The 57,091-nt window shown below is 69.2% G+C and carries 54 protein-coding genes and 2 tRNA genes (1 of these 56 running past the window's edge); 32 read left to right on the top strand and 24 right to left on the bottom strand.

Translation table 11 applies throughout. From position 1 onward, the window contains the following. Positions 1-51: 51 nt before the first annotated feature. The 3 genes from AC0NH5_RS29345 to AC0NH5_RS29335 form a co-directional block, all read right to left on the bottom strand. Entirely contained in the window at positions 52-1,587 is a 1,536-nt protein-coding gene (locus AC0NH5_RS29345; RefSeq protein ID WP_474409899.1) for a glycosyltransferase family 87 protein, read from the bottom strand. Between the two features lie 152 nt (positions 1,588-1,739). Next, entirely contained in the window at positions 1,740-4,181 is a 2,442-nt protein-coding gene (locus AC0NH5_RS29340; RefSeq protein WP_474409897.1) for a transglycosylase domain-containing protein, read from the bottom strand. Positions 4,182-4,611: 430 nt separating this feature from the next. Continuing rightward, positions 4,612-5,034, bottom strand: a complete 423-nt coding sequence (locus AC0NH5_RS29335) for a DUF5318 domain-containing protein (protein WP_474409896.1) — start codon at positions 5,032-5,034, stop codon at positions 4,612-4,614. A 168-nt stretch (positions 5,035-5,202) separates the two neighbouring features. Between AC0NH5_RS29335 and AC0NH5_RS29330 the strand changes: the two genes are divergently transcribed. Both AC0NH5_RS29330 and AC0NH5_RS29325 read left to right on the top strand, forming a co-directional pair. After that, the gene (locus AC0NH5_RS29330) at positions 5,203-5,832 is read left to right on the top strand and encodes a PadR family transcriptional regulator (RefSeq protein WP_474409895.1); all 630 of its coding nucleotides are present in this window, start codon (positions 5,203-5,205) and stop codon (positions 5,830-5,832) included. Between the two features lie 23 nt (positions 5,833-5,855). Further along, the gene (locus tag AC0NH5_RS29325; RefSeq protein WP_474409894.1) at positions 5,856-6,935 is read left to right on the top strand and encodes an inositol-3-phosphate synthase; all 1,080 of its coding nucleotides are present in this window, start codon (positions 5,856-5,858) and stop codon (positions 6,933-6,935) included. 94 nt (positions 6,936-7,029) lie between these two features. Here AC0NH5_RS29325 and AC0NH5_RS29320 read toward each other — a convergent pair whose 3' ends face one another. Beyond that, positions 7,030-7,485, bottom strand: a complete 456-nt coding sequence (locus AC0NH5_RS29320; protein WP_474409893.1) for a methylated-DNA--[protein]-cysteine S-methyltransferase — start codon at positions 7,483-7,485, stop codon at positions 7,030-7,032. An 84-nt stretch (positions 7,486-7,569) separates the two neighbouring features. Here AC0NH5_RS29320 and AC0NH5_RS29315 point away from each other — a divergent pair, with 84 nt between their 5' ends. Continuing rightward, positions 7,570-8,091 (top strand): SigE family RNA polymerase sigma factor, encoded by a 522-nt coding sequence (locus tag AC0NH5_RS29315; protein WP_474409892.1) that lies wholly within the window; start codon positions 7,570-7,572, stop codon positions 8,089-8,091. Further along, positions 8,088-9,257 carry a WD40 repeat domain-containing protein gene (locus tag AC0NH5_RS29310; RefSeq protein WP_474409891.1) on the top strand — a complete coding sequence of 390 codons (1,170 nt, stop codon included), beginning with the start codon at positions 8,088-8,090 and terminating at the stop codon, positions 9,255-9,257. Before AC0NH5_RS29315 ends, AC0NH5_RS29310 begins: the two co-directional genes overlap by 4 nt. On the opposite strand, the gene AC0NH5_RS29305 is transcribed toward AC0NH5_RS29310, so the two are convergent. Continuing rightward, positions 9,258-10,688 (bottom strand): CCA tRNA nucleotidyltransferase, encoded by a 1,431-nt coding sequence (locus AC0NH5_RS29305; protein ID WP_474409890.1) that lies wholly within the window; start codon positions 10,686-10,688, stop codon positions 9,258-9,260. It abuts the gene before it with no gap. A 91-nt stretch (positions 10,689-10,779) separates the two neighbouring features. Here AC0NH5_RS29305 and AC0NH5_RS29300 point away from each other — a divergent pair, with 91 nt between their 5' ends. The 8 genes from AC0NH5_RS29300 (at position 10,780) to AC0NH5_RS29265 (ending at position 19,509) form a co-directional block, all read left to right on the top strand. After that, positions 10,780-11,658: a hypothetical protein gene (locus AC0NH5_RS29300; protein WP_474409888.1), complete on the top strand. Its 879-nt coding sequence runs from the start codon at positions 10,780-10,782 to the stop codon at positions 11,656-11,658. 49 nt (positions 11,659-11,707) lie between these two features. Further along, positions 11,708-13,459, top strand: a complete 1,752-nt coding sequence (murJ, locus tag AC0NH5_RS29295; RefSeq protein WP_474409886.1) for a murein biosynthesis integral membrane protein MurJ — start codon at positions 11,708-11,710, stop codon at positions 13,457-13,459. A 199-nt stretch (positions 13,460-13,658) separates the two neighbouring features. Continuing rightward, complete coding sequence (locus tag AC0NH5_RS29290) at positions 13,659-15,212, top strand: protein kinase domain-containing protein (protein ID WP_474409883.1); 1,554 nt, start codon at positions 13,659-13,661, stop codon at positions 15,210-15,212. A gap of 34 nt (positions 15,213-15,246) precedes the next feature. Continuing rightward, positions 15,247-15,957 carry an RNA polymerase sigma factor SigM gene (gene sigM, locus AC0NH5_RS29285; protein ID WP_474409923.1) on the top strand — a complete coding sequence of 237 codons (711 nt, stop codon included), beginning with the start codon at positions 15,247-15,249 and terminating at the stop codon, positions 15,955-15,957. After that, a complete protein-coding gene (locus AC0NH5_RS29280) occupies positions 15,954-16,847 on the top strand; it encodes a hypothetical protein (RefSeq protein ID WP_474409882.1) in 894 nt (297 codons plus the stop codon). Before sigM ends, AC0NH5_RS29280 begins: the two co-directional genes overlap by 4 nt. A 121-nt stretch (positions 16,848-16,968) precedes the next feature. Further along, on the top strand, positions 16,969-17,928 hold the full coding sequence (trxB, locus tag AC0NH5_RS29275; RefSeq protein ID WP_474409881.1) for a thioredoxin-disulfide reductase: 960 nt from the start codon (positions 16,969-16,971) through the stop codon (positions 17,926-17,928). 16 nt (positions 17,929-17,944) lie between these two features. Beyond that, a complete protein-coding gene (gene trxA, locus AC0NH5_RS29270) occupies positions 17,945-18,268 on the top strand; it encodes a thioredoxin (protein ID WP_474409880.1) in 324 nt (107 codons plus the stop codon). An 89-nt stretch (positions 18,269-18,357) separates the two neighbouring features. Then, positions 18,358-19,509 carry an N-acetylmuramoyl-L-alanine amidase gene (locus tag AC0NH5_RS29265; RefSeq protein ID WP_474409879.1) on the top strand — a complete coding sequence of 384 codons (1,152 nt, stop codon included), beginning with the start codon at positions 18,358-18,360 and terminating at the stop codon, positions 19,507-19,509. Here AC0NH5_RS29265 and AC0NH5_RS29260 read toward each other — a convergent pair. Then, positions 19,506-20,180, bottom strand: a complete 675-nt coding sequence (locus AC0NH5_RS29260) for a GNAT family N-acetyltransferase (protein ID WP_474409878.1) — start codon at positions 20,178-20,180, stop codon at positions 19,506-19,508. The genes AC0NH5_RS29265 and AC0NH5_RS29260 overlap by 4 nt on opposite strands. A 208-nt stretch (positions 20,181-20,388) precedes the next feature. Between AC0NH5_RS29260 and AC0NH5_RS29255 the strand changes: the two genes are divergently transcribed. Further along, positions 20,389-21,699, top strand: a complete 1,311-nt coding sequence (locus tag AC0NH5_RS29255; RefSeq protein WP_474409877.1) for an aminotransferase-like domain-containing protein — start codon at positions 20,389-20,391, stop codon at positions 21,697-21,699. Between the two features lie 8 nt (positions 21,700-21,707). Further along, complete coding sequence (locus AC0NH5_RS29250; RefSeq protein WP_474409876.1) at positions 21,708-22,670, top strand: D-alanine--D-alanine ligase family protein; 963 nt, start codon at positions 21,708-21,710, stop codon at positions 22,668-22,670. 90 nt (positions 22,671-22,760) lie between these two features. Here AC0NH5_RS29250 and AC0NH5_RS29245 read toward each other — a convergent pair whose 3' ends face one another. Then, entirely contained in the window at positions 22,761-23,621 is an 861-nt protein-coding gene (locus tag AC0NH5_RS29245) for a hypothetical protein (protein ID WP_474409921.1), read from the bottom strand. A 768-nt stretch (positions 23,622-24,389) separates the two neighbouring features. On the opposite strand from AC0NH5_RS29245, the gene AC0NH5_RS29240 reads away from it, so the two are divergent. Further along, positions 24,390-25,379 carry a hypothetical protein gene (locus AC0NH5_RS29240; RefSeq protein WP_474409875.1) on the top strand — a complete coding sequence of 330 codons (990 nt, stop codon included), beginning with the start codon at positions 24,390-24,392 and terminating at the stop codon, positions 25,377-25,379. 535 nt (positions 25,380-25,914) lie between these two features. Here the strand turns inward: AC0NH5_RS29240 and AC0NH5_RS29235 are convergent. The 8 genes from AC0NH5_RS29235 to rpmH form a co-directional block, all read right to left on the bottom strand. Further along, the gene (locus AC0NH5_RS29235) at positions 25,915-26,991 is read right to left on the bottom strand and encodes a ParB/RepB/Spo0J family partition protein (RefSeq protein ID WP_474409874.1); all 1,077 of its coding nucleotides are present in this window, start codon (positions 26,989-26,991) and stop codon (positions 25,915-25,917) included. Next, complete coding sequence (locus AC0NH5_RS29230) at positions 26,988-28,112, bottom strand: ParA family protein (protein WP_474409919.1); 1,125 nt, start codon at positions 28,110-28,112, stop codon at positions 26,988-26,990. The genes AC0NH5_RS29235 and AC0NH5_RS29230 overlap by 4 nt, the downstream gene beginning before the upstream one ends. A gap of 885 nt (positions 28,113-28,997) precedes the next feature. Beyond that, the gene (rsmG, locus tag AC0NH5_RS29225; protein ID WP_474409873.1) at positions 28,998-29,783 is read right to left on the bottom strand and encodes a 16S rRNA (guanine(527)-N(7))-methyltransferase RsmG; all 786 of its coding nucleotides are present in this window, start codon (positions 29,781-29,783) and stop codon (positions 28,998-29,000) included. 115 nt (positions 29,784-29,898) lie between these two features. Continuing rightward, positions 29,899-30,492 carry a Jag family protein gene (locus AC0NH5_RS29220; protein WP_474409872.1) on the bottom strand — a complete coding sequence of 198 codons (594 nt, stop codon included), beginning with the start codon at positions 30,490-30,492 and terminating at the stop codon, positions 29,899-29,901. Between the two features lie 134 nt (positions 30,493-30,626). Further along, positions 30,627-31,652, bottom strand: a complete 1,026-nt coding sequence (gene yidC, locus AC0NH5_RS29215; protein WP_474409870.1) for a membrane protein insertase YidC — start codon at positions 31,650-31,652, stop codon at positions 30,627-30,629. 1 nt (position 31,653) lies between these two features. Beyond that, positions 31,654-31,911, bottom strand: coding sequence for a membrane protein insertion efficiency factor YidD (gene yidD, locus AC0NH5_RS29210; protein ID WP_474409869.1), 258 nt, complete (start codon positions 31,909-31,911; stop codon positions 31,654-31,656). Continuing rightward, positions 31,908-32,264 (bottom strand): ribonuclease P protein component, encoded by a 357-nt coding sequence (gene rnpA, locus AC0NH5_RS29205; protein ID WP_474409868.1) that lies wholly within the window; start codon positions 32,262-32,264, stop codon positions 31,908-31,910. Before rnpA ends, yidD begins: the two co-directional genes overlap by 4 nt. Positions 32,265-32,300: 36 nt before the next feature. Further along, a complete protein-coding gene (gene rpmH, locus AC0NH5_RS29200) occupies positions 32,301-32,438 on the bottom strand; it encodes a 50S ribosomal protein L34 (protein ID WP_221380940.1) in 138 nt (45 codons plus the stop codon). A gap of 584 nt (positions 32,439-33,022) precedes the next feature. Between rpmH and dnaA the strand changes: the two genes are divergently transcribed. The 6 genes from dnaA (at position 33,023) to AC0NH5_RS29170 (ending at position 40,309) form a co-directional block, all read left to right on the top strand. Beyond that, positions 33,023-34,837, top strand: coding sequence for a chromosomal replication initiator protein DnaA (gene dnaA, locus AC0NH5_RS29195; protein WP_474409867.1), 1,815 nt, complete (start codon positions 33,023-33,025; stop codon positions 34,835-34,837). A 1,107-nt stretch (positions 34,838-35,944) separates the two neighbouring features. Next, entirely contained in the window at positions 35,945-37,078 is a 1,134-nt protein-coding gene (gene dnaN / locus AC0NH5_RS29190; RefSeq protein ID WP_474409865.1) for a DNA polymerase III subunit beta, read from the top strand. A 39-nt stretch (positions 37,079-37,117) separates the two neighbouring features. Next, entirely contained in the window at positions 37,118-37,990 is an 873-nt protein-coding gene (gene gnd, locus AC0NH5_RS29185; RefSeq protein ID WP_474409864.1) for a phosphogluconate dehydrogenase (NAD(+)-dependent, decarboxylating), read from the top strand. 4 nt (positions 37,991-37,994) lie between these two features. Next, positions 37,995-39,125, top strand: a complete 1,131-nt coding sequence (gene recF / locus AC0NH5_RS29180; RefSeq protein WP_474409863.1) for a DNA replication/repair protein RecF — start codon at positions 37,995-37,997, stop codon at positions 39,123-39,125. Continuing rightward, entirely contained in the window at positions 39,115-39,771 is a 657-nt protein-coding gene (locus tag AC0NH5_RS29175) for a DciA family protein (protein WP_474409862.1), read from the top strand. The genes recF and AC0NH5_RS29175 overlap by 11 nt, the downstream gene beginning before the upstream one ends. A 73-nt stretch (positions 39,772-39,844) precedes the next feature. Then, the gene (locus AC0NH5_RS29170) at positions 39,845-40,309 is read left to right on the top strand and encodes a hypothetical protein (RefSeq protein WP_474409861.1); all 465 of its coding nucleotides are present in this window, start codon (positions 39,845-39,847) and stop codon (positions 40,307-40,309) included. Between the two features lie 199 nt (positions 40,310-40,508). Here the strand turns inward: AC0NH5_RS29170 and AC0NH5_RS29165 are convergent, their stop codons facing one another. Next, on the bottom strand, positions 40,509-41,075 hold the full coding sequence (locus AC0NH5_RS29165) for a hypothetical protein (RefSeq protein WP_474409859.1): 567 nt from the start codon (positions 41,073-41,075) through the stop codon (positions 40,509-40,511). Positions 41,076-41,645: 570 nt separating this feature from the next. Here AC0NH5_RS29165 and gyrB point away from each other — a divergent pair. From gyrB to AC0NH5_RS29135, 6 genes are all read left to right on the top strand, one after another. Further along, the gene (gyrB, locus tag AC0NH5_RS29160) at positions 41,646-43,598 is read left to right on the top strand and encodes a DNA topoisomerase (ATP-hydrolyzing) subunit B (RefSeq protein WP_474409857.1); all 1,953 of its coding nucleotides are present in this window, start codon (positions 41,646-41,648) and stop codon (positions 43,596-43,598) included. A 111-nt stretch (positions 43,599-43,709) separates the two neighbouring features. Then, entirely contained in the window at positions 43,710-46,223 is a 2,514-nt protein-coding gene (gene gyrA / locus AC0NH5_RS29155; RefSeq protein WP_474409856.1) for a DNA gyrase subunit A, read from the top strand. 3 nt (positions 46,224-46,226) lie between these two features. After that, positions 46,227-47,126, top strand: coding sequence for a DUF3566 domain-containing protein (locus tag AC0NH5_RS29150; protein WP_474409854.1), 900 nt, complete (start codon positions 46,227-46,229; stop codon positions 47,124-47,126). Positions 47,127-47,204: 78 nt separating this feature from the next. Next, a tRNA-Ile gene (locus tag AC0NH5_RS29145) sits at positions 47,205-47,278 on the top strand. Between the two features lie 144 nt (positions 47,279-47,422). Continuing rightward, positions 47,423-47,551, top strand: coding sequence for a DLW-39 family protein (locus tag AC0NH5_RS29140; protein WP_474409852.1), 129 nt, complete (start codon positions 47,423-47,425; stop codon positions 47,549-47,551). Between the two features lie 10 nt (positions 47,552-47,561). Further along, positions 47,562-47,637 (top strand) — tRNA-Ala (locus AC0NH5_RS29135). A 170-nt stretch (positions 47,638-47,807) separates the two neighbouring features. Here the strand turns inward: AC0NH5_RS29135 and AC0NH5_RS29130 are convergent. Further along, positions 47,808-48,146, bottom strand: a complete 339-nt coding sequence (locus AC0NH5_RS29130; RefSeq protein WP_474409851.1) for a YciI family protein — start codon at positions 48,144-48,146, stop codon at positions 47,808-47,810. A 601-nt stretch (positions 48,147-48,747) separates the two neighbouring features. On the opposite strand from AC0NH5_RS29130, the gene AC0NH5_RS29125 reads away from it, so the two are divergent. Further along, the gene (locus AC0NH5_RS29125) at positions 48,748-49,419 is read left to right on the top strand and encodes a DUF6461 domain-containing protein (protein WP_474409850.1); all 672 of its coding nucleotides are present in this window, start codon (positions 48,748-48,750) and stop codon (positions 49,417-49,419) included. 92 nt (positions 49,420-49,511) lie between these two features. Further along, positions 49,512-49,997, top strand: coding sequence for an NUDIX domain-containing protein (locus AC0NH5_RS29120; protein WP_474409848.1), 486 nt, complete (start codon positions 49,512-49,514; stop codon positions 49,995-49,997). Positions 49,998-50,009: 12 nt separating this feature from the next. Here AC0NH5_RS29120 and AC0NH5_RS29115 read toward each other — a convergent pair whose 3' ends face one another. From AC0NH5_RS29115 to AC0NH5_RS29105, 3 genes are all read right to left on the bottom strand, one after another. Then, positions 50,010-50,492 (bottom strand): hypothetical protein, encoded by a 483-nt coding sequence (locus AC0NH5_RS29115; protein WP_474409846.1) that lies wholly within the window; start codon positions 50,490-50,492, stop codon positions 50,010-50,012. 82 nt (positions 50,493-50,574) lie between these two features. After that, on the bottom strand, positions 50,575-50,985 hold the full coding sequence (locus AC0NH5_RS29110; RefSeq protein ID WP_474409845.1) for a VOC family protein: 411 nt from the start codon (positions 50,983-50,985) through the stop codon (positions 50,575-50,577). Next, positions 50,982-51,434, bottom strand: a complete 453-nt coding sequence (locus AC0NH5_RS29105) for a helix-turn-helix transcriptional regulator (RefSeq protein ID WP_474409844.1) — start codon at positions 51,432-51,434, stop codon at positions 50,982-50,984. Before AC0NH5_RS29105 ends, AC0NH5_RS29110 begins: the two co-directional genes overlap by 4 nt. An 84-nt stretch (positions 51,435-51,518) precedes the next feature. Between AC0NH5_RS29105 and AC0NH5_RS29100 the strand changes: the two genes are divergently transcribed. Beyond that, complete coding sequence (locus AC0NH5_RS29100; RefSeq protein WP_474409917.1) at positions 51,519-52,070, top strand: YbaK/EbsC family protein; 552 nt, start codon at positions 51,519-51,521, stop codon at positions 52,068-52,070. 42 nt (positions 52,071-52,112) lie between these two features. On the opposite strand, the gene AC0NH5_RS29095 is transcribed toward AC0NH5_RS29100, so the two are convergent. The 4 genes from AC0NH5_RS29095 to AC0NH5_RS29080 form a co-directional block, all read right to left on the bottom strand. Then, positions 52,113-52,754: a DsbA family oxidoreductase gene (locus tag AC0NH5_RS29095; RefSeq protein WP_474409916.1), complete on the bottom strand. Its 642-nt coding sequence runs from the start codon at positions 52,752-52,754 to the stop codon at positions 52,113-52,115. A 1-nt stretch (position 52,755) separates the two neighbouring features. Next, positions 52,756-53,199, bottom strand: coding sequence for a SufE family protein (locus AC0NH5_RS29090; protein ID WP_474409843.1), 444 nt, complete (start codon positions 53,197-53,199; stop codon positions 52,756-52,758). 169 nt (positions 53,200-53,368) lie between these two features. Next, the gene (locus tag AC0NH5_RS29085; RefSeq protein ID WP_474409841.1) at positions 53,369-53,758 is read right to left on the bottom strand and encodes a CBS domain-containing protein; all 390 of its coding nucleotides are present in this window, start codon (positions 53,756-53,758) and stop codon (positions 53,369-53,371) included. Between the two features lie 34 nt (positions 53,759-53,792). Next, a complete protein-coding gene (locus AC0NH5_RS29080) occupies positions 53,793-55,526 on the bottom strand; it encodes a proline--tRNA ligase (protein WP_474409840.1) in 1,734 nt (577 codons plus the stop codon). Between the two features lie 101 nt (positions 55,527-55,627). On the opposite strand from AC0NH5_RS29080, the gene AC0NH5_RS29075 reads away from it, so the two are divergent. Further along, a complete protein-coding gene (locus AC0NH5_RS29075) occupies positions 55,628-56,527 on the top strand; it encodes a sulfurtransferase (RefSeq protein WP_474409839.1) in 900 nt (299 codons plus the stop codon). Between the two features lie 75 nt (positions 56,528-56,602). Beyond that, positions 56,603-57,091, top strand: partial view of an RNA polymerase sigma factor gene (locus AC0NH5_RS29070; protein ID WP_474409837.1) — the 5' portion only. Its footprint extends 105 nt past the window's final position; only the first 489 of its 594 coding nucleotides appear in the window; it begins with the start codon at positions 56,603-56,605; the stop codon falls past the right edge of the window.

Below are 57,091 nucleotides of genomic sequence, written 5' to 3'. Positions count from 1 at the left end.
CTGCCAACCGACGGCCACGGCCCGCCAACGGCTCAGAGGTAAGGCCGGCGGTCAAGCTTTGACGGCCGGCTCGGGTTGCACGGCAGCGTCGAAGGACGAGGACTCCGGCGGAGCCGGCGCCTCCAGCGACGGACCGAGCCCGAACCTCCTCCGGAGCCCGCTGATCCACCGGACCTCCGGCCCGTCGAGCGGGCCAGCATCCGGGTCCACCCCGTCGTAGGACAGCCGGACGTCGTCCAGCTCGGGCCGCCAGATCTCGCGCACCACCAGCGCGCAGAGCAGCGCCACAGTCACCCACCGGGCGACCGACGCCAGCACGAACGTCCCTTCCGGAATCACCGACTTCCCGCCGGCGCCGATCAGCTCGGCGTAGAACGCCGCGAGGTAGCCGACCTCGGCGACCGTCCACGCGATGATCGCTCCCCACTTCGGCCGGGCCAGCACGATCAGCGGCACCAGCCAGAGCACGTACTGCTGGGACCAGACCTTGCTGGTGAGCAGGAATGCGGCCACCACCAGGAACGCCAGCTGCGACAGGCGCGGGCGGCGCGGCGCGAGCAGGCCGAGGGCCAGGACGGCCAGGCAGCAGAGCCCGAACAAGGCGTACGACAGGTAGTTGAGGGTGGGGATGTTGTTGCTCAGCCACTGGAACGGACCCTGGTCGCCGGCGGTGCCGGTGTTCCACTTCCCGTCGAGGTAGCGGCCGATGTACCAGAAGGTGCCCCAGTCGATCGGCCGCTCCGAGTTGAGCCGGAAGAATCGCAGCCAGCTCTCGTGGTGCCAGTAGTAGACCGGGAAGTTGGCCACTGCCCAGGTCACCCCGGTGGCGATGAAGGCGCTGACGAACGGCCGGATCCGCCCGGTGCGCAGGGCCAGGATCAGGATCGGCCCGAGGATGAACAGCGGCCACAGTTTGGCCGCGGCGCCCAGGCCGAAGAAGATGCCGGCCCAGACCGGCTTGTGCCGCACCCAGAGGTAGAGGCCGATCGCGGCCAGCCCGATGGCCAGGAAGTCCCAGTTGATCGTGGCGCTGACCAGGATGATCGGGGAGAGCGCGAAGATCGCCGCGTCCCAGGGGCGGCGCCGTCGCAGGGCCAGGAGCACCGCGGCGGTCGCGACCGCGAAGAGGCAGAGCACCAGGGCGTTGATGTTGTAGAACCAGCTGCCCTGGTTGATGTCCGGGTTGCTCTCCCCGTACGCGTGCACCGGCAGGCCGAGGACGCCCATGAAGTAGCCGGTGACCACCGGGTACTCCACGGGGTGGTCCACGTACGGCACCTTGCCCTCGTTGAGTCCCTCGGCGTAGTAGAGGGCCAGCACGTCGGTGTAGCAATACCGCGTGTATTGCACGTTCTTCTGCCAGTTGCCGTCCATGCAGGGCGATTTCTGCACCCAGGAGAGCGCGAGCACCAGGCACGTCAGGAACAGCACGATCCGCGGCGCCGTCCAGAAGCGGCCGGGGCGGGAGTCCGGCGGGACCGCGTGCGAGCCGAGCGGCCCGCCGATCAACTGGGACAGTCCCCGAACGAAACCGTCCGAGGTCGCCGGGGAGACGTCGGGGCGGTCACTGGACGGTTGCGCGCTCATGTCTTGGCATCATGCCGCATCCGGCACGTGCGGAGGTGCCGGGCCGCGCTGCCGCTGAAGATCTTCACTGGACGGACGCGGCGGGCGGGCCGGAAAGAGCGGCGCCCACCTCGTTCACACGAGGTGGGCGCCGGCAGCGACGGGCACGGACGTCAGTCGCCGTCGTCCTCTTCGTTGTTGCCTCCGGTGTTACCCGGCCCGGGGTTGTTGCCCGGTCCGGGGTTGTTGCCCGGTCCGGGGTTGTTGCCCGGCCCGGGGTTGTTGCCGCCGCCGTTCGGGTCGCCGCCGCCGTTGTTCAGGCACAGCTGGGGCAGCTGCTGGCAGACCACGTTCAGGTTGGGGTCCGGTTCCGGCTCGACCGGCTTGGTGCCGTTGCCCAGCGCCGCCGGGTCGCCGCCCTTGATCCGCTCCGGGAACTTCTCCTCTTCCCAGTCGAGCTCGGCGGTCACCGTGTTGATGAATTCCTTCCAGATGTCGGCCGGCGTGCCGGAGCCGAACATCTTCTTGCCGCTGCGCTCCTCGAGCTGAACCTTGTTCTTGGCGCCGCCGACCCAGACGGTCGCGGCGAGCTGCGGGATGCCACCGACGTACCAGGTGTCACCGTTGCCCTTGCCGAACTCCCAGGTTCCACTCTTGGAGACCGCGTCCCGGCCGTTGCGCAGGGTGTTGCCCTGGTCGCCGGGGATCTTGCCCATGACGCCGAGCAGGTCGGTCATCTCGGCGGCCGGGAACACCCGCTTGCCCTCGGTCTTGGCGCTCTTCCAGGCGACGTACCTGCCGGTGGCCGGGTCGAGCCGCTTCACGGTCTTGATGAAGTGGGCCTCCTGCCGCACACCGCCGTTGACGATGGTGGCGACGCCGGCCGCGTGTTCCAGCGGGATGACCCGGAACTGGCCGAACGCGACCTCGTTGGAGAAGTTCTTCTTCCACGCCGACTCGTTCGTCTTGGTGAAGTCGATCATCTTGCCGGACGGGGCCTGCTTCGAGCCGTTGGTCCACATGTGCTCGACGCCGGCCGCCTTGGCCGCGGCGATGACCTTCTCGTGCCCGATCGAGTCGGCGATCCAGTAGAACGGGAAGTTGTACGACTTGATCGTCGCCCGCTCCAGGTCACAGTGCGTGATCTTACCGCCACAGACGGAGGATTCCTCGGCGCCGGCGTTGCTGATCTTGTTACGGCCCTCGGGCTTGATCGTGCCGTCCCAGATCGAGTCGAAGGAGAGCTTCTCCTGCAGACCGGCGGCCAACGTGTAGATCTTGAAGGTCGAGCCCGGCGACTGGCCGCCCCACTCCACGATGCCGCTGCCGTCACCGGCCATGTAGCCGCCGTAGTCGGTGCCGTTGGGGTTGTCACCGCCGTAGTACCCGAGCACCTCACCGGTCTTCGGGTCGATGCCGATCACCGCGGCCTGGTAACTGCTCGGCCGGCCCTTCATCGGCGACGTCTCGCTCTTGCGCGAGCCGGCCGCCACGGCGGCCTTCTGCACCTTCAGATTGATCGTGGTGGTGATCTGCAGACCACCCTTGCGCTTGTCGTCCTCGGAGATTCCCATCTCCTTGAGCTCGGCGTCCACGTGCCGCATGATCATCGCGTCCGCGGTGCCTTCGACACACCTCTTACACGTGGTCCCGTTCTTCTTGACGACTGGGTACTTCCTGGCCGCGTACTCCTCCGGGGAGATCCAGTTCATCTCCCGCATGTTGGCGAGGGTGTACTCCCAGCGCTCCTTGGCCTCCACCGGGTTGTTGGCCGGGTCGTAGCCCTTGTGCGTGTTCGTCGCGTACGGCTGCTTGATGATCGATGCGATCACCGCGGCCTCGTAAGCGTTGATCTCGTTCTTGGCGCCCTTGACGGCCGACTTGCCGAAGTAGCCCTGGGCCGCCGCCTCGACGCCGTACCTGCCCCGACCGAGGTCGATGTAGTTCAGGTACATGCCCATGATCTCGTCTTTGTCGTACTTCGACTCGAGCTTGCGGGCGATCACGGCCTCACGCAGCTTCCGGCTGTAGCTGATCTCCTTGAGATCGGCGACGTGCCGGGCGTACTGCTGGGTGATGGTGGACGCGCCCTGCTTGTCGCCGCCGGTGAAGTTGTTCCACGCGGCGCGGGCGATGCCCTTCATGTCGATGCCGTTGTGCTTGTAGAAGTTCTTGTCCTCGGCAGCGGCGACGGCGCGCTGCATGGTGACGCTCATGTTCTGGTACGGGACGTTGATCCGCGGCTCGCCCTCGCGCGCCAGCACGTTCTTGCCCGAGGAGTCGAGGATCACGTTCATCTGCGCTTCCGCGTCGGGCGTGGGGAGGTCCACCTCGTCGAAGAAGTAGGTGCCACCGACGATGCCGACACCGAGCATGATCACCAGCACGGCGGCCGCAGCGGTGAGGATGTTGGCGCGACGGTACTTCTTGTCCGTCTTGCTCCGGCCCTTGCCGCCGCCGAGCCCGCCACCCGGTCCACCGGGGCCGCCGGGTCCTCCCGGACCACCGGGGCCTCCCGGACCACCGGGCGGCGCGGGGCGCACCGCCGCGCGAGCCACCGGGGCGCGCCCGGGCACCGCGGCGCCCACCGAGGCCGAGGCCCTGGCCGGGCCCACGGAGGCACGTCCGGGTGTCGCGGCACCGACGGCCGCCGACCCCACGGATGCCCGGCCGGCTGAAGGGCCGCCCACCGACGCACGCCCCGGCGAGCCCGGCACCGAGGCCGCGCCGGAGGGACGCCGATAAGCGTCCGGGGCCGGCCGGCCCTGAGGCTCGTCGTCTGGCGTGGAAGCAGCGGACGGCCCGGGCACTCTGACCCGGGCTCGTGCTGACTGCGAATCGCCGTACGCGTTCATCTCTTCACACCTACCGGTCGCGGGGGCGCTGCTGGACGGCCCGGAGGGACCGTCCCGACGGGGCGCCACGAGCGGGCGTTGTCGGCTGCGTTGCCCGCAGCCGCATTACAAAATGTCCCAGATGACCGATTTGGGCCTCCACGGCCCCCGTCGGTCGTAATCGTGTACACGTTAGCGAGATCGAACAGGTTCATCGCCGGCCCTCCCCGTGCTGTGATCGCAACCCCGCGACGACCTCGTCGGGGGCCAGGCCGTCACGACCGAGCACGTACCGCTCGATCAAGTGGTTCCACGAGCAGGAGCGGCAGACCTCGACGACGAAGACCTGGAACTCACGGAGCGTCATCGCGAGAACCGGCAACTCCGCCAGTTTCCGCGCCTGGCCGGCGGACTGCTTGAGCTCTTCGCCATAGACGTAATGCACCAGTGTCAGATTGTCGCGACGACAGATCGGGCACCGCTCGTCGGTCGGCTCGCCATGGTACGTCGCGGCGTTTCTCAAGTACGGAGACGCGTCGCAGACATCGAGCGTGCCGATCCGGCCGTTTCGCACGTCACGCAGGACGGACCGCCTCTGTAGCGAGTAGTCGACCACCTGCCGCTGCGTGCGCATGGCGAGAAGAGTACGCGGTCGCCGCGAGCGGGGCGACCGCCATCACGCAGCGTGGCGAAGCGACTCCGGAAGATGCCTGCGGGAGGTCGGAGTTGCGCGTTCCTGACACCCGATCTACGGTGACGATGTATCGAGTCGATACATCGGGGCAGAGATGAGGGAGGGCCGATGTTGGAGTTGGCGATCCTCGGTCTCCTGCAGGAAGCCCCGATGCACGGTTACGAGCTGCGCAAGGAGCTCGCCACCAAGCTCGGCACGCTGCGGGCCGCGATCAGTTACGGCACGCTTTACCCCACGTTGAAGCGGCTGAAGCTCGCCGGATGGATCAGCGAGGCAGAGACCAGCAGCGACATCATTCCCCCGATGACCAGCAAACGGGGCCGGGTTGTCTACAAGATCACGGCCGAGGGCAAGGAGCGGTTCGCCGAACTCCTCACCCAGACCGGCCCGGAGACCTACGACGACGCCGGCTTCGGGGTGCACTTCACCTTCTTCTCCCGCACCGATCAGGCCACCCGCCTCCGGATCCTGGAGGGCCGCCGGCGGCGGATCGAGGAGCGCCGCGAGGGGCTCCGCGAGATCCTCGCCCGGACCGCGGACCGCCTGGACGCGTACACACTCGAGCTCCAGCGCCACGGGCTGGACGCGTGTGAACGCGAGGTCCGCTGGCTCGAGGAACTGATCACCAACGAGCGGTCCGGCCGTACCCCGGCCGTCCGCAACCGCGCCGCCGGAACACCGGCCGCGGAGATCGCACCACCCCCGGAAACACCGCGTCCGCACCAGGACCGGCCGTGATGAACAACAAGGAGGCAAACGCGATGGGCTCCGTCCGCGTCGCCATCGTCGGTGTGGGTAACTGCGCCTCGTCCCTCGTGCAGGGCGTGGAGTACTACAAGAACGCCGACCCCAACGACCGCGTCCCGGGTCTCATGCACGTGACCTTCGGCGACTACCACGTGTCCGACGTGAAGTTCGTCGCGGCGTTCGATGTGGACGCCAAGAAGGTCGGCATGGACCTGAGCGAAGCGATCGTCGCCAGCGAGAACAACACCATCAAGCTGACCGACGTGCCGCCGAGCGGTGTGACGGTCCAGCGTGGACCGACCTTCGACGGTCTCGGTACCTACTACCGCGAGATCATCGAGGAGTCCTCCGCCGAGGCGGTCGACGTCGTGCAGGCGCTGCGCGACGCCGAGGTCGACGTGGTCGTGTCGTACCTCCCGGTGGGTTCCGAGGAGGCCGACAAGTTCTACGCGCAGGCCGCGATCGACGCCGGCTGCGCGTTCGTGAACGCCCTGCCGGTCTTCATCGCCTCGGACCCGGTCTGGGCGCAGAAGTTCACCGACGCCGGCCTGCCGATCGTCGGTGACGACATCAAGAGCCAGGTCGGCGCGACGATCGTGCACCGCGCCCTGGCAAAGCTGTTCGAGGACCGCGGTGTCGAGCTGCTCCGCACGTACCAGCTCAACTTCGGCGGCAACATGGACTTCATGAACATGTTGGAGCGCAACCGCCTGGTCTCCAAGAAGATCTCGAAGACCCAGTCGGTGACCTCCCAGATCCCGCACGAGATGGTCAAGAGCGACGTGCACATCGGCCCGTCGGACCACGTGCCGTGGCTGGACGACCGCAAGTGGGCGTACATCCGCCTGGAGGGCCGGTCCTTCGGTGACACCCCGCTGACCGCCGAGCTCAAGCTCGAGGTGTGGGACTCCCCGAACTCGGCCGGTGTGATCATCGACGCACTGCGCGCTGCGAAGATCGCCAAGGACCGTGGCGTCGGCGGCCCGATCCTGTCGGCCTCGTCGTACTTCATGAAGTCCCCGCCGGTGCAGTACAGCGACCACGACGCCCACCAGGCCGTCGAGGCGTTCATCCGCGGCGACGTCGAGCGCTGACCATCGCCGACTGACTGCGAAAGGCCGGCCCGCGAATTGGGCCGGCCTTTTTCATAATCAACACCGGTTCCGGGTACGCCCGAAGCACTCCCCGTCAACCCCAGGCCCGGGTCAACGCGACCCGTGCCTCCAGCTCCAGCAGCCGGCGTTTGCGATCGAGGCCGCCGCCGAAGCCGACCATCTTCCCGCCGGCGCCGACCACCCGGTGGCACGGCACGATCACCGGGATCGGGTTGCGATTGCAGGCCGTGCCCACCGCCCGCGCCGCTCCGGGATCACCGAGCGCCGTGGCGATCGCCCCGTAGGTGACCATCTCGCCGTACGGAATGGCGGCGATCCGCTCCCACACCGCCCGCTCGAACCCGGACCCGCCCCGCAGCTCGAACGGCACCGTGAAGTCGGTGATCTCGCCGGCGAAGTAGGCGCGCAACTGCTCTGCCGCGCCGTGCTCGGCGGACGGCCCCGGCTCCACCCCGAACCGCACGCCCACCACGACGTCGCCCTCGACGGCGACTCCCAGCGGACCGATCGGTGACTCCACGACGAACACCCCTCGATTCTGCACCCGGGCTCCGACAGAAATCGCATGCAAGGTTTCCGGCCGCTGCTGCGTCTGACTCCCCGGAGGTGACCGGTGAAGGAGTCGCTCGAGGCGGAGTTCACCGCTTTCGTCGCGGAGCGGGGGCAGTCGCTGCTCCGGATCGCGCACGCCCTGACCGGGGACCGGGGCGCCGCCGAGGATCTGGTGCAGGGCGCGCTGGCGAAGGCGTACGCCCGGTGGCCCCGGATCCACGGCGACGCCGAGGCCTACGTCCGGAAGATCATCTACAACGACCGGGCGTCGAGCTGGCGCCGGCCGGGACGCCACCGCGAGGTGTTCGTCGCCGAGCCGCCCGACCGGCCGTACGGTGACCGCCCCGACCACGATGTCACCGACCGGCTGGCGGTCCGCGAGGCGCTGCTGTCGCTGCCCGCCCGGCAGCGCGCCGTGCTGGTGCTGCGCTATCTCGAGGACCGCACCGTGGAGGAGACCGCCGAGGTGCTGGGCTGCCGTCCGGGCACCGTGGCCAGCCAGGCGTCGCGGGCCCTGGCCAAGCTTCGCGACCTGGTCGGCGGGGCGGACGAATGGACGCGCTCGACGGGAGGCATGCGATGAGTCATCTCGAGGATTCCGTGCGCGCCGCCGTCGAGGAGCTGGCGGCCACCGCCCCGCAGCTGCCGGACCTGGCGGGTGTCGCGCGCACCCGGGGACGGCGGATCCGGCGACGCCGGCGCGCGGTGGTGGGTCTCGTCGCCGCCGCACTGCTCGGGACCGTCGTCACGCCGTACGCCCTCCTGGAAGAACGCAAGGGTGCGCCGCGCCCGGTGCCGGTCGCACCCACACCGTCCGCGTCGCTCTCGCCGGAGCCGAGCCCGACCGGCAAGGTTCCCTATGTCTCGGCCGCCGGAAAGAACTGGTGGACGGCGCCGGTGGTCCTGCCCGGTGGTCTCGCCGTCACGGGGCTGTCCCGCCGGCAGAGCACCGATGCGAACGGCAACGATCGCCCGGCTGCGGAGACCCCGCAGGAGGGCAACGTGGTCCTGGACCGGTCGGCCGGCGCCTACCGGGTCCTGCCGAGTGGATACCAGGCCCTCAAGGCCGCGCCGGCCGGCAGATATGCCGTGGTGGAGAGCGAAACCGAGGCCCGGATCGGCATCGCCGACGCCACCACCGGCCGGATCCGCATGCTGGACCACGGCTCCGGCAGCGGGGTGGAGTGGTCGCCGGACGGTAAGAAGGTGCTGCTCACCCTGCTCGACGGCGGCTTCCGGGTGATCGACGCGGCGACCGGCGCCGCCGTTGACCGGAGGTTGCCGGAAAGCCGGCTCCTTTGCCCTGACTTCTGCTTCTTCACCTGGCTGCCGGGTGGCCGCGAGGTGGCGCTGGCGCAGCGCGATCCCGGTGTGGAGGAGTCCGAGGCCCGGCCGGACACCATCGAGTCCGTCAAGGTCTACTCGGTGGCGACCGGGAAGCTGCTGCGTGAGCTGCCGTTGCCGGGTGTGCCGGGGAGCTCGGCGGCCTGGTCACCGGACGGTCGCTACGTGCTGCTCGACGCCGACGCCTCGGCGGAGGGCACCCGGATCGTGGAGGTGGCGTCCGGCCGGACGGTGGCGACCATCGATGCGGACAGCACCGTGCCGGTCCGTTTCGTCGGATCGGACACCGTGCTGGGCGTGGCCGGGCGGGACGCCTACTTCTTCGACCTCAAGGGTGTGCTGAAGCTGAGGATGGCGCTCCCGGCCGAGTTCACCGGCCGGGACATCAGCTTCGGACAGCCCTAGCTAGGCGATGTGGCCCTGCTCGCGGGCCCACTTGAAGAGCTCGGCCTCGGCCTCGTCGCGGTCCAGCGGCCCCCGGTCGAGGCGGAGCTCCTTCAGGAAGCGCCACGCCTGCCCGACGATCGGGCCCGGCGGCACCCCGAGCAGCTCCATGATCGCGTTGCCGTCCAGGTCGGGGCGGACCTTGGCCAGGTCCTCCTCGGCCGCGATCCGGGCGATCCGCTCCTCCAGCGCGTCGTAGTCGGCGGCCAGCTGGGCGGCCTTGCGACGGTTGCGGGTGGTCACGTCGGAACGGGTCAGCTTGTGCAGCCGGGAGAGCAGCGGCCCGGCGTCGGTGACGTACCGGCGCACCGCCGAATCGGTCCACTCGCCCCGCCCGTACCCGTAGAACCTCAGGTGCAGGGCGACCAGCCCGACCACCTCGGAGGTCACGTCCTTGGGATATTTCAGGGCCTTCATCCGCTGCTTGGTGAGCCGCGCGCCGACCACCTCGTGGTGGTGGAAACTGACCCGGCCGTCCCGGCCGACCGCCTTGGTCGCCGGCTTGCCGACGTCGTGCATGAGCGAGGCCATCCGCAGCACGAAATCGGGTCCCTCGTCGCCCTCCAGGCGCATCGCGTTCTGCACCACGATCAGCGTGTGCTCGTAGACGTCCTTGTGCTGCGCGTGCTCGTCGATCTCCAGCTTGAGCCCGGAGATCTCGGGCAGGAAACGGTCGGCGAGCCCGGTGTCGACCAGCAGCCGCAGACCGGCGATCGGGTCGGTGCCGCACATCAGCTTGGTGAACTCGTCCCGGATCCGCTCCGCGGTGATCCGGTCCAGGTCGGCCGCCATGTCCTGCATCGCCGCGATGACCGGCGGATCCACTGTGAACTGCAGCTTCGCGGCGAACCGGGCGGCACGCAGCATCCGAAGTGGATCATCACCGAAGGACTGCTCGGGCGCCGCCGGCGTCCGGATCAGCCGGTTCGCCAGGTCCCGCAGACCACCGAACGGGTCGGTGAACTCGTGGCCGGGAACCGACACCGCCATCGCGTTGATCGTGAAGTCCCGCCGGGACAGGTCGTCCAGCAGCGACGTCCCGTAGGACACGGTCGGGTTGCGGGTCACCCCGTCGTAGGCCTCGGCCCGGAACGTGGTGATCTCGATCCGCAGTCCGTTCTTCTGGATGCCGATCGTGCCGAACTCGCGGCCGGTCTCCCAGATCGCGTCCGCCCAGCCGTGCACGACGGCGAGCGTCTGTTCGGGCCGGGCGTCGGTGCAGAAGTCGAGGTCGTCGCCGAGGCTGCCGAGCAGCGCGTCGCGCACCGAGCCGCCGACCAGGTGCAGTTCGTGACCTGCGGCGGCGAACCGGCCCCCGAGCTCGTCGGCGACGGGGGACACGCGGAGCAACTCGGCTACCGCTTTCTGCTGGGCGGTGTTCAGAACAGACATGGGATGACCAGGGTATCGGGGACCGGGTCGGTGGCCGGGGCAAGGGTGGGCCAGCCGTGCGGCGCAGGCGGCCGGCGGGCAGGATGGCGGGATGCCCGTTTCCGAGGTGCTGCGCCGCCTCTCCCTGGATCCCCGGTTCTGGACGGGCGAGCCGCTCGAGGATGCCGACCTCCCGGCCCAGCTGCGCGTGTCGCTTCCGGTGGTGGACGGGTACGCGCTGGTCCTCGACATCGACCTGCCTTCCGGCGAGCGGGCGCTCGGCCTGCGCCGGCCGTCCTCCAGCGAGCCGGTGCAGCTCGGCTGGGCACCGGCGGCCGGGCCGTACCCCGCCTCGCTGCGCTGGTGGGAGCTGGAGTCCTTCGCGCGGGTGATCGCCCTGGACGACCCCCTGCTGCCGCACCCCGGTCTGGTGGTCGCGCTCCTGTCCCCGTTCGCCCCGGCCACGCCGGACGACGACCTGGCCGCGATCGCCGCGGTGCGCGAGGTCGCGTACCGCTCACTGCGCCGGGAGGTGCCGGACGCCGAGCCGTCCGGGCCGGAGCAGGCGCCGCTCCCGCTCTTCGCCGACGAGCGCTGGTGGCCCGCCGCGCCGGCGGAGTCCCCGGAGGTGCTGGACGAGGCCGCGGTCGCGGCCCTGAGCGCCCCGGCCCGGGCGGGACTCCAGGTCCGGGCGGGCGAGCGCTTTCCGCACGAGGACCTCGATGATCTGGTACGCCGGGCGAGCGCCCTCCTCAGCCGGCTGCCCGAACAGCCGGGGTACGCACAGACCCGCCCGCTGGCCCGCCGGATCGCCGACTCCGGTGATCTGGCGCCGGTGCCCGATCTGCTCGGCGCGCTGACCGAGGCGGGCTGCGACCACCCGACCGTCCTGGACGCGCTCAGTGAGCCCCTGGTTCCGCTGGAGGCGTGCTGGATGGTGGAGACGCTGGCCGGTGCCCAGCCGGGCACCCTCCTGCGTCACCACGTGTGACCGCTCCGCTTATGGTGGCTCCAACATCGGGACAGCTCGGGAGGCATGGTTGAACGGCGGTCTGTACCGCAGCAGCCACGCGGCGCCGGACGGGCGGCCGCCGGCTGAGGACGGCGTCACCGTGGTGTCGGTGGACACCGAGGTGACCGGTGGCGACCAGGCGTTACCCGCGGAGCAGGTGCCGGCCGGCGAGAGCCGCGGCACCGGCGGGCAGAGCCTGATCATGGCGGCCGGCAGCATGGTGAGCCGGGTGATCGGCTTCGTCCGCAACGCGCTGATCGGCATGACGCTCGGCGCGGGCGTCGGCGACGCCTACACCACCGCTCAGTTCCTTCCCGGCCAGATCTACGAGCTGTTGCTCGGCGGCATCCTCTCCAGCGTCCTCATCCCGCTGCTGGTCCGCCGGCGCAAGGAGGACCCGGACGGCGGCCAGGAGTTCACCCAGAAGCTGATGACCTTCGCGGCCGCTTCGCTGGGCGTCGCGACGCTGCTGGTAGTGGCCGCCGCGCCGGTGATCACGGCGATCCAGGCGAACGAGAAGAACAGCGATGCCTACAGGGAACTCGTCACCCGCTTCGCCTACCTGATCCTGCCGATCATCTTCTTCACCGGGCTCTCCGCGATGTTCGGCGCGGTGCTCAACGTGCGCGGGCATTTCGCCGCGCCGATGTGGGCGCCGATCCTCAACAACCTCGTGATCATCGCGACCTGCGGCGTCTTCCTGCAGGTCTTCGGCACCGACGACAAGCTCAGCCCGGAGACCGTCACGCCCGCCCAGATCGCTCTGATCGGTGGCGGCACGCTGCTCGGCATCATCGTGCAGTCGATCGGGCTGCTGCCCGCCCTGCGCAAGGTGGGCTTCCGGTGGAGGTTCCGCTGGGACCCGCGCTCGCTCGGCCTGCGCGAGATCGGCGGCCTGGCCGGCTGGATGCTCCTCTACGTCGCGGCGAACCAGGTCGCCATCTTCGTGGTGGTGCGGATCCTCAACGAGGTGGCCGGCAAGGGCAGCGCCAGCGTGCTCGCCTTCAACAACGTCTTCCTGCTGACCATGATGGCGCACGGCATCATCGGCGTGTCGGTGATGACCGCGCTGCTGCCGAAGATGAGCGCCGCTGCGGCCGACGGCCGGTTCGCCGAAGTCAGCGCCGACCTGACCCGCGGCATCAAGCTGGTGTCCGCGGCGCTGGCGCCGATCATCGTGGGCTACGCCGTCCTCGGCACCCCGATCGCGGTGGTCCTGTTCCAGGGCGGCAACTACAGCCGGGACGCGGCGCTGGACACCGGCGCGGTGCTGACCGTGGCCGCGTTCGCGGTGCTGCCGCTGTCGATCAGCTACCTCTGCACCTATGCCTTCTATTCTCTGCAGGCGAACAAGACGGTCGCGCTGATCAACCTGCCCGTGGTGGTGGTCCGGATCGCGGCGTACTTTGCGCTCGCCGCGGTGCTCGACGCGGCGTGGCTGGCAGCCGGGATGACCGCCGCCAACGCCCTCTCCTACGTGGTCTCCGCGCTGATCTCCCTCGCCGTGCTGCGCCGCCGGATCGGCCGGCTGAACCTGGGCACGGTCGCCGTGTCGCTGATCAAGGTGATCGTGGCCGCCGGGATCGCGGCCGGGCTCGGGCTGCTGGCGGTCCACCTGCTGCCCGGCACCGGTGTGCCGGACGGGAAGATCGAGGCGCTGGTCCAGGTGATGGTCGGCGGCGCGGTGATCGTGGTCGCCTATCTGGGCGCCGCGCTCGTCCTGCGGGTCCAGGAGATCAGCCAGGTGGTCGGGATGGTGCGGCGCAAACTCGGGCGCTGATCTGTTGTGATCACGCCCTGATCGGGCCTCGCACGCCCACCTCAGGGTGATTGACCCGATTCGTCCGGGTCCACGCCGATGCCGCGCCGGGGGGACGACCTGCCGGAGGATGGCCCCGGGCGGGTATGGTCGGTGTCGGCATGTGCTCGGGAGCACCCCGACAGACAACCACCAGACATGCACCACCGAGGGAGGACTGGTGACCCAGGTCGGCGAAGGCCACGAGACCGCGGCCGACGAGGCCGGACCGGTCTTGACCTTCGGTGCCCCCACCGTCGGTGAGATCCTGGCCGAGCGTTACCAGCTGGAAGAGCACGTCAACAACGACAGTGCCGGCCGGCAGGTCTGGCGCGGCATCGACGTGGTGCTGCGCCGCCCCGTCGCCGTCGTGCTCCGTCACCCCGGCGGCGACTCGGCAACCGAGATGCTCCAGGCCGCGGTCGCCGCGAGCCGGGTCATCCACCCCAACCTCGTCGGCGTCTACGACGCGATCGACGAGCAGGAGCGGGCCTATGTGGTCCGCGAGTGGGTCGACGGCGAGTCGCTGCGTGACCTGGTCGGCGCCGAGGGCCCGCTGGACCCGTCCCGGGCGATCACCATCGCGCACGCCGTGGCTGACGCGCTGACCTCCGTGCACGCCACCGGGATGGTGCACGGCAACGTGCATCCGGGCAGTGTCCTGATCGCCGACGACGGCCGGGTCGTGCTGGCCGACGCGCGCGCCGACTCCGCGGACAGCGCCGAGCTGGACGTGCGTGCGGTCGGCGGCATCCTCTACTTCGCGCTCACCGGCCACTGGCCGCACACCGAGGTGGGCCGCTCGGCCCTGCCCGACGCGAACCGGGACAGCTCCGGCAACCCGGCCGCCCCGCGGCAGATCCGGGCCGGTGTCCCCGCCTATCTCGACGATCTGACCATGGACCTGCTGGACCGGCGGGTGGTCGCCCCGGCGGCCGACGCGCTCACCGCCGAGTTGGGCCGGCTGGACGCCGCGTCCGAGGACGAGGAGTTCGAGGACGTCGGCCCGCTGCGGTTCGTGCAGGGTGGCGGCTCCTCCGGCGCCGACACCATCCGCAGCGCGCCCAAGATCCTGATCGGGGTCGGCGCGCTCGTGGTCATCGCGATCATCGGCCTGGTCTTCGGCATCCGCGCGATCAGCAACTCCACCCAGCCCGGCACCCAGGCCACTGCCCCGGTCGACGCCGGCGTCGGACAGGGCGGTCCCGGCGACAACGCGCAGACCCCGGCGCCCACACCCGACAAAATCGCGCTGACCAGCGACATGGTCCGCATGGTCGACCCGCCGCGCGGTGAGCGCAAGGACAGCGAGCAGGCGAAACTCACTGTCGACGGCGACCCGGAGACGGTCTGGGAGACCTCGCGTTACGAGAGGCGGCCGGACTTCGGCGGCCTCAAGGACGGCATGGGCGTGCTGATCAATCTCGGCGAGGCCCGCTCCCTGTCGGAGGTCCGCGTTTCGGCCTCGACGCCCGGCGCGACGTTTGACGTCCGCTACGGCGCCAACGACCCCGGCGACAGTTCGTCCGGGGACGAGAAGATCATGAAGGACTACAAGCGCCTCAAGGACGAGGCGCCGGAGCCGAGCACCGGCACCAACTGGACCTTCTCCGGCTTCGACCCGGACCAGAAATACCAGTACGTGCTGGTCTTCCTCACCGCCCTCCCCGAGGCCGAGGACGGCAACGGCGGCTACAAGATCAGCGTCAGCGAGATCGAGCTGTACGGCTACTGATCGGGTGCACGTCCTGATGGCCACCGTGGTTTAGATTGCTGGCGTGACTCTCCGGGACGTTTCAGCCGCCGCGCCGAGCGACGCCGAGCTGATCCGTGCCCACGTCGATGGCGATCCGCAGGCCTTCGCCGAGCTGGTCCGCCGCCACCGGGACCGGCTCTGGGCGGTCGCCCTGCGCACCACCGGCGACCGCGAGGAAGCCGCCGACGCGGTGCAGGACGCGCTGCTCAACGCGCACCGCAACGCCGCCCGGTTCCGCGGCGACTCGGCGGTGACCACCTGGCTGCACCGGATCGTGGTGAACGCCTGCCTGGACCGGCTCCGGCGGCGCCAGGCGCACCCGACGGTCCCGCTGCCGGAAGGCAACCGTTCGGACGACGACCGGCCGACCGCCCCGGAGCCGGCCGCGCCCACCCCCGACCAGGACACCGTGCTCGTGGTGCGCGACGCGCTGGCCGCCCTGCCGGCCGAGCAGCGCGCCGCGATCGTGCTGGTCGACGTGCAGGGATATCCGGTCTCCGAGGCGGCCGCGATGCTCGGTGTGGCGGAGGGCACGGTGAAGAGCCGGTGCGCCCGGGGACGAGCACGGATGGCTCTGACGTTGGGATATCTGCGGGGAGCCGGGGACGGCGCGGACAGTGGAGCCGGACCGGGCGGGAACCGATCGGGCGGCGGAAGCGTCCCATCCGGGACGGCGACGGGAGCTCCGCTGCCGACCGGGCACGATCGAAGGGATCAGCGGTGACGGGCGCCGAGTTCGAGGGGGTCGATCTCGACCTGCTGGCCGACTACGTCGGTGGCGCCCTCGACGGCACCCCGGACCAGGAGCGGGTGGCTGCCCTGATCGCCGGCGATCCCGCCTGGCGCGGGGCGTACGAGCGGTTGCGGCCCGCGATGTCCACGGTCGGGGCGATGCTACTGGATCTGCCGGCGGAGCGGATGCCCCAGGATCTCGCCGCCCGGCTGGACGGGATGTTCAGCACGCCGGCCGCCGAGGCCGACGGCATGCCCGGTGAGCCGGCTCAGGCCGTACCCACCAAGGTTCTGGATCTTGATGAACGCCGGCGTGATCGCGCCGCGCGTCCCGGCCGCCGCCGGTGGTCGCGTCTGGCCGCACCGATCGGCGTGGCCGCCGGTGTGCTCGCCTTCGCCGGCTTCGGCCTGACCCAGCTGGCCGGCCAGGCGCAGGACGACAGCGCCGGTTCGACCGCCGCGGAACAGCAGGAGGCGCCCGCCGCTGCCGAGGGTGTGGCGCCGATGGTGGCCGACGCCCCGCCGATCGGCCAGATCCTGCACAGCGGCACCGACTACACAGCCGCCACGCTGGACCGGGTCGTCGCCGCCCGGCAGTCGCCCGCGCCCATCTCCGGCTCCACCGAGACCGACGCCGCCAAGGGTGCGCTGGGCCGGCTGCTCGCGCCGGACCTGCTGCTCTCCTGCCTCGACCAGATCGCCGTCGAGAACGCCGGCGGGCCGATCTCCGCCCAGGTCGTCGACTATGCGACCTTCGAGGGGGCGCCGGCCCTGATCGTGCAGTTCAGCGCGGCAAACGGCATGTGGGCGTGGGCGGTCGGCGCGGACTGCGGCACGCCCGAGGCCGGCGCCGCGGAGCTGGCGAAAATCCCGGTACGCTGACCGCACCCCAGGCGTGAGGTCGGACACGCGCCGGTCCGGGGAATGGTGGATGTCAGCGTGACGTTCTAGCGTGCAGTGTCGCCGACCTTTCGTGCGGCGAAGACAGACTGAGGAGTCGGCAGTGGACGAGGTCCGCAATCTGATCATCATCGGTTCCGGTCCGTCCGGTTACACCGCGGCGTTGTACGCGGCCCGGGCCAACCTCAAGCCTCTGGTGATCGAGGGCGTCCAGTCCGGCGGCGCGCTGATGACCACCACCGAGGTGGAGAACTTCCCCGGGCACCGCGACGGGATCATGGGTCCCGAGCTGATGGACAACATGCGGGCGCAGGCCGAGAAGTTCGGCGCCGAGTTCCTCACCGACGACGTCACCCGGGTCGAGCTGACCGACAAGCCGACCGAGGCCGGCACCGAGGGCCTCAAGACCGTCTGGGTCGGTGAGCAGCAGTTCTTCGCCCGCGCGGTGATCCTCGCGACCGGCTCCGCGTGGCGGCCGATCGGCGTGCCCGGTGAGCAGGAGCTGCTGGGTCACGGCGTCTCGTCGTGTGCCACCTGTGACGGCTTCTTCTTCCGCAACCAGCACATCGTGGTCGTGGGCGGTGGCGACTCGGCGATGGAGGAGGCGACCTTCCTCACCCGCTTCGCCGAGACCGTCACGATCGTGCACCGCCGGGACACCTTCCGGGCCAGCAAGGTCATGCAGAAGCGGGCGCTCGACAACCCGAAGATCAAGGTCGAGTGGAACTCGGTGGTCGAGGAGATCGTCGGCGCCGACGGCAAGGTCAGCGGCGCCCGGATCCGCAACGTGGTGACGAACGAGACGAGCGTGCTCGACGTCACCGGCGTGTTCGTGGCGATCGGCCACGACCCGCGCAGTGAGCTCTTCAAGGGTCAGATCGAGCTGGACGACGAGGGCTACGTGCTGGTCGACTCGCCCAGCACCAGGACCAACGTCCCCGGCGTGTTCGCCGCCGGCGACCTGGTCGACCACACGTACCGGCAGGCCATCACCGCCTCCGGCACCGGCTGTGCCGCGGCGCTGGACGCCGAGCGCTTCATCGCTTCATTCGTTGAGCTGTAAGACCCGGGAGGTCCTCGTGGGAGCAACCAAGGTGGTCACCGACGCCACCTTCGACACTGACGTGCTGAAGTCCGGCAAACCCGTCCTGGTGGACTTCTGGGCCGAGTGGTGCGTGCCCTGCAAGAAGGTCGACCCGCTGCTGGCCGAGATCGCCGCCGAGATGGACGACCAGGTGGAGATCGTCAAGGTCAACATCGAGGAGAACCCGGAGACGGCGATGAAGTACGGCGTGATGACCGTGCCGACGCTGACGATCTTCAAGGACGGCGAGCCGTTCAACTCGGTGACCGGCGCGAAACCCAAGAGCATCCTGGTCAAGTTCATCGAGTCGGCTCTCTGACCCGAGCCGAAAAGACGCCCCGCGCCCACTTGTGGACGCGGGGCGTACTCTTCGGAAGGTCGTCTTTTCTCGCCCCTAGGGAGTCCTGAGTGCGGTCCATCCGACGCGGAGACACCGGCCCAGCCGTTTCCGAGATCCGGTCGATTCTGGTCGGTCTGGAGTTGCTGGCCGACGCCGAGCCGGACATCTTCGACGAGCCGCTGGAGATCGCGGTCCGCGCCTTCCAGCAGGGTCGTGGGCTCGGCGTCGACGGCATGGTCGGTGACGAGACGTGGGGCGCGCTCGACGCGGCCCGCTGGCGGCTCGGCTCCCGCACCCTGTTCCACTCGGTGCCGGACGCGCTGGTCGGCGAAGACGTGCGCGCCCTCCAGGAGCGCCTCCTCGAGATGGGTTTCGACACCGGTCGCGCGGACGCCATCTACGGCTCCCGCACCGCGCGGGCCGTGGCCCAGTTCCAGCGCGAGGTCGGCCTGGTGCCGGACGGCTCCTGCGGCCCGCAGACCATGAAGGCGCTGCGCCGGCTGGGCCGCAAGGTGGTCGGCGGCCGCCCGCAGTGGCTGCGCGAGGCCGAGGCGTTCCGGCAGTCCGGGCCCAACCTGGTCGGCAAGACCATCGTGATCGATCCCGGTCACGGCGGCGGTGACGACACCGGCGTTCTGGTGCCGGACGGTCCACTGCGGTGGAACGAGGCGGACCTGGTCTTCGACCTGGCCGCCCGGATGGAGGGCCGGCTCGCCGCGGCCGGCATGCGGGTGCACCTGACCCGTGGCCCGTCGCCGGTCGCCCCGATGAGCGGCGCCGAGCGTGCCGCGCTGGCCAACAGCCTCGGCGCCGACCTGCTGATCTCGCTGCACCTGGACGGGCACTCGTCGGAGGCGGCCGAGGGCGTGGCGACCTACCACTACGGCACCGGCAACGGGCTCAGCTCCACGGTCGGCGAGCGGCTGGCCAACCTGGTGCAGCGGGAGATCGTGGTGCGCACCGGGATGCACGACTGTCGCACCCACGCCAAGGCCTGGGACCTGCTCCGGCTGACCCGGATGCCGACCGTGCGGGTCGACCTGGGTTACCTGACCAACCCGAAGGACCGGGAACGGCTGATCGACCCGATGTTCCGTGAGCAGATCGTCGAGGCGATCCTGGCCGCGGTCCAGCGGATGTACTTCCCGGTCGAGCGGGACGTGCCGACCGGCTCGATCGACGTCCGGCAGCTGCGGATGGCGCTGGCCGACCGGGCCTAGTTGTCGGTGCTGCGCGTCGCCGCCACCGGGCGGACCGGGCGCAACAGGGTCTCCGGGCTCATCGAGCCGAGAAGCTTCTCCAGCGCGTACTCCACGTCGGACTTCCAGGACAGAGCCGTCCGCAGCTCGAGCCGCAGTCGCGGGTAACGAGGGTGCGGGCGGACCGTCTTGAAGCCCACCGACAGGAAGAAGTCGACCGGGGCGACACAGACGCCGGTCCGCTCCTCGTCCTCGTCCGCCTCGCCGGCCTTGGCGTCACCGAACGCCTCGATCGCCTTGACCCCGCGCTTGGTGAGATCCCGGGCGACGCCCTGCACCAGCATCCGGCCCAGGCCGCCGCCGGCGAACGCGGGCACCACCTTGGCGGTCATCAGCAGCGCGGCGTCAGCGCTGACCGGTGAGGTCGGGAAAGCCATCGACCGCGGGACGTAAGCGGGTGGCGCGTACATCACGAAACCGGCGGGCATGCCGTCCACGTACGCCAGCTTGCCGCAGGAACCCCACTCCAGGAGCGTCTGGGAGACCCAGGCCTCCTTCTCCAGCCCCGGGTCACCGGTGGCGCAGGCCCGCTCGGCGGAGACCGGATCCAGCTCCCAATACACACACTGGCGGCAGGGCCGGGGCAGGTCCTCGAGAGTGTCGAGGGTGAGATTGACCAGGCGTCGCGACATGGCGCACCCCTCGAAAGCATCGGCTGGACCGGAGATGAAGCACGGTCGCCGTCACCTGCTCCGCCGCGCCCCCGCCGAATCCTACGTGGAAATCGCCATGAACGGGAGCAGGTCGGGCAACAGTCAGATGGGACGACAGGGCGGAACCGTGCGTACGGCGTTTAGGATCGATGGGTCTTTGCCGACTATTCAGCGAGGTGAGAGCCGCATGACCGGCACTACCCAGGACGACTACACCGACCGCTACGCGCGGCGCGTGCGTGGGATGACCACTTCCGAGATCCGTGCCCTGTTCGCCGTCGCCAGCCGCCCCGAGGTGGTCTCCCTGGCCGGCGGTTCCCCGTTCATCGCCGCGCTCCCCCTGGACGCCGTCGGCGAGATGCTCAACCGCCTGGCCACCGACCAGGGCGCCACCAGCCTGCAGTACGGGATCGGCCAGGGCACCATCGACCTGCGCGAGCGGATCTGCGAGGTGATGACCCTCTCCGGGATCACCAACGCCTCGCCGGACGACGTGGTGGTCACCGTGGGCGGCCAGCAGGCCCTCGACCTCCTCGCCCGGCTGTTCCTGGACCCGGGCGACGTGGTGCTCGCCGAGGGGCCGACCTACGTCGGCGCACTCGGCGTCTTCCAGGCTGCCCAGGCACAGGTGAACCACGTGGCAATGGACGACGAGGGCCTGATCCCGGCAGCGCTGGAGGAGGCGATCGCGGCGACCGCACGGGCCGGTCGCCGGGCCAAGTTCCTCTACACGATCCCCACCTTCCAGAACCCCGCCGGCGTCACCCTCTCGGAGGAACGGCGCGAGCAGATTCTCGACATCTGCGAGCGCGCCGGCCTCCTGGTGATCGAGGACGACCCGTACGGGATGTTGTCCTTCGAGAACGACGCCCCGCTGCCGCTGCGGGCCCGCCGACGCGACGGCGTCTTCTACGTCAGCACGTTCTCCAAGACCTTCGCGCCCGGCCTGCGGGTCGGCTGGATCCTCGCGCCGCACGCCGTGCGCGAGAAGCTGGTCATGATGAGCGAGGCGAACGTGCTGTGCCCCAGCGCGTTCGCCCAGGGCGCGGTCACCCAATATCTGACGGCCATGCCGTGGCGCGAGCAGATCAAGGTCTACCGGGAGATCTACCGGGAGCGCCGGGACGCGCTGCTGACCTCACTGCACGACCTGATGCCCGCCGGAACCATGTGGACCCGCCCGACCGGCGGCCTGTTCGTCTGGGTCACCCTCCCCGAGGGTCTCGACTCCAAGGCGATGATGCCGCGGGCCATCGCCGCACGCGTCGCCTACGTCCCGGGAACGGGCTTCTACGCCGACGGCACCGGACGGGGCAACATGCGGCTCAACTTCTCGTTCTCCGCCCCGGAGCGGCTTCGTGAGGGCGTGCGGAGACTCTCCGGGGTGATGGAGCAGGAGCTGGCGATGCGCGCGGTCTTCGGCGGCGGCGCCGCCCTCGGCCCCCACCGCCGTCGTGGCGCGGCCGCTGCCGACGCCCCCGGCCCCGACTTGGCATGATCACTCCCATGGGTACGCGTGACGATGTGCGAGTTCTGGTGCTGGCCGGTGGTCTCTCCTACGAGCGGGACGTGTCCCTGCGGTCCGGCCGCCGGGTCCTCGACGCCCTGCGGTCGACCGGCCTGACCGCGGAGCTGCACGACGCCGACGTGTCGTTGCTGCCCGCGTTGCAGGCATACCCGCCGGACGCGGTGGTGATCGCCCTGCACGGGGCGACCGGTGAGGACGGTTCGCTGCGCGGGGTGCTCGATCTCTGCGGCGTGCCGTACGTGGGGGCGGACGCCCGTGCCGCCCGGATGGCCTGGGACAAGCCCTCGGCGAAGTCCATGCTCCGGGAAGCCGGCATCCCGACGCCGGATTGGGTGGCGCTTCCCCACGACCGGTTCTCCGAACTGGGCGCGGTGGCAGTGCTGGACCGGATCGTGGACCGGCTCGGCCTGCCGCTCATGGTGAAGCCGGCACAGGGTGGATCCGGGCTGGGGGCGGCGGTGGTGCGGGACGCCGCGGACCTGCCGGCGGCGATGGTCGGCTGTTTCGCGTACGACTCGACGGCGCTTGTCGAGCAGTACGTCACCGGGACCAACGTGGCGGTCTCGATCATCGACCTGGGCACCGGCCCGGAAGCGCTCCCGATCGTCGAGATCGTCCCGCGCGACGGGGTGTACGACTACGCGGCCCGCTACACGGCCGGGCTGACGACGTGGCACGTGCCGGCCCGGCTGGACCCGTCGGTGGCGGCACGGGTGTCGGAGACGGCGCTGGCGGCTTTCAAGGCGCTGGGGTTGCGGGACCTGTCCCGGATCGACGTGATCGTCGGGGAGGACGGGGAGACGCAGGTGCTCGGGTGCAACGTGTCACCGGGGTTGACCGAGACGTCGTTGCTGCCGTTGGCGGTGCAGGCGGCCGGGGTCGATCTGGGGGCGATGTTGAGCGCGCTGGTGGAGCGGGCGGTGTCCCGGAAGGTTCAGTAGCTATCTGGCGGGATCAGCCAGAGCCGAAAAGGCCCGGTGCGTCGTTGGACGCGCCGGGCCTTTGCTTCACCGCCGTCCTACTTCTGTTTGTCAGGGCGCTGACTTGGCCACGGGGGCGGCCACATCCGGTGCTGCGTCGTTGTGCTTCCGAGGGGCAGGAGTGCTGTCCGGGCGTACTCCCGTCCGGGCCTCGTGGCCCTCTGCCGCCGGCACCTGGGTTACCGCCGCCGGGGTTCGAAGCTCCGCCGCAGGCGTGTGCGTTTCGGCTGCCGGCGTCTGGGTTTCGGCTGCCGGCGTCTGAGTTCCGACGGCTTCGAGGTCGCCCAGCGTGGCCGGTCGGCGGGTGTCGTCGGCGGGCTCGGACACGGTCGGCATCGTGAACGTGGCCGGCGACTCCCATTGGATGTGGGCGGGCTCGGCGTTCGCCTTGCCACCGAAGTCGGCCAGCCAGGCGGCGACCAGCGCAAGATTCTCCCGCCACTGCGCCTCGGGGATCACCGGCAGGATGTCGTCCCAGAGTGAGAGGAACGTGCCGCGCAGCTGGAGACGTCCGTAGGGACGCGCCAGGAACCACATGTGCAGGTGCGCCGAGCCGTCGCCCCAGCGGTTCACATGCACCCGCGCGACGCCGTCGAGGGAGCGGATCGCCCGTTCCAACCGGACCGTCATGACGCCCAGCTCGGCGGCCAGGAGGTTGGGCAGGTCGCCCAGATCGAGGTGCGAGCGGCACTCCAGGATCAGCACCATGGGCAGGCCGGTGGGCCGGTCCATCGCCCGGACCCGCCATCGCTCACTTACCCAGATGTACGAGTCGTCGGGCGTGCTGCACGCCACACAGTCGGTGGCGTCCTCTCCGCTGCGGGGAGGCTCGACCTCGACCGGTGGGGCGAGCTTCTTGACTCGCATGTCGCCTTCGAAGGGGAATGACGGCCAGCGCGTGAAGTCCGGCAGGGGGGCGGTGTTCTCGGACACGACGTGACCTTAGCCCAGGTCAGGAGGGGCTGTCCCGGGTCAATTTCGCACTACAGGGGGACGACTTTCCACCCGCCTGGGCGCAGCCGTGACGTCGAAGATGATGAGGGCGCCGGGGCCTTACACTCGCGCCCCAAAGTTATCCACAGAAGTTATCCACAGGCAGGCCGGTTTCACGTGAAACGCGACGTCGCAGGCTTGCGCGGCCTGTGGATAGAGCGGTGGACAGTGCGTAGGACATCGGTGTTGTTTCACGTGAAACGGGTCCTACGGCGTAGTTCACAGGGTGTGCGCACAGGGTGTGGATAGTGGTGTTGGCACATAGGTGGATCCGACAGTTCATCCGGTCGAGTTGTTCGGCGGATCGGGTCTTGCGCCAGTAACCAGATCTATGTCGGTCGACGGTCCGCGGACCAGCGAGTTGGTTTCACGTGAAACGCGCTCGCTGCCCTACTGCGTCTGTAGCCGAACCACCGAGCCTGCCGCCGGGATTCGTAGCGACCGTTTCACGTGAAACCGCGCCCTGACGGTGCCGACAAATCCTTCGTTTCGGGTCTCGTTGGCCGATCCACTGTTCATCGCTACCAGACCGATCATGGTGGCGAACCGGGACAGCGATACCGCAGTCCGGTCGACTTCGCCGAGCGACAACCGGTCGGCGTGTTCCACGGAACCGGCAGATCCACGAGTGTCGCACCACCGCACCGCACCATCCCCCAAAGCCGTTCTCATCCCCGAAGGAATCCAGTGCCGCGCTTCTCCCGACCCGCCATTCTTCTTGCTTCAGCTTCCCTGGCGGCCAGTCTTCTGGTGGCACCAGGTGCGGCCTACGCCGCGGACACGACCACCGCCTTGACCAACGCTGGAATGGCAGCCGCGCTCAAGGCAGTGGCGACCACGACCACCGCAGCCTCCGAGAAGGGTTGGGGCGGCACGTACAAGGTCTCTTTGAGCGGCACTCCGGGAGACGCCAAGTTCGGGATCGACCCCACCGGCGGCCGCGCCTACTTCGAGTTCAAGTTCGACGGCGAAACCACCGCCGGATACGCGGTCAAGCACAAGGGCGCCTACGAGAACCTCACCACGAGAGCTGAGTACGCGGCCGTCAAGATGATGGGCCGCTCCTCGGTCAAGTACGTGTTCACCACCGACACGAAACTCGACCTGAACAAGTGGGTCGCCCAGAACGAGCCTCAGCCGTCCGATCTCCTGACCGCCGACACCGCCCACGCCGGCACCAAGACCGTGCACGACGACGGCTCGACGACTTACGCTTTTGAGCACCCCGAGGACGCGGTCAACACCTACAAGGTCGATGCGAACGGCGTACTGCAGACCATCAACTCGAAGTACCCGATCCTGCTCGACGAGACCTTCGCCTTCACCTACGGGCCACAGACCGTTCCTCTGCCTTCTCCGGAGCAGACGGTCAACCGCGAGGTGCTGGCGAAAGCGATCGCCTATCTGGACATGCCTGCGGCGGTGAAGGGTGTAGCAGCCCGAGGGGCGGAAGCTACCAAGAAGGCGGCGAAGGGTAAGACGGTCAAGGTCACCAACCTTCGCAAGGCTCTGCGAAGCACTGCGACGAAGCACAACGCTGCCGCCAAGGTCAACATGGTCACCGTCAAGGACATCAAGGGCGGCGTACGGGTCAGCGCCAAGAACCCATACACCGGTCAGACGATCACCTACACGATCAGGGCGTCCGGCAAGAAGGTCGTCGTCAAGAAGGCTTAGCTTCCCCCGTACCGGCCGGCCATTCACGACCCGATGATTGTGATGGTCGGCCGGCCACGTCATGCCGCACTCATCTCGTTTCACGTGAAACGGCAAGATCGAGTATTGGGCTGCCGTGCCGGGCGCAGGGGCGCTGAGCGGTTCTCTCAGAACGATTCTCCTGAGATTTCTGACGGGCTGCCCATGCCCTCTGAGCCGTTTCCGAATGCCCCTTTCGCGCCTTTTCCGCCTCGCACCGCTCACTCACTGTCCTAACCCGCACGGCTCTCTCAACGCCGCTCCTTCGAGGGTGTCACCGGGCCGGGCGAACGCGGCCTGATCGGCGCCGGGCGACAGCGACGCGTGGCCGGGGTGGAGAGCGCGGATCGCGGAATGCGCGATCCCGGAACGCCCGGGTCGCGGAACGCCCGGGTCGCGGAACGCCCGGATCCAGCGAAGAGCTCGGACGCGTTCAGGAGAACCGGCTCCAGATACAACAAAGGCGCGCAGGGCATCCCACGCGCCTCCGGCAGTCCGAGCAACTCGGACCGGGGAATCAGCCCTCGGAGTCCTCACCCCGAGCCGATCCCTCTTCCTCAACACCGATCATCCCGACGATCCGCTCCAGATCATCCACCGTCGCGAACTCGATCGTGATCTTCCCCTTGTTCCGTCCGATGTCGACCTTGACCCGCGTGTCGAACCGATCCGACAGCCGCTCCGCGAGGTCGTTCAGCGCCGGTGCGTGCACCTTCGCCCGCCGAGCCGGCGTCGCCTTCTTCGGCTGTCCGTCCGAGTTGGCCATCATCACCAACTCTTCGGTGGATCGCACGGACAGTCCTTCCCGGACGATCCGATCCGCCAGCTGCTCCTGGGCCTCGTTGTCCTCCAGCCCGAGCAACGCCCGAGCGTGCCCGGCCGACAACACCCCGGCCGCCACCCGCCGCTGCACCTGAGCCGGCAGGTTCATCAGCCGGATCGTGTTGGAGATCTGCGGCCGGCTCCGACCGATCCGCCGAGCGAGCTCCTCGTGCGTGGCACCGAACTCTTCGAGCAGCTGCTGGTATGCCGCCGCCTCTTCCAGCGGGTTGAGGTTGGCGCGGTGGATGTTCTCGAGCAGGGCGTCCCGCAGCATCGCGTCATCGGGTGTGTCCCGCACGATGGCCGGGATCGTCTCCTTGCCGATGGCCTGCGCGGCGCGCCACCGACGCTCACCCATGACGAGCTCGAACCGGCCGTCGCCCATGTCCCGGACGACGATCGGCTGGAGGAAGCCCACCTCTTGGATCGAGGTCTTGAGTTCTTCCAGGGCCTCTTCGTCGAACACGTGCCGAGGCTGCTTGGCGTTCGGCTCGATCGCGCCGACCGGCAATTCCGCGAAGCGGGCACCAGGCACCGGCGCCAAGCCGTCCTCGGCAGGCGCCGCCGGAGCGGGAATGGGTGCGACGGGAGCCGATGACGGCGACGAAGCAGATAACGAGGACGACGCCGTTGAGCCGGCCGAACCTGATCCTGGCGACACAGTCACCGGCTCAGGAACCGTCTCAACGTTTGCCGCTGGTTCAGCGGCAGGTGCCGTGGGGATCAACGCGCCCAGGCCACGGCCCAAGCCACCCCGCGGACGGTTCTTCATGCCGTGCCTCCCGTGTCGACCCCACGCATCGCGATCTCCAGGGCCGCCTCGAAATAGCTGGTGGCACCCCGTGATCCCGGATCGTAGGTCATCACCGACTGGCCGTAGCTAGGAGCCTCGGAAACCCGCACGTTTCGGGGAATGACGGCGTTCAGAACTTTGGTCCCGAAGTGGTTCCGGACGTCCTGCTCGACGGCATCCGCAAGCCGGGTGCGCCGGTCGTACATGGTCAGCAGAATCGTCGAGACATCCAGCGTCGGGTTGAGGTGCTGGCGTACCAGGTTGATGTTGTTGATCAGCTGGTTGAGTCCCTCCAGTGCGTAGTACTCACACTGAATGGGGATCAGCACCTCCTGCGCGGCGCACAGTGCGTTGACCGTCAGCAGGCCCAGCGAGGGCGGGCAGTCGATGAAGACGTAATCGAACTTCTCCGGGTGGCCGGCGATGGCGCGCTGCAGGCGCGACTCCCGGGCCACCACCGAGACCAACTCGATCTCTGCACCGGCGAGGTCGATCGTCGCCGGAACGCAGTACAGATTGGGGATGCCCTCGACCGGCTGCGCCACCTCGGCCAGCGGCACGTTGTCGATCAGGCAGTCGTAGACGTCGGGCACACCGGCGTGGTGGGGCACGTTCAGGCCGGTGGAGGCATTGCCCTGCGGGTCAAGGTCCACCACCAGGACGCGATTGCCGTGGAGTGCCAACGCCACCGCGAGGTTCACGGTAGTGGTGGTCTTGCCGACACCACCCTTCTGATTGGCGACGCAAATCACCCTCGGGTGGTCCGGTCGCGGCATGATGATCTCGCCGCTCGGGTTGAGGATCTGCACAGCTCGCAACGCTTCCATGGCAAGGGGCGGATCGTCCTCATCCGCGCTCGGCGTTTCACGTGAAACATGCTCGACCGGCTGAACCGGCACCCCGGAAGTGGGGGCCGCGGCCGAAGCGCTTGCCGAAACGGCACCTCCCGCCCCCGGCAGAGGAAGTGGCGCCGATCCACGGAAGTCGTCGGGGCTCTGATGTGGGGAAATGCCATGGCCGTACTGCTGCGAAGGCCCGTATCCACCCGCACGAGGCTGGGGAACGTTTTGCTCGCCGGCGTGCAGTCCGCCCACGCTCATTCCCGACGGCCTGTCGAGAGGCGACTCGGTTTCACGTGAAACACCGTACTCATGCACCGCTTTATCCCTGTTGGCTAGGAAAGGGTCGGCCGGCGAAGCGTGTGTTCCGGCTGAGGAGATCCGCTCCACACTATCGACGCCCAGCCAGCCTACGGGGGCCGGGCATGTGCCGCCATGGCCGGTTGTCCGATGAGTCGTGCGCAACGCCGGTGACTCTTCATCGGTCGACGGCACGAACACCATGATGCCGGGGACCAGGCGTAAGGAGCTGCCGGAAGATCCAGAATCCGACCCCTTTTCGGTACGCGCAAACGCCGCTTTCGGTGGCCGATTCCGTGGCAACTGATCAAACCGAAGCCCCGGCGCGACCCCCCGATCGTGAACCACGTCAGGCATCGTCGAGGAGCCTGCCCAGGACAGGCCGGGGGCACCCACCGCGGATGCCGGTGACGACACGGGCATCGTCGACGACAGGACCGGCCAGGTGACCGGGTGGACACCGTGGTGGGCCAACTCAGGAACCCCATGCAGCCGAGGCGCCGAACCGTCTGCGGCGCTGATTCGCAACGGCTGCCCCGGAGAAGGACTCAGCGGCTCCAATACCGGGGCATTGCTCCCCGTACGGCTGTCAGACGGCCGGGACATCCCGACGCCCGACGTGATCGACTGTGCGCTGGACCCGGTGGCCGGTGACTGACGCCGGACCGAGCGCGCCGGAGCGGGCATCGATGGAGTCGCCGCCGGGAACGACATCACGGCCGACCCCGAAGACGCCGGCTGAGACGGAATGGACGGCGGAGGGCTCGTTGCCACCGGCGACGAGCCCGGACGCGCAGGGGGATGCGGTCGGCGACCGTTCCGCTTTCGTGCGCCCCGCCGGCCCATCTATCTCCTCCGAGATCTCCCTCGCCCACCGCCGTGGCGGCCTTCAGTCTTGCCTCCGCCACCCTTCGGCGAAGTCGCCCGGCCACGCCCCGGAACTTCCCGTTCCTTCGCCACCTCGACCACCGTCGTCGGTGGGTCGATCAACCCCACCCCGCAGAGCCGCACCTCCGGCACTCCACCGCCCAGTTTCGAGACCGCCTCCCGATGAGCAACGATCTCCTCACCGGCGGAGGCACCCTTCATCGCCAACAGCACACCGCCGACCCGAGCCAGTGGCAGGCACCACCCGGCCAGCTTGTCCAGCGCCGCCACGGCCCGCGCCGTGACGATGTCCGCACCGGGCAATTGCCCGGTCACTTCTTCGGCCCGACCGCGCAGCACCGTGACGTTGCCGTCAAGGCCCAGCTCGGACACCGCCTCTTCGAGGAAGGCCGTTCGCCGGGCCAGTGGCTCGACCAGGGTGATTTCCAGGTCCGGACGTGCCACTGCCAGCACGATACCGGGCAAACCGGCACCAGACCCGACGTCGACAACTGATGCACCGAATGGGATTATCTGGGACATAACTCCGCAGTTGACCAGGTGACGTTCCCAGAGTCGCGGCGCTTCCCGGGGCCCGATGAGCCCTCGTACGACTCCCTCGGTCCCCAGAAGTTGCGCATAGCGGCCGGCCAACTCGAGCCGCTCCCCGAAAACCTCGGCCGCGGCATCCGCGACCGCCTCCGGAGGAATCGCCAGCGACTCGGGGGCAAGAGCGGGCTCAGCAGAGGACGACGAGGGCGGCATGGAGGGGGACACACCCGGCAGGGACGGGGACGATGACCGCGGGAAAGACGACGGCCCGGGCGACTGAACGCCCGGGCCGAGATCCCCCGCGCCGTAGCGTGGGTCAGTCACCAGATCAGTCCGCCACCCGCACCACGATGCGCCGGCTCGGCTCCACACCTTCGGACTCGCTCTGCACACCGGTGATCGCGTTGACCACGTCGTGGACGCACTTGCGCTCGAACGCCGACATCGGCTCCAACCGGACCGGGTCGCCGTGCTCCTTGACCTTCTCGACCGCGTTGCGCGCGACCGCGGCCAGCTCCTTGCGGCGGGTAGCCCGGTAGCCACCGATGTCGAGCAGCAGTCGGCTGGGCGACCCGGTGGCCCGGAAGATGGCGAGCCGGGTGAGTTCCTGGAGCGCCTCGAGCGTGGCGCCGCGCTGCCCGACGAGCGACTGCAGCCGGTCGCCGACGACCTCGACCATCGGCCGGCCGGCCGAGACCAGCTCGTCGATGTCGCCGTCGTAGTCGAGGATGTCCAGCAGACCCTCGACATAGTCCGCCGCGATCTCACTCTGGCGGAACAGGTCGCCGTCCGAGGCGACGCTCTCCGACTTCTTCGCCTCGGCCGGCGTACCGTTCGCTTCGCCGTTGGCGGGCGACTCGGTGGCCTCGGCCGGGGCCGGCGCCGAGGACTCGGCGGAAGGGGGAGTGCTGGTGTCGGTCACGGTCTCATCTCCGTTGTCATTCGGTCCGGACCGAGATCGGTCCGCTGTTTCCCGCGCCACCGGGGTGCGTGGCCGGCGAGCGCGGGGAGGTCTGTGCCGCGAGGAGCGCTCGGACCCGAGGGCCCGAGCCGCGATCATCCCTTGGGTTTGTTCGCCGGGCGGGCGCCCTTCTTCGGATTCACCGGTTTGGCGCCGGGCTTCGGGGCGAGAGCCTTGGTCTCGGCCACCGGGGTGGTCGGCTCGGGCGCCTGCTTGCGGCCGAAGAGGCCACCGGTGCGGGCCGGCTGCACCGGGTTGGTGATGCCGCGCGAGCCAGAACCGGACGGACGGGCCGACGACGACGGCGTCTTGGCACCGGCCATCTGCACCGGCGGGAACTTCCGGAGCACCCACTGCTGCTGGGCCAGCGTGAACAGGTTGTTGGTCACCCAGTAGATGACCACACCGATCGGGAACAGCGCGCCGGAGATCAGCAGCGAGAACGGGATGCCGTAGAGCATCAGCCGCTGGATCATCTTCTGCTGCGGGTCCTCGGCCCAGCCGGTCTTGAGGATCATCTGGCGGCTGGTGAGGAACGTGGTCCCCATCATCGTCAGGACCAGGACCGCGGCCAGAACCTTCACCGTCGTGCCGTCCGCGCCGACCGCGGCCAGCTCGGCCGGCGACGAGCCGAACTTGGCGCTGATCGGGGCGTTGAACAGGTGGGCGTTGGCCGCGCTGTTGAACTGCTCCAGCGACCACCCGTACAGCTGCTTGTAGTAGTCCGAGATCGACGGGTCCAGGTGCTGGAGCACGTGGAACAGACCGAAGAAGACGGGGATCTGCAGGAACATCGGAAGGCAGCCCATCAGCGGGTTGGCCTTCTCCGTCCTATACAGCTCCATCATTTCTTTCTGGAGCGTCTCCCGGTCACCCTTGTGCTTCTCCTGGAGCGCCTTGACCTTCGGCTGCAGCGCCTGCATGGCGCGCTGGCTCTTGATCTGCTTGACGAAGACCGGGAACAGGATGACGCGCAGCGTCACCACCAGGAAGATGATCGCCAGAATCCAGGCGAAGTTGGTACCCAGGACGCGTCCGTCCGGTACGCCGATCGCGTCCCACATGGCATGCCAGCGCAGGAGGATCCACGAAATGACGTTGTAGATCCAGTCGAGACTCAATCTAAGCTCCAGTCACATCGGCAGGGCGGTGACGGATCGGGTCAGGCACCGGGTCGTACCCGCCAGGGTGGAAAGGGTGACAACGCAGGAGCCGCCAGATCGCCAGGCCCGTTCCCCGGAACGCACCGTGCCGCGTCAACGCCTCCTGGGCGTACGCGCTGCACGAGGGGTAGAACCGACAGCGTGCCGGCAGCGCCGGACTCAAGTATCGACGGTACGCGACGACCGCCGCGGTCAGGATCCGGGCAGGCACGCTCATCGGGGCCGCCTTGGTCGGCGAGCGGCTGTGACCGCTCCGTCCAGGTCCGCGGCGAGGGTCGCGAACGTCGCTCCGGCAGCCGGCGGAAGCGCCCGGACCACCAGTGACGTCCCCGCGGGGAGCTCGTTGAGAAGCGGCCGCACCAGGTGCCGCAGCCGGCGCCGGACCTTGTTACGGGTCACCGCATTGCCGACGGCCTTGGAGACGACGAAGCCGGCGCGCGCCGTGGAGGCGTGCGCCGGCTCGTCGATAAGCAGATGAACGACCAGGGTTCCGCGACCGGCACGACGGCCGCCGCGAATCGCTGCGGCGAAGTCGGTGCTACGCCGCAGTCGCTGCGCTGCGGCCAGCACGACTACCTGGGCATTCCGACCCGACCAAGTGTCGGCTCAGGCCGACAGCTTGTCGCGGCCCTTGGTGCGGCGGGAGGCAAGAATGGCGCGGCCGGCACGGGTGCGCATGCGCAGCCGGAAGCCGTGGGTCTTGGCACGCCGGCGATTGTTCGGCTGGTAGGTGCGCTTGCTCACGTGAGAACTCCGTCTTCGTACTACGTCCAGGGGGCATCCGCTGCAAGAAGCCACTTTAGCAGAGCGCGGCGGAGCAACCGTTCAACCCTAGGGAGAGCGGTGATGCAGGTCAACCATATCCTGGGGTCGGCACGTCGACAGGCGGGCACCGGCGACGCCCACCTGCTCTTTCCGCACCTGAAGTGAATCTTTTCCCGCTGTCGGGCAGGGCAGGGTCCGACGGGCGGTTGTAGTCCACCTGTCACCGCTGTTAGCGTGCGCGGTTGCTGGTCTTACCGGCCGTTCGCATACCGCGAAGCAGCGGCCAAAACCGGACAAGCAGGTGGATCGTTCGCCACGGTGAGCCTGTTTACAGCCCGCGCCACTACAGGCTCCGGTAAATCTGCCGACCAATCCGGCCGGGAGCGGTCACCGGCAACACCACAGGTTGTGGATAACCTGTGGACAGCTGGTGGCGCCGTGCGTGTTCAGCACGTTGAATGTGCTGGGTTGGGGGCCGAGCGGCGCCGGCAGGCGCCGACAGGCACAGGCGGAAGGCCGGACAAGGCCCACCGGGGGTCGGTGGCGATGGGGGTGGCGCGGCGGTGGCCGATCAGGTCGACCTGAGCGAGGTGTGGAAGGCGACTCTGGGCGAGTTGTCCGACGAGATCGCCTCGCCGCAGCAGCGCGCCTATCTTCAGCTGGTCCGGTTGCGGGCGATAGTGGAGGACACCGCTCTCCTGTCGGTTCCGGACACCTTCACCCGTGACGTCATCGAGTCACGGATGCGCGCAGCGATCACCGAGGCGCTCACCCGGCGGTTGAGCCGGCCGATCCAGGTGGCGGTCACCGTCCGTGCCCCGGAGGACGGCACCGGTGTGCCCGGCACTGTTTACGGCAGCCCCGCCGAGAACGGCGCGCCGCAGGCGGAGCCGCAGCCACGGCACTACGCCGAGCCTCCGCGCTACCCGGACCCGGGGCCTTACCCGCCCGACCTCCCGGCGTACCCCGGGCAACAGCAGCAGCGCCCGCCGGAGCCGTACCCCACCGGTTCCGCCCAGCACTCCTCGCCGTCCTCGCCGTACACCCGCAATGTGCCGGCGGCCCGCGACGGTCAGGAGGCGCTGTTCGCCGATCCGCTGCCGCCGCAGCCGCCGCCTCCTCCGCCGATGAACCGGCCCGCGACCGGCCGACCCGACAGGGACCCGCCGAACGATTTGGCCGGGCACCGGATGGCCGCCGACCAGTCGCAGCTGCGGGACAATCAGCGCCGCTCGGACGCCATGTCCGACCGTCGCGACGAGATACCCACCCGCGGCGACAACGGTCCCGGCCGCCCGCCGCTGGACCTGCGCGGTCCGGGTTCCTCGCCGCGCCCCGGCGGCCAGGACGGCAACCGTCTCAACCCGAAGTACATGTTCGAGACGTTCGTCATCGGCTCGTCCAACCGGTTCGCGCACGCCGCCGCGGTCGCGGTCGCCGAGTCGCCGGCCAAGGCGTACAACCCGCTGTTCATCTACGGCAGTTCGGGACTGGGCAAGACTCATCTCCTGCACGCGATCGGCCACTACGCCACCACCCTGGGCCACGCGCGCTCGGTGCGCTACGTGTCGACCGAGGAGTTCACCAACGATTTCATCAACAGCCTGCGCGATGACAAGACGCAGGCGTTCCAGCGCCGGTACCGCGACGTCGACATCCTGCTGATCGACGACATCCAGTTCCTGGAGAACCGCGAACGGACGCAGGAGGAGTTCTTCCACACCTTCAACACCCTGCACAACGCGAACAAGCAGATCGTGATCAGCTCGGACCGCTCGCCGCGCCAGCTGGCCACCCTGGAAGACCGGATGCGCACCCGCTTCGAGTGGGGACTGCTCGCCGACATCCAGCCGCCAGACCTCGAGACGCGTATCGCGATCCTGCAGAAGAAGGCCGCGCAGGAGCGGATGTACGCGCCGGACGACGTCCTCGAGTTCATCGCGTCGCGCGTCTCCAACTCGATCCGCGAGCTCGAGGGCGCCCTCATCCGGGTGACCGCGTTCGCCAGCCTGACCCGCTCCCCGGTGCAGCTCTCCCTGGCCGAAGAGGTCCTGCGCGACTTCATGCCGGACGGCGCCGGCCCGGAGATCACCGCCGACCAGATCATGGTCTCCACCGCCGACTACTTCGGCGTCAGCCTGGAGGACCTGCGCGGCCACTCGCGCAGCCGGGTCCTGGTCAACGCCCGCCAGGTGGCCATGTACCTGTGCCGTGAGCTCACCGATCTGTCGCTGCCCCGGATCGGGCAGGCCTTCGGCGGCCGCGACCACACCACCGTCATGCACGCGGACCGCAAGATCCGCCAGCACATGGCCGAACGCCGCTCGCTCTACAACCAGATCGCCGAGCTGACGAACCGGATCAAGCAGAACACCTAGGGGCGCCGCTCCATCCGGGTGACACGCTGACCGGTCGCAACACCAGATTCCTTATTCGGTACGCCCCACAACGCCCGCCTCGGCGAAAGTGAGGGCTGCCTGCATGGTTGCGCCCTCGACTTGCTGCCGGGCTGTGCTGCCCACTCCATGACTTGGGCTTTCTGCGTTACCCCACAGTCCCGCCCACAAGTTGTCCCCAGGATGTCCCCAGATCATTTTCGGTGTCCCCAGGTCGGCTCATGCGGCGGAACCGCGTGCCGACCGGTGATGGGGCCGACGACGGGCCGGGCCGATCCCCACAGGCACCGCCGCGAAAAGCACACAGGCCCTGAACTGGACGTTCTCCGCCAGTCCACCGGTTATCCACCGGATTTACACCGACCTGTCCACAGGTTGTCCCCAGATCATCCCAGCTCAACGCACAAATCAGCGCCGTTCGATGCGTGCTTGCAGGGCTGAAAATAGGGGCGCTGTCAACGTCGGGACGTGACAGTTTCGTGCCAACGTTGTCCACACTAATCCACAGGCGTCCACAGGCTTTCTCCCCAGACGGTGGACAACTGCCGACACCGTTCTCCACAGATGTGGACCAACCCTGGGGAAATCGATGTGGACAGACACGGAGGGTCACATATTTGCCCACAGCCTGTGGACGCGTGTGGATTACCTGTTGAAGGTTCTGGGGACGACGAGGCGGTAGCGTCCCAGCGTTATGCACAGGCCGGGGGATAAAACCGGTGGATAGCCGGTGGATAACCGGTGGACAACGGTGGACAACGTCCTTCAGCTCGACGACTGTGGACGCAGAGGGGACTTTGTACCCCGGTTACCCACATGTGAATCACCGGTGGATAACGTTCTGACCTGCGGAAACGCGAGTTCTCCACAGTATGCACAGGACCGATGAAGACGACTAGATATCTCTTCTTAGAAAACAAAAAGCAATCATCAGCGTTGTGGAAGGTGTGGATGGGCTGCTTGCGGCTTGCCGTGCCTCAGGCTCGACTGCACAGCACCGGGGTCGGGTGCCCGCCATCGCTGCCGGAGCCATAGAGTTCAGTGGGGTCGTCGACGCCCCCTGTCAGAGGAAGCATCGCGGAGGACAGCATGAAGTTCCGGGTGGAGCGAGACGCCCTCGCCGACGCCGTGGCCTGGACAGCCAAGAGCCTGCCCAGCCGGCCCTCGGTGCCGGTGCTCGCCGGCGTCCTGCTGCGCGTGACCGACAGCCGTCTGCAGGTCTCGGGCTTCGACTACGAGGTCTCCAGTCAGGTGAGCGTCGAGGTGCAGGCCGACGCCGACGGCGCCGCGCTGGTCTCCGGCCGCCTGCTCGCTGAGATCACCAAGGCTCTCCCGGGCAAGCCGGTGGACATCGCCGCTGTCGGCGCCCACCTCGAGCTGGTCTGCGGCAGCGCCCGCTTCACACTTCCCACCATGCCGGTGGAGGACTACCCCACGCTCCCGGAGATGCCGTCGAGCGCCGGCACCGTCGACGCCGCCACGTTCGCGTCCGCGGTCGCCCAGGTGGCCATCGCTGCCGGCCGGGACGAGACGCTGCCGATGATGACCGGTGTGCGCGTCGAGCTGAACGGCACGACCATGGCCATGCTCGCCACCGACCGCTACCGCCTGGCGATGCGCGAGATCGAGTGGAACCCGGACGACCCGGAGATCAGCCTGAACGCTCTGGTCCCGGCGAAGACGCTGAACGACACCGCCAAGGCACTCGGCCCGATCGGCGGCTCGGTGACGCTGGCCCTGGCGCAGGGCAGTGCCGGCGAAGGCATGATCGGTTTCGCCGGCGGCGCGCGGCGGACGACGAGCCGCCTGCTGGACGGCGCCAACTACCCGCCGGTGCGCTCGCTCTTCCCGGCCTCGCACAACGCCGAGGCCCGCGTCTCGGTCGCCGCGCTGGTCGAGGTGGTCCGCCGTGTCGCGCTGGTCGCCGAGCGCACCACCCCGGTGCTGCTGAGCTTCAGCGAGGACGGGCTGGTGGTCGAGGCCGGCACGACCGAGGAGGCGCGGGCCAGCGAGGCGATGGAGGCCACCTTCACCGGTGAGCCGCTGACCATCGGCTTCAACCCGCAATATCTGATCGACGGCCTGCAGAACCTGGGCGCCCCGACCGCGGTGCTCTCGTTCGTCGACGCGTTCAAGCCCGCAGTGATTTCCCCCGCAGGCGAAGACGGCGAAATCGTCTCGGGTTACCGCTATCTGATCATGCCGATCCGGGTCACTCGCTGATACTGAGCTAGAAGCAACCGCTCATCTAGGGAGATCACCATGCAACTCGGCCTGATCGGTCTCGGCCGAATGGGTGGCAACATGCGGGAACGACTGCGTGCTGCGGGCCACGAAGTCGTCGGATTCGACCAGAACCTGGATGTAAGCGACGCCACCAGCCTGGCCGACCTGGCCGAAAAGCTGGCCGCGCCGCGGGTGATCTGGACCATGGTGCCGTCGGGCAAGATCACCGAGGACACCATCGACCAGCTCGCCGAGGTGCTGGAAGCCGGCGACATCATCATCGACGGCGGGAACTCCAAGTTCACCGACGACGGCCCGCGCGCCGAGCGCCTGGCGAAGAGGGGCATCAAATACCTCGACGTCGGCGTCTCCGGTGGCGTCTGGGGCAAGACGAACGGGTACGCGCTGATGGTCGGCGGCGAGCCGGAGACGGTGGCGCACTGCCTGCCGATCTTCGAGGCGCTCAAGCCGGCCGGGGAGTTCGGCTACGCGCACGCCGGCACGCACGGCGCCGGCCACTACGCGAAGATGGTGCACAACGGCATCGAGTACGGGTTGATGCACGCCTACGCCGAGGGTTACGAGATCCTCCGCGCCTCGGAGTACATCAACGACGTCCCCGCGGTCATCAAGAGCTGGCGCGAGGGCAGTGTCGTCAAGTCCTGGCTGCTCGATCTGCTGGACCGGGCCCTCGACGCGGACCCGGAGCTGGAAGCTCTGAAGGGCTACGCGGACGACACCGGTGAGGGCCGCTGGACGGTCGACGAGGCTGTGCGCCTCGCCGTGCCCGCCCACGTCATCGCCGCGTCGCTGTTCGCCCGTTTCCAGTCCCGCCAGGACGACTCGCCGGCCATGAAGGCCGTCGCCGCGCTGCGTCAGCAGTTCGGCGGCCACGCCGTCAAGCGCTGACGAGATGCACGTACGCCGGGTCGAGCTCACCGACTTCCGCTCGTATGAGCGGGTGGCCGTGGATCTCGACCCCGGCGTGTCCGTGCTGGTCGGCCAGAACGGCATGGGCAAGACCAACCTGATCGAGGCGCTCGGTTACGTGGCCACTCTGGACAGTCACCGGGTGGCCACCGACGCCCCGCTGGTCCGGGCCGGCGCCACCTCGGCGGTGATCCGGTGTGCCGTCGTCCACGATGGACGTGAGCTGCTCGTCGAGCTCGAGATCGTGCCGGGCCGGGCGAACCGGGCCCGGCTCAACCGGTCGCCGGTGCGGCGGCCCCGTGAGGTGCTGGGCGCCTTGCGGATGGTGCTGTTCGCGCCCGAGGACCTCGAACTGGTCCGGGGCGATCCGTCCGAGCGCCGCCGCTACCTGGACGACCTCCTGGTCGCCCGCCAGCCGCGGTACGCCGGGGTCCGGGCCGACTACGACCGCGTGGTGAAGCAACGCAACGCGCTGCTGCGCACGGCGTACCTGACCCGCAAGGTGGGCGGGTCCCGGGGGCAGGACCTGTCGACGCTGGCCGTGTGGGACCAGCACCTGGCGCACCACGGCGCCGAGCTGCTCGCCGGCCGCCTCGAGCTGGCCGCCGCGCTCGGCCCGCATCTGACCAAGGCCTACGACGCGGTCGCGGCGGGACGCACCGCGGCCGCCATCACGTACTCGTCGCGTCTCGGCGAATCGCTGACCCCGGACCGCGAGGCACTGGGGGCGGCCCTGCTGGCCTCGCTGGAGGAACGCCGGACCGCGGAGATCGAGCGCGGCGTCACGCTGGTCGGCCCGCATCGCGACGACCTGTCGCTGGTGCTCGGTGACCTGCCCGCCAAGGGCTATGCGAGCCACGGCGAGTCCTGGTCGTTCGCCCTGGCGCTGCGGCTGGCGGCGTACGACCTGCTCCGCTCGGACGGGATCGAGCCGGTGCTGGTGCTCGACGACGTCTTCGCCGAGCTGGACACCGGCCGCCGGGACAGGCTCGCCGCGCTGGTGTCGGACGCCGCCCAGCTGCTGGTGACCTGCGCGGTCCCCGAGGACGTGCCCGCGGCGCTGCAGGGCGCCCGTTACGACGTGACCACTGGGGCGGTGAACCGTGTCCGATGACGCCCAGCCGTCCGGCCGTGGCCGGAAAGGATCAGGAAACCGGCCTCAGCGGCCCGCCGGCGCCCGTGGAGATCAGGAGGCGGGGTCGGGTCAGGGTGACGCCGCCGCCGGCGCTGGTGCGGCTCCTGAGAGGGCTCAGGGTGATCTCGCCGGCCCCGAGCTGGCCCGCGCGGTGCTCGACGCCGCCCTCGCCCGGCGCCGGGAGGCCGCGGCTCGCGCGCCGCGGCGCCGCACCGGTGCCGGCAGCGGTGAACGGCGCCTGCGCGGTTACTCCGGGCCCGGGCCCGACCCGCGCGATCCGCAGCCGTTCGGGGCGATGCTGGAACGCCTGATGAAGGCCCGCGGCTGGGAGAAGCCGAAAGCCGAGGCCACCGTGTTCGGGTCCTGGGAGAAGGTGGTCGGGCCGGACATCGCGGCGCACAGCCGCCCGGTCAAGCTCGACGGTGGCGTGCTCACCGTGGAGGCCGAGTCCACCGCCTGGGCCACTCAGCTGCGCCTGCTCGCCGCCACCCTGCTCAAGAAGATCGCCGCCGAGGTGGGTCACAACGTGGTCGTCCGCCTCAACATCCACGGCCCGGCCGCGCCGTCCTGGAACCGGGGGCCGCGGCGGGTGCAGGGCCGCGGCCCCCGCGACACCTACGGCTGACACCCGGGCGGACCGCAGCCGGTTCTGCCGGGTGAAACCTAAATCCGATTCGCAGCGTCTTACCAGCATGATCGTGCGACGCCTTCTGGTCCTGTTGCTGTTCGTGCTGGCCCCGATACCGGTGGCTGCCGCTCCCGCATACGCGTGCTCGTGCAAGGCGGGCGCCCGGGCGGATCTTGCTTTCGTCGGTGTGGCGCGCACGGTGGAGCATCGGGCCGGCACCCACCGCGTCGCCTTCACGATCGAGTCGCTGATCGAGGGTCAGGCCGGTTTGGACGTGACGCTGGTCACAGCCGGCCACGAGGCGGCCTGTGGATACCGCTTCGACGAGGGTGGGCGCTACCGGGTGTTCGCCACCCGCGGGGAGACCAGCCTGTGCAGCGGGAACGAAATCGTGACGGCTCCGCCCGCTTACACGGCGCGCGTCGAGCGGGTCTCCACGGACCGCACAACGATCTTCTGGACCGGCTCGTCGGTCGTCGCCCTCGTCGTCGTCGGCCTGCTGACGCTGTTGCTGCGGCATCCCCGGACCCGCTGACCCCCATGCGTGTGAAGTTGCGCCCACCGAGCGACCCGAACTTCACACCGAGCCGGCAGCTCCGCCCGGCGGGCGCGGCAAAGGCTGGAGTGGGCAGCCGGCCGCGGTGTAGTCCGGGACGGGTGGCTGCCGTGGTGGAGGAGGGTCTCTCGTACCAAACAAAAGGTCTGAGGCTTCGGGGAACGGCCGTGCGCGGCCGTCAGTAATCGGCGAAGATCGCGAATCCCCGTTCGGCGCAGCGGCGGTAGAAGCCGGCCAGGACGACGAGCTCGGTCCGCGCAAAACTCCAGTGCGGAGCGTTGCCGGCGTCGTCGCGCAGCGCGGCCAGCCGGTGGTCGAGCCAGCGCAGCTGCTGGTCGGCGAGGCGGCCGCCGGCGATCGCGGTCCGCATGACCTCGGCGACGGTGTCGAAGGTGACCAGGTCACCGAACTTGTCGTGGCCCTCGACGAAGCGTTCCAGGCCGCCGGCGATCCAGGCGCAGCCGTCCGGGTCGATCACCGGGTCCTCGTCCTCGGCAGCCGCGTCGGTGGCGTAGAGCACGCCCTCCAGACCCAACAGAAGATCGACGAGCTCGGTGTACGCGGTCGCGCGTACCGTGCCCGTCTTGGCGATGTGCAGCGCCAGCGCCCCGGTGGGCGCGGCGATCTCGGGACGATCGGCGATCGATCCGAAGTCGACGAACTCGGCGGGTGCCACCGGGTCGTAGTACTGATTGGTGCGCGGCCAGTGCACCGCGACGTTGTCCAGGCCCTTGTCGTGCGCCATCGGGGCCACCCCTCCTCGACCTGCCTCACAGGGCTCATCCGCGGGGGAACCGATGGACTCCACCGCATGACGTCCGGCCAACACCGGCCCGCGCGGGCGAGGTTACGACACCGGTGCCGGCGGTTGTCGAGCAGTGTCGCAGTGAGTGCGGGTCCGGCACGGCAGGCGCGCCCGACCGTCGAAACAGCCGCATCACTTGTTGTTGCGGTGCCGGTTGGATCCGTGTAGGGGAACACGTGGGTAGCGGCCCCGATGGCGCTACGGGACTCTCAGGCGCCCGGAACGGGTGCCTGACCCTCGCCAACTCGCTCCGGCGGAGTAGAATCGACAGCGACCGGGAAAACTGTGCCTGGCGGTGGCGGGCAGCCACCATCGTCACGCTATGCGGTTTTTCCAGCCGATCACGATCCGCGGGCCGACCGCGGCGACCGGCGCGCATGGCTTCACCGGTGGTCCGCCTCTTCTCCGCGGGGTCATCTCCGGTCCTCGCCTGCGCGCGCGGCTGCCTCCGGCCGCCCGACAACCCCGCTGCGGGGCCGTTGAAGGCCCGGCGCGAGAAAGTGGCCGAGGGTGTCAGAGAAGAAGCAGGAATACGGTGCCGAGTCGATCACCGTGCTCGAAGGCCTCGAAGCGGTCCGCAAGCGCCCCGGTATGTACATCGGCTCGACCGGTGAGCGAGGTCTGCACCACCTGATCTGGGAGGTTGTGGACAACGCCGTCGACGAGGCGATGGCCGGTTACTGCGACACCATCGACGTGGTCCTGCTCGCCGACGGCGGGGTCTCGGTCACCGACAACGGCCGTGGGTTCCCGGTCGACCTGCACCCGCAGCTGAAGAAGCCCGGTGTCGAGGTCGCGCTGACCGTGCTGCACGCGGGCGGCAAGTTCGACAACCAGGCCTACAAGGTCTCCGGTGGTCTGCACGGCGTCGGCGTCTCGGTGGTGAACGCGCTCTCCACCCGGATGGCCGTGAAGATCCACAAATCCGGCTTCGTGTGGCGGCAGAAGTACGACTACTCCAAGCCCTCCGAGCTGATCAAGGGCGAGCCCACCGAGACGACCGGCTCGACCGTCCAGTTCTGGCCGGACCCGGCGATCTTCGAGACCGTCGACTTCGACTTCCAGACGATCTACCGCCGGCTCCAGGAGATGGCCTTCCTGAACCGCGGCCTGACCATCAACTTCACCGATGAGCGGCCGGACCAGCTCGACGAGAACGGTGAGGTCCGCAAGATCTCCTTCATGTACGCGGGCGGCATCGCCGACTTCGTGCGGCACCTGAACGCGACCAAGAGCGGCATCCACAAGACGGTGATCGAGTTCGGCGCCGACGCCCCCGAGGAGGGGATGGCCGTCGAGATCGCGATGCAGTGGAACGAGTCGTACGGCGAGTCGGTCTACACCTTCGCGAACCGCATCAACACGCACGAGGGCGGCACCCACGAGGAGGGCTTCCGCGCCGCGCTGACCAGCATCGTCAACCGGTACGGCGTCGAGAAGAAGTTCCTCAAGGCCGACCAGAAGCTGTCCGGCGAGGACATCCGCGAGGGCCTCGCCGCGATCATCTCGGTGACCCTGGCGAACCCGCAGTTCGAGGGCCAGACCAAGACCAAGCTCGGCAACACCGACATGAAGAGCTTCGTGCAGAAGGTCTGCAACGAGCAGCTCGCCGACTGGTTCGACCGGAACCCGGCGGACGCCAAGCTGATCATCACGAAGGCCGATCAGGCGGCCCGCGCCCGGATCGCCGCGCAGCAGGCCCGCAAGCTGGCCCGGCGCAAGTCGCTGCTGGAGTCCGGCTCGATGCCGGGCAAGCTGGCCGACTGCCAGTCCACCGACCCGCGCGAGACCGAGCTGTTCATCGTCGAGGGCGACTCGGCCGGCGGCTCCGCCAAGAGCGGCCGGGAGAGCCGGATCCAGGCGATCCTGCCGATCCGCGGCAAGATCCTCAACGTGGAGAAGGCCCGGATCGACCGGGTGCTGAAGAACAACGAGGTCCAGGCGCTGATCACGGCGATGGGTACCGGCATCCACGACGAGTTCGACATCTCGAAGCTTCGCTATCACAAGATCATCCTGATGGCCGACGCCGACGTGGACGGTCAGCACATCCAGACGCTGCTGCTCACTCTGCTGTTCCGCTTCATGCGGCCGATGGTCGAGCAGGGGCACGTCTATCTCGCCGCGCCGCCGCTCTACAAGATCAAGTGGAACAAGCGGGGGGACGACGCGCAGTACGCGTACTCCGACCGCGAGCGGGACGGCCTGATCGCGCTGCGCCAGCAGAAGAAGGCGAACGCCAAGCCGGACGACATCCAGCGGTTCAAGGGTCTCGGTGAGATGAACTTCCAGGAGCTGTGGGACACCACGATGAACCCGGAGACCCGGACGCTGCGCCAGGTCACCCTGGACGACGCCGCGGTCGCGGACGAGCTGTTCAGCGTCCTGATGGGCGAGGACGTGGAGGCGCGGCGGTCGTTCATCCAGCGCAACGCCAAGGACGTGCGCTTCCTGGACATCTGAGTCGGCACACGCCGTATCCACAGCGTGCGCCTCATATCCACAACGTTATCCACAGCAGTATGTGAGCTTTGGCCGTACTTGTCTGGTTTTCACCTTGAGTAAGGGTTAACAGTGACTGACACTCCCGAGCCCCCGGACGCCGACGACATCCCCGACGACACCGGCGGTGGTGTGAGCCAGCGGGTCGAGCCGGTCGGCCTCGAGGTCGAGATGCAGCGCTCGTACCTCGACTACGCGATGAGCGTCATCGTGGGCCGTGCGCTGCCCGACGTCCGTGACGGCTTGAAGCCCGTGCACCGCAAGATCCTCTATGCGATGTACGACGCCGGGTTCCGCCCGGACCGGGGCTACGTCAAGTGCGCGCGCGTGGTCGGCGACGTGATGGGCAACTACCACCCGCACGGCGACTCGTCGATCTACGACGCCCTGGTCCGGATGGGGCAGCCGTGGTCGCTGCGCTACCCGCTGATCGACGGCAACGGCAACTTCGGCTCGCCGGGTAACGACCCGCCGGCCGCGATGCGCTACACCGAGTCGAAGCTCTCGCCGCTCGCCATGGAGATGCTGCGGGACATCGACGAGGACACCGTCGAGATGCAGGACAACTACGACGGGCGGACCAAGGAGCCGACGATCCTGCCGGCACGGTTCCCGAACCTGCTGGTCAACGGCTCCGAAGGCATCGCGGTCGGGATGGCGACCAAGATCCCGCCGCACAACCTGCGGGAGATCGCCGCGGCCGTCCAGTGGTGCCTGGACAACCCGGAGGTGGACGAGGCGACCACCCTCGAGGCGCTGCTGGAGATCGTCAAGGGGCCCGACTTCCCGACCAAGGGCCTGATCGTCGGGCAGACGGCGATCACCGAGGCGTACCGGACCGGCCGTGGATCGATCCGGATGCGCGCGGTGGTCGAGGTCGAGGAGGACCCGCGCGGGCGGCCCTGCCTCGTGGTGACCGAGCTGCCGTACCAGGTGAACCCGGACAACCTCGCCGAGCGGATCGCCGAGCTGGTCAAGGAGAGCAAGCTTACCGGTATCGCCGACATCCGCGACGAGTCGTCCGGTCGTACCGGCCTGCGCCTGATCCTGGTGTTGAAGCGCGACGCGGTCGCCAAGGTGGTGCTGAACAACCTCTACAAGCACACCCAGCTGCAGGAGACGTTCGGCGCGAACATGCTGGCGCTGGTGGACGGCGTGCCGCGTACCCTGAACCTGGCCCAGTTCCTGCGCTACTACGTCGAGCACCAGATCGAGGTCATCCGCCGGCGGACCGCGTTCCGGCTGCGCAAGGCCGAGGAGCGGGCGCACATCCTGCGCGGTCTGGGCAAGGCCCTGGACCAGCTCGACGAGGTCATCGCGTTGATCCGGCGCTCGCCCACGGTGGAGGACTCGCGCCAGGGCCTGATGCAGCTGCTCGACGTGGACGAGATCCAGGCGACCGCGATCCTCGACATGCAGCTGCGCCGTCTGGCCGCCCTGGAGCGGCAGCGGATCGTCGACGAGCTGACCCGGATCGAGATCGAGATCGCGGACCTCAAGGACATCCTCGCGAAGCCGGAGCGGCAGCGACTGATCGTCTCGGAGGAATTGAACGAGATCGTCCAGAAGTTCGGTGATGAGCGGCGTACGCAGATCATCCCGTTTGACGGTGAAGTGTCCATGGAGGACCTCATCGCCCGGGAAGACGTTGTGGTGACGATCACACGAACTGGTTACGCCAAGCGCACCAAGGTCGACCTGTACCGGTCGCAGCGGCGCGGTGGCAAGGGCGTGAGCGGCGCAACGCTGCGTCAGGACGACATCGTTTCGCACTTCTTCGTCATCTCGACCCACGACTGGATGCTGTTCTTCACGAACAAGGGCCGGGTCTACCGCGCCAAGGCGTACGAGCTGCCTGAAGCGGCCCGGGTGGCGAAGGGCCAGCACGTCGCCAACCTGCTGGCGTTCCAGCCGGACGAGCACATCGCCCAGGTCATCCAGATCCCGAATTACCAGGTCGCGCCCCACCTTGTGCTCGCCACCAAGAATGGGCTCGTGAAGAAGACGCGCCTGGAGGAGTTTGACTCCAACCGCAGCGGTGGCATCATCGCCATCAACCTGCGGGAGGATGACGAATTGGTGGGCGCCGCGCTGGTGGCTTCGGAGGACGACCTGTTGCTGGTCTCCAAGAAAGCCCAGGCGATCCGGTTCAACGCCACGGACGACGCGCTGCGTCCGATGGGGCGTGCGACCTCCGGTGTGATCGGCATGCGCTTCGGTGACAACGACGAGCTCCTCGCGATGGAAGTGGTCCGCGAGGGCATGGATGTGTTGGTCGCCACCAACGGTGGGTATGCGAAGCGCACGCCGATCGAGGAGTATCCGGTGCAGGGCCGGGGCGGCAAGGGGGTGCTGACCGCCAAGATCACGGAGCGTCGTGGTGGACTTGTCGGCGCTCTGGTGATCAGCCCGGAGGATGAACTGTTTGCCATCACCAGCAATGGTGGTGTCATCCGGACTCCCGTGAAGCCTGTACGGCGCACACGGGATCGGAACACAATGGGGGTCAAGCTGATGGACCTCCCAGAAGGTGTAACCATCGTGGCGCTTGCTCGCAATGCCGACGAGCCTGACGAACAGGACTAGTTGATGCCGGAGACACAGGCGAAGTCGGGGGGCCCGGGAACCTCAGCGACTCCGGACGATGCGGCCAAGAAAGACGGCGCCGCATCGAACGGACGCGAGACCTCAGGGCGCGCCGCTGTCCCCGCCGATTCCCCGTCGTCCCCGCCGAAGTTCACCCGCGCACCGGGCATGCCCGCCCCGCCGAGTGAGCCGCCGGCCGGCGGCGACGGTGCCGGGGAGACCAAGCGTCCGGGTGGTCCGTCGGTGGTGAAGGGCTCGGCCGCCGTGCCGGTCGTCACCAAGGGAAAGGGCGCGGCGCCGGGGACACCCGCCGCCCGCCCGGGCGGCGGGACGCCGCCGCCACCGGCGAACCCGAACACACCGCCACGGCCGGCGAGCGCCGCGGCACCGACGGGGCAGTCCCCGGCGGCGGCCAAACAGCGAACCGGCTCCACGCCCGCCAGCGGCGCAGCCGCGGTGGGCGCCGCCCGCGTCTCCGAGGCCGTCCGGTCGGCCCGCTCGACGGTCACCTCGGCCGCCGCGCGGGGCCCGCGCCGGGCCCGGCTCAACCTCAAACGGATCGACCCCTGGTCCGTGATGAAGTTCGCGTTCGCCGTGTCGATCGTGCTCTTCATCGTCGTCGTCGTCGCGACGTCCGTGCTCTACCTCGCCCTCGACACGATGGGCGTCTGGAGCTCGGTCAACACCAGCCTCCAGGACCTGGTGACCGCGAGCGGCGGCTCCGAGGGCACCTCCAGCACCCCGTTCCAGGTCACCGCCTGGGGCGTGATCGGCACGTCGATGCTGATCGGTGCGGTCAACGTGGTTCTGTTCACCGCGCTGGCCACCCTGGGCGCCTTCATCTACAACGTTTGCGCCGACCTGGTCGGCGGTATCGAGCTCACTCTCGCCGAGCGGGACTGACCGATTCGCATCGGGTTGCGAGCCACCCCCGCTTTGGAGGCTCGCGACCCGATGCGGTAACGTTCTCTTCGCAGTTGAGGGGCTATAGCTCAGTCGGTTAGAGCGCAGAGCTGATAACTCTGAGGTCGCTGGTTCGATTCCAGCTAGCCCCACGAGCTGGTGGCTGGTCCGTGTCCGCAAAAACCGCGGACCTGGACCAGCTCGTCATGCTTTCTCCGGAGGCCGAGCCCCCGGAGGCCCCGCGATCCATCGGGTTGCGGTGGGCGGCCTGCTTGCGCTCCTCAATGGGGGACTCGATGCTGAAGAAGCTTTTCGTTGTTGCCGCTGTGGTGGGCGCTGCCGCGCTGGTCGTGAAGAGGGTCAAGGCGTCCAGCGACGAGCGTGCGCTGTGGCACGAGGCGACCACCGCTCCCGACCTCCGCTGAGGCGGTTCTGGGGGCCCTAGCTCAACTGGCAGAGCACCGCCTTTGCAAGGCGGGGGTTAGGGGTTCAAGTCCCCTGGGCTCCACCATTGCCGCCTCTGAGCAGGCGGCACGACCTTCTCCGGGCGCACTTGCCCGCAGCGGCCGATTTCAGTAACTCGCCGACGATCCCGGCGCGCTCCGTCGACCACGCCGGCAACATCGGCCTCGCGCCGGCAACCCATCGCGGCCATGCGAGTTCGCTCCGACGTGGGCTGGTCTACCTCGATCCGGGCATGAGTTCCCGGACCTCTTGCGCGCAGCGGCAACCGACGGCAATCTTGGCAGCCCACGCCACCGCCTCCTCGCGTGAGGCCACGTCGACGACCGAGAACCCGCCGATGACCTCCTTGGTCTCCGGGTAAGGGCCGTGGGTGACCACCCCGTCCGTGGCCACGACGCTCGCCCTCTGCCTTTCGAGTCCGGCGCCGAACACCCACACGCCGGCGTCCACGGCCTCCTGGACCACCGCCTGCGAGGCCTTGGCCACGTCGGCCCAGTCCTCGTCCGGGATGTGGTCCATCGCGCCGTCGTTGAACGAGATCAAGTACCGGGTCATCCCGTAACTCCCTTGTCCGGCGGCCTCCTTCGACCGCCTCTCGCCTGTTCTACGAACGACTCGGCCCGGATTCGACGCTATGCCGGAAGGAGTCTCCACGGGATTCCGTCGCTCGCAAACGTCACGTCGCCGCTGTTCGCGGAATCATTGTTGCCCTGAGCTCGCCGACACTACGGTGACCTGGCATCCACCTCACGGCGAGTGTCTACTCTGATCGGCTGGACGGGCCGGGTGGTTGTCGGCGAACACGAGTGGCTCGGGCCGATGGTGCCGGCCTGCGGGAACGGCCAGGATCGAGCACGTGAAGGTCGTGCGGTGCTTCGTCGGAAGCTGGGTCTCGCGGATCTATCTGGCGCGCTGGTGAACGCGGCGATCCTGAACGGTCTCCACCGTCTTCGACGCCGCCGAACGGCAGTCGTCCTCAACGTGCCGGCGCAGCAGAGCGAATATCATCGGAGCTGATCTCTCGGCGACGGCAACCTGCGGATCGCATGCACCCGGGGGATCACGTCCGGCAACCCGCGGTTCTGCGCGATGAACCACGAACTGCGTCGTCCCGTACGGGACGTCCAGAGCCGCAAATATTTGATCTACTGACTCGGTGAATCGCCGCACCGCCCTTCTGGTCCTTACCGTCGCCGGGCTGGCCGGGTGTTCCGGGCCCAGCGAAGCCGTGCCGGCGCCGAGCACCGCCCCGGAGGCGGGGGACTACCTGTGGCCGCTGGGCGAGGCCGGGCTGGCCAGCGGGTTCTGCTTCACCCTGGTGCAGGGCCTGAAGACGCACGAGGTGATCGAACGGCTCGGCGGCGAGGAGCTGGAGCGGGTCGAGTGGCTGCGCCTGGTGGCCGCCGGTGACGGTGAGCGGGCCGGGGCGGCGCGGTACTTCATCGGGGTGGCCCGGGTCGGCGACTGGTCCGTGATCGTGGAGGACAACGGGTCGCTGGGGGTCACTCAGCGGCTCGTGAGCCCGCTCTCGGCCGACGGCCGGGTCCTTTCCTATCGGGGCGACGCCGAGGGCGCAGGGCGGCTGCTGGTGCTGCGCGACGGCGATCTCGAGCTGGACTTCGACTCCCGCGAGCCGGGCCGGTGGGGTGGCGTGCGGCCGGGGGACCACATCCCGGCGATGCGGTCGGCCGGTCTGGTCGGCGGGACGACAGTGACGCAACCCACGGGACCGGCTCTGGCGTTCCTCGCCGAGCAGACCGGCGTCGCACTGACCCGCGAATTGCTCACCGGATTGACGTACCTGCTGGTCACCGTTCCGGAAGCGTAGGTGCGCATATGCCCGTTCTTCAGTGTGGGTTGTCATCCACAGAGGAATGACTCGATCTGCGCGACACAGGTACGGCGGCTAGCCTGCGACTCGTGAGCGAACGAAAACGGGCGGCCGCCGTGATCGTGCGGGACGGCCGTGTGCTGATGGTGCACGAGCGCAGCCGGCGGTCCGGTGGCGGTGAGTGGTGGACACTGCCGGGCGGCGGTTTGCGCCCGGGCGAGACCGCTGAGGAGGCGGTGCGGCGTGAGGTCTTCGAGGAGACCGGTCTCGTGGTCAGTGCCACCCGATATGTGCTGGAGATGCCGTACCCGTCGGGGATGACCTCGGTCTTCGCGGTGACGGTGGCGGACGGTGAGCCCCGTGCCGGTCAGGACGACGGGTTCGGGCCGGAGCCGCTGGGGGTGGACTGGCTGCCGGTTCCGGAGCTGCCGATCGAGACCAACGGCGTGCCGGTGCCGCCGCTGATGGTGGTGTTGCCGACGCTGGGATCGGACGGGGCCGCGCAAGGGGACGTGCTGCCGCGGCACCGGCCCGGTGACGGTGACGACGGCGACAGCGGTGACGCGGAGCGTTGAGCGGCAGGCCGGTCAGGCCGTCGGGGCCGAGTCGGTCACCGGGGGAAGCGTGACCGCGGCGTCCGCCGGAGCCGAGGTCTGGGCCGGGGCCGGTGCAGTCACGGCGGAAGTCGGGGTCGCCGCCGCGGAGACACTGCGGCGCCGTTCCACCACGAAGTACGCGCAGGAGACCGCATATCCGGCGGCCAGCAGCAGCCCGAGCACCTGCACGGTCGGGGACACGAACGGCGTGATCGCGGCCGCGCACACCGACCAGCACGCGAGCAGCACGGTGTTGACGGTGTCCGGCCGGCCCCACCCCGCCGACGACCGGCGCCGCGCCTGCCGCTGGATCTCGGTGACGAGCGCATGCGCCATCACGGTCGCCAGGAGACCGAGCAGCAGGGTCGCAAAGACCGAGTGGTGACCGCCGCCGACGGCGACCAGCGCCGTGGCACCGGTCAGGAGTGCGAGACCGCTGACGGTCCCGACGCGTGCTCTCCGACGATCCTCCACAGAATCAGACGATCGGCATGATCGCCGTGAAGCTGAGGATCTGGCGGGGTGGCCGGGGCCGAATCAAAGGTCGGACCGGCCGTCAGACGAGCTGGTTGATGCGCACCATGTTGCCGGCCGGGTCGCGGAACGCGCAATCGCGGATCCCGTACGGCTGGTCGGCGGGCTCCTGGACGACCTCGGCGCCACTCGCCTGGAGCCGGTCGAAGGTGTCCTCCAGGTTCGTGGCGCCCAGCACGATGGAGGCGTAGCTGCCCTTCGCCATGAGCTCGGCGATGGTCCGGCGCTCGCTGTCGGTGATGCCGGGGTCAGCGGCTGGCGGGTGCAGCACGATCGAGGTCTGCGGCTGGTCCGCCGGCCCGACGGTGATCCAGCGCATGGTGCCGTAACCCACGTCGGCGCGGACCTCGAAACCGAGCGCGTCGCGGTAGAAGGCCAGGGACTTGTCGGGGTCGTCGGCGGGTAGGAACGCTGAGTGAATCGTCACGGTCATAGCGACGATGCTAGGTCCGGGCGGGACGCGCCCACTTCTCGATTCCTGACCGGTCGCATGACCTGTTTGGCGACGCACCCGGGGATCCCGGCGCCGTCGCCGGCGGCGATTCTGCGGTAGGTGCTCGGGGAGATGCCGACCAGCTCGGAGAAGCGGGTGCTGAACGTGCCCAGCGACGAGCAGCCGACCGCGAAGCAGACCTCGGTCACCGATAGGTCGCCGCGGCGCAGCAGCGTCATCGCGCGTTCGATGCGGCGGGTCATCAGATAGCTGTACGGCGATTCGCCGAAGACGGCGCGGAACCTGCGGCTCAGGTGACCGGCCGAGAGGTGCACGCTGCGCGCGAGCGCTTCCACGTCCAGCGGCTCGGCGTAGTCCCGGTCGATCCGGTCCCGGACGCGTCGCAGCAGGACGAGCTCACGCAGATGCGGGTCGCTCGGGCCGCTCACGCCCACAGCTTAGGCCGTATTCCGTCAAGGGGGCAGGAGCGAGGTGAGGCCCGGCCTGGCCGGGGTGCGACGATGGCGGACATGATGGGAAGCCTCGAGACTGAATCCGCTCAGTCCCGCCTCGATCTGCTCGCCCCGCCGGTTGCCAAGGCGCTGGCGGTCTGGCCGGCTGACGCGCCGATCGACGCCGACCAGGTCCTGGTGGCCCCGATCGATCCCGGTCTCGCCGACACCGCGGCGTTCTGCGAGGCGTACGGGGTGGCGCCGGCCGAATCGGCGAACTGCGTGATCGTGGCCGGCAGCCGTGGCGGCGTCACCAGGTACGCCGCCTGCATCGTCCTCGCCACCACCCGCGCCGACGTCAACGGCGTGGTCCGGCGGCACCTGGACGTTCGCAAGGCGAGCTTCGCCCCGATGGACGACGCGGTGTCGCTGACCGGAATGGAGTACGGCGGCATCACCCCGATCGGGCTACCCGCGGACTGGCCGATCCTGGTCGACTCGCGGGTGGTCGCCGCCCCGCACGTGATCATCGGCTCCGGTGTCCGGCAGAGCAAGATCGCCATTCCGGGACCGGCTCTGGGTGCTCTGCCCGGCGCCCGGGTCATCGAAGGTCTTGCGCGCGAGACGTCCTGACGTTCGTCGATGTTGTTCCACGTGAAACAACATCGACAACGGTCACATTCCTGCCTCGACCGCCTCCCGGCGAGCAATCTCGTCGAGTGCGGCGAGCAGTGTGGCCGGCTCCTGGGCGCCCTGGATCGCGTACTTCCCATCGATCACGAACGTCGGCACGCTGGTGATGCCGAGCTCGCGGGCCTCGTTCACGTCAGTGTGCACCGCACTGGTGCCCGCCTCCGACCGCAGGTGCGCCAGGGCCGCCGTCGCGTCCAACCCGATCGATCCGGCTACCCCGGCCAGTGCCGTCAGCGAACCGATGTCGACGCCGTCGGTGAAGTGCGCCCGCTGGATCGCGTCCAGCATCTCGCCCTGCCGGTCCCATGTCGCCGCCCACGCGATCAACCGGTGCGCCGCGAACGTGTTCGCGGCGATCGCCCGGTCGAAGTCGAGCGTGAGCCCGTCATCCGCGGCGACGGCGGTCACCTGCGCCAGCATCTGCTCGGCGCGTTCCCGTCCGCCCGCCTTGGCGGCCAGCGCCTGCATGATCGGCAGCGGCTCGGGCACCGGGGTGGGATCGAGCTGATAGGCCCGATAGGTCACGGTCGCCGTGCCGTCGAAGGCCTCCAGTGCCTTCTCCAGGCGCCGCTTGCCGAGGTAACACCATGGGCAGACGACGTCGGACCAGACCTGGATGTCCACGTCACTCCGCATGGGATGCGGCCGACTGCTCGGCGACCTGTCGCTTCAGGCGCCCCAGAATCGCCGTGCCACCCCGCACCCGCAGCGGGCTGATCGCCTGCGCCAGCCCCATCCGGGAATAAAGATCATCTGGTACGGCCAGGATCTCGGCGGCGCTCGCCCCGGCGAGGCCCTCCGCCAGGATGCCCGCGAACGCCCGCGTGGTCGGCGCCTCCGGCGGGCAGTCGAACTGGGTCACCACGGTCCCGTCCGCCTGCACGACAGCTTTCAGGAAGAACTGCGTCTGGCACTCCGGGACCTGCTCCATGCCCTCGTGGCCGGCCAGGTCGGCCGGCAGCGGCGGCACCGCGTCCGCGAACTCCAGCAACATCTCCAGCACCACGTCACGCGGTGCGGAGGCGAACTCCTCGACGATCTCGGCAAGCTTCGGCGGCATGTCACTCACGGCTCGACCCTACGTCGCCGCTCTCGCCGCCGTCCGTCATGGTCGCACCCGGAAACTCGGCGCGATTTCGTACGAGGGCCCGGCGATCCTGACCCGCGGCCCTGCCGACGTCGGGACTACAGCGCGCCGGAGCGGCCGAGGCCGCCGAACGTCACACCCGCGGCAAGGATCAGGCGGCAGCGGACGTGGGAAGCAGGGCCACGTCGCTGAGGCTGAGGAAGCCGACCACCTTGCGGTCGGCGTCACAGACCAGCAGGCGGCGGACGCCCCGACTGCGCATCGCCTGCACCGACTCCTCGACGGTGGCGCTCTGCTCGATCATGATCAGCTCGCGGCTGGCGATCGAGCCGAGCATCGTGGCCGTCGGCGACAGGCCCTCGGCCAGCGCCCGGACCACGATGTCGCGATCGGTCACGAGACCGGCCATGGTCGGGCCCCGGGTCACCACCACGTCACCGATGCCCTGGTCCCGCATGACCTGGGCGGCCTCGTCCAGGGGAGTGTCCTCGGGCAGGTAGACGACCCGCCTCGTCATCGCATCCGCGACCAGTCTGACCATGTTCTCGTTGCCCTTCCGTCGCGTAGTGCCATGGTTACCCGAGCTCCGCCGCGATTACACCCGCGATGTCCACAAGGGGCACTTCGTTCCTCCTTCCGGTGCGGCGTTCACGCAATTCCGCGTACCCCTCCGGGAGACGGCGGCCGACCACGACGCACCGTGGGATGCCGATCAGCTCGGCGTCGGTGAACTTGACGCCGGCCGAGATGTTCGGCCGGTCGTCGACGAGCACCCGGACGCCCGCCCTGGCCAAAGTGTTCGCCAGCGTGAGCGCCGCCTCGACCTGGCCGTCCCGGCCGGCCGCGACGATGTGCACGTCGGCCGGGGCCACGGAGTCCGGCCAGAGCAGCCCGCGCTCGTCACGGTGCTGCTCGGCGATCGCGGCGACCGCTCGCGACACCCCGATGCCGTAACTGCCCATCGTCGGGCGCACCGGCTTGCCGTCCTGGCCCAGCACGTCGAGCTTGAAGGCGTCGGTGTATCGCCGGCCGAGCTGGAAGATGTGCCCGATCTCGATGCCGCGGCGCATGGTCAGCGAGCCGGCGCCGCAGGCCGGGCAGGTGTCCCCGGCTCGCACCTCGGCGGCCTCGATCGTGCCGTCGGGGGTGAAGTCGCGCCCGGCGACCACGTTGGTGGCGTGCCGGCCGAGCTCGTTCGCGCCGGTCAGCCACGCCGTGCCGGGCGCCACCCGCGGATCGGCCCGATAACGGATCTTGATGCCCTGCGGTCCGAGGTAACCCTTCACCAGGTCGGGCCGGGACGCGAAGTCGTCGAACAGGGTGGCCGTCGCCGGGGCGAGCACCGCGTTCAGCCGCTTGAGGTCGACCTCGCGGTCGCCGGGCACGCCGATCGCGAGCAACTCGTCCGCGCGGCCCGGGTGGTGCACGGTCACCACGACGTTCTTCAGGGTGTCGGCGGCGGTCCAGTCGGTGCGCCCCGCGAGGGCCCGCTCGTTGGCGAAGTCGACCAGCGAGGCGATCGTCGGCGTGCCCGGGGTGTCGTGTGTCTCCAGTGGCGGCGCGTCGCCGGCCGGAATCGGCGGAACGGGTGTGACGACCGCCTCCGTGTTCGCCGCGTAGTCGCAGGATGTGCAGCCGACGAAGGTGTCCTCGCCGACCTCGGCGGCGGCCAGGAACTCCTCGGAGGCGGAGCCGCCCATCGCCCCGGACACCGCCGACACGATCGTGTGCTCGAGGCCGAGCCGCCGGAAGATCCGCTGGTAGGCGGCGCGCATCCGCCCGTAGGCCTCGGCGAGGCCGTCGTCGCCCAGGTCGAAGGAGTACGCGTCCTTCATCAGGAACTCACGGCCGCGCAGCAGGCCGCCACGCGGGCGGGCCTCGTCGCGGAACTTGGTCTGGACCTGGAACAGCAGCAGCGGGAAGTCCCGGTAGGAGCCGGTCATGTCCTGCACGAGCAGGGTGAACATCTCCTCGTGCGTGGGCGCCAGGAGGTGCTCGGCGCCGCGCCGGTCGGTCAGCGTGAAGATGTCGTCGCCGTACTCCGTCCAGCGGCCGCTCGCCTCGTAGGGCTCGCGCGGCAGCAGCGCCGGGAAGGAGACCTCCTGGCCGCCGGCAGCCGCCATCTCCGCCCGGATCACGTCGGTGACCCGGTCGAGCACCAGCTTGCCGAGCGGCAGCCAGGTGTAACCGCCCGGCGCGGCACGGCGGACGAAGCCGGCGCGCAACAGGAGCCGATGGCTGGGCACCTCTGCGTCCGCCGGCTCCTCGCGCAGGGTCTTGAGCAGCAGGTTGGACATCCGAAGCAACACGACGACGAGCCTAGGGACCCGGTACGACGAAAAGCATCCGGTTATCCCCCGTGTCACCGCCCGTCCCCGTCCGGTGAGCGGGAAGCGCTAGCGTGAAGGACATGTCAGTTCCGAACGATCCGGCGCCTGCGCTTCAGGCGTATGCGCACCCCGACAAACTGGTCACCACCGAGTGGCTCGCTGCGAACCTGGACACGCCTGGCCTGGTCGTCGTCGAGTCGGACGAGGATGTGCTGCTCTACGACTCGGGCCACATCCCGGGCGCGGTCAAGGTGGACTGGCACCTCGAGCTGAACGATCAGCTCACCCGCGACTACCTCGACCCGGCCGCGTTCGCCGAGATGTGCGCCGCCAAGGGCATCGGCCGCGACGACACGATCGTGTTCTACGGCGACAACTTCAACTGGTGGGCGGCGTACGCGCTGTGGGTGTTCAGCCTCTTCGGGCACCGTGACGTGCGGCTGCTCGACGGGGGCCGGCAGAAGTGGGCGGCCGAGGGGCGCGCGCTGACCCGGGACAAGACGGTGCGCCCGCAGGCGGAGTACCCGGTGCCGGTCCGCAACGACGCCGAGATCCGGGCCTTCCGCGACCAGGTGATGGGCCACATCGCCGGCGGGCGGCCGCTGGTCGACGTGCGCTCCCCGCAGGAGTACACCGGCGAGTTGACGCACATGGAGGCGTACCCGCAGGAGGGTGCGCTGCGCGGCGGCCACATCCCGGGCGCGTTCAGCAAGCCGTGGAAGTCGGCGGCCAACGATGACGGCACGTTCAAGCTGCAGGACGAGCTGCTCAAGATCTACCAGGACGAGCTGGGTCTCGAATCCGGCGACGACATCATCGCGTACTGCCGGATCGGCGAGCGGTCGAGTCACACCTGGTTCGTCCTGCGCCACCTGCTGGGCTACCCGCAGGTCCGCAACTACGACGGATCCTGGACCGAGTGGGGCAACCTGGTGCGGGCGCCGATTGCTCGCGGGCCCGAGCCGGGCGGATTGAGCTGAGTGGAAACGGCGTCGCCTCCGGGCGGCGCCGTTTCTCGATGAACCGGATCCGGGGCCGTCGGCGATAGGCCAGATGTGCGACGCAGAAGACAGCCACCGGATCCACCGGTCACCCGGCAGACGCCGCTCGGCCAGCAGAGCAGTGATGCCGATCTGCTGCGCGCCGTCGCTGCCGGGGAGACCGCAGCCCTGCGACTGCTGCATCACCGTCACGCCGGCTGGCTGCGTGCCCGGCTCCGCCGGCGCTGCGCCGATCCCGATGTCGTCGACGCCGCCGTCCAGGACACGTTCGTCGCTCTGTGGCGCGGCTCCTTCCGATATGCCGAGAGCGGCACCGATCCCGCCGCGTGGATCTGGACCATCGCTGTCCGCCGGCTCGTCTCGGCGCTCCGAGGCCCGGGCAACCGCCGGCTGAGCGGCGCCACCGATCAGGTCCCCGACGTCGCCACCACCCCGTCCGCCGAGGAGCTGGTGCTGCTCGGCGTGGAGCACGGCGCCCTCGGGCCGGCGCTGGACCGGCTCTCGCCGGAGCTGCGGGTCCTGATCGAGGCGACTGCGCTCGAC

Source organism: Actinoplanes sp. 13, from assembly GCF_056134165.1.
Note: the sequence above shows the minus strand (reverse complement) of the source record. Positions and strands in the feature narration are given on the sequence as shown.

What these genes read in the sequence shown, in the direction of transcription:
- AC0NH5_RS29345 (WP_474409899.1), bottom strand. Translation starts at nt 1,587, where the DNA reads ATGAGCGCGCAACCGTCCAGTGACCGCCCCGACGTCTCCCCGGCGACC.
- AC0NH5_RS29335 (WP_474409896.1), bottom strand. Translation starts at nt 5,034, where the DNA reads ATGCGCACGCAGCGGCAGGTGGTCGACTACTCGCTACAGAGGCGGTCC.
- AC0NH5_RS29330 (WP_474409895.1), top strand. Translation starts at nt 5,203, where the DNA reads ATGTTGGAGTTGGCGATCCTCGGTCTCCTGCAGGAAGCCCCGATGCAC.
- AC0NH5_RS29325 (WP_474409894.1), top strand. Translation starts at nt 5,856, where the DNA reads ATGGGCTCCGTCCGCGTCGCCATCGTCGGTGTGGGTAACTGCGCCTCG.
- AC0NH5_RS29310 (WP_474409891.1), top strand. Translation starts at nt 8,088, where the DNA reads ATGAGTCATCTCGAGGATTCCGTGCGCGCCGCCGTCGAGGAGCTGGCG.
- AC0NH5_RS29305 (WP_474409890.1), bottom strand. Translation starts at nt 10,688, where the DNA reads ATGTCTGTTCTGAACACCGCCCAGCAGAAAGCGGTAGCCGAGTTGCTC.
- AC0NH5_RS29300 (WP_474409888.1), top strand. Translation starts at nt 10,780, where the DNA reads ATGCCCGTTTCCGAGGTGCTGCGCCGCCTCTCCCTGGATCCCCGGTTC.
- AC0NH5_RS29260 (WP_474409878.1), bottom strand. Translation starts at nt 20,180, where the DNA reads ATGTCGCGACGCCTGGTCAATCTCACCCTCGACACTCTCGAGGACCTG.
- AC0NH5_RS29255 (WP_474409877.1), top strand. Translation starts at nt 20,389, where the DNA reads ATGACCGGCACTACCCAGGACGACTACACCGACCGCTACGCGCGGCGC.
- AC0NH5_RS29250 (WP_474409876.1), top strand. Translation starts at nt 21,708, where the DNA reads ATGGGTACGCGTGACGATGTGCGAGTTCTGGTGCTGGCCGGTGGTCTC.
- AC0NH5_RS29235 (WP_474409874.1), bottom strand. Translation starts at nt 26,991, where the DNA reads ATGAAGAACCGTCCGCGGGGTGGCTTGGGCCGTGGCCTGGGCGCGTTG.
- AC0NH5_RS29230 (WP_474409919.1), bottom strand. Translation starts at nt 28,112, where the DNA reads ATGAGCGTGGGCGGACTGCACGCCGGCGAGCAAAACGTTCCCCAGCCT.
- rsmG (WP_474409873.1), bottom strand. Translation starts at nt 29,783, where the DNA reads ATGCCGCCCTCGTCGTCCTCTGCTGAGCCCGCTCTTGCCCCCGAGTCG.
- yidD (WP_474409869.1), bottom strand. Translation starts at nt 31,911, where the DNA reads ATGAGCGTGCCTGCCCGGATCCTGACCGCGGCGGTCGTCGCGTACCGT.
- dnaN (WP_474409865.1), top strand. Translation starts at nt 35,945, where the DNA reads ATGAAGTTCCGGGTGGAGCGAGACGCCCTCGCCGACGCCGTGGCCTGG.
- gnd (WP_474409864.1), top strand. Translation starts at nt 37,118, where the DNA reads ATGCAACTCGGCCTGATCGGTCTCGGCCGAATGGGTGGCAACATGCGG.
- recF (WP_474409863.1), top strand. Translation starts at nt 37,995, where the DNA reads ATGCACGTACGCCGGGTCGAGCTCACCGACTTCCGCTCGTATGAGCGG.
- AC0NH5_RS29165 (WP_474409859.1), bottom strand. Translation starts at nt 41,075, where the DNA reads ATGGCGCACGACAAGGGCCTGGACAACGTCGCGGTGCACTGGCCGCGC.
- AC0NH5_RS29150 (WP_474409854.1), top strand. Translation starts at nt 46,227, where the DNA reads ATGCCGGAGACACAGGCGAAGTCGGGGGGCCCGGGAACCTCAGCGACT.
- AC0NH5_RS29140 (WP_474409852.1), top strand. Translation starts at nt 47,423, where the DNA reads ATGCTGAAGAAGCTTTTCGTTGTTGCCGCTGTGGTGGGCGCTGCCGCG.
- AC0NH5_RS29130 (WP_474409851.1), bottom strand. Translation starts at nt 48,146, where the DNA reads ATGACCCGGTACTTGATCTCGTTCAACGACGGCGCGATGGACCACATC.
- AC0NH5_RS29110 (WP_474409845.1), bottom strand. Translation starts at nt 50,985, where the DNA reads ATGACCGTGACGATTCACTCAGCGTTCCTACCCGCCGACGACCCCGAC.
- AC0NH5_RS29100 (WP_474409917.1), top strand. Translation starts at nt 51,519, where the DNA reads ATGGGAAGCCTCGAGACTGAATCCGCTCAGTCCCGCCTCGATCTGCTC.
- AC0NH5_RS29085 (WP_474409841.1), bottom strand. Translation starts at nt 53,758, where the DNA reads ATGGTCAGACTGGTCGCGGATGCGATGACGAGGCGGGTCGTCTACCTG.
- AC0NH5_RS29075 (WP_474409839.1), top strand. Translation starts at nt 55,628, where the DNA reads ATGTCAGTTCCGAACGATCCGGCGCCTGCGCTTCAGGCGTATGCGCAC.